Origin of the sequence: Methanocalculus natronophilus (genome assembly GCF_038751955.1) — an archaeon.
In the GTDB taxonomy this organism is placed as follows: Archaea; Halobacteriota; Methanomicrobia; order Methanomicrobiales; family Methanocorpusculaceae; genus Methanocalculus; species Methanocalculus natronophilus.
The window spans coordinates 131434-186812 of sequence record NZ_JBCEXH010000001.1 but is presented as its reverse complement, the minus strand read 5'-3'; the positions used below and the strand labels follow the sequence as shown (position 1 = coordinate 186812).

Here is a 55379-nt window from a genome sequence, read left to right as displayed (position 1 = left end):
ACTTGTTGATGATGATACCGGATACAAGTGCACGGATGTCTGGCGGAAGAAGCTCAATTGTCCCATAGAGTTGTGCGAAGACACCGCCCCGTTCGATATCAGCAACAAGGACAATTGGAATCCCAAGCCGCCTGGCAAGCCGGATATTGGCAATATCCCTCTCATAGAGATTCAGCTCTGCTGCTCCCCCGGCTCCTTCGCAGAGAACGCATCCTGTCTCCTGGAAGAGCCGCTCATAGGCTGAAACCGCCACCTCAAGGAGGTTTTCGGTCTCTTTGTAATACTCCCGGATTGGAAGGTCCCTGTATGGTTTTCCAAGTACTATCACCTGTGATACACTATCCGCTTTTGGTTTGAGGAGAATCGGGTTCATATCGGCTGTTGCCACCTGCCCTGCGGCAATTGCCTGCATCGCCTGGGCGATCCCGATCTCTAATCCATCCGCGGTGACATAGCTATTCAGGCTCATATTCTGCGCCTTGAACGGAGTAACCGCATATCCCCTGTTCAGGAGCGCACGGCATAGACCGGCGACAGTCACGCTCTTTCCGACGTGCGAAGCGGTTCCAAGCACCAGAAGCGACATGGTTCAGTACGTACTCAGCCTATTGGAATAAAAAGGGGCATCATCTGTCTGTTGCCAATTACCCGTCCCGCACCACATACAATAAATAGAGATGAACGTCCAGTACTGGTTAATGAACAGTGGCATATGCCCGAAATGTGGACTTCCCAGAGAGCTGTGTATCTGTGAGGAGGTCGCCAAGGAACAGCAGAGGATCCTGGTCAAGATTAACCGCAGGCGATATGGCAAAGAGGTGACAGTCGTCGATGGGCTTGATCCCTATGAGATCGATCTTGAAGACCTCTCGAAATTCCTGAAAGGCAAGCTTGCCTGTGGAGGAACAGTGAAAGGAAATACTATCGAGCTGCAGGGGAACCACCGTGACCGGGTCAAGGACCTGCTCTCGCAGAAGGGGTATAAGATTGACAATATAAACTGATCTTACCCTGACTTTTTTTTCAAAAAAAACTGCTGCTGTCAGATGGGACTATTCCGGAGGGTAACCGCTTTCAGATAAGAAAACGGAATACCATCCAGCCGATGAAGACCATCATGGCTGAGTATTTCAGGCCAGCAAGTGCCCTGCCCTCTCCCATCTGGCCTGCCACGAGCCCTGAGAAGAAACCCTGTAGAATGACTGCATGGGAGAAGATCCGTTTATAAAAATCGATATCGATCGTGGCCATGAATCCTGCACCAGCACCGGATCCTTCTGCAGCCTGGCCTGCTGATGCCATCGTTTCAAGGAACGTTGACGTGAGGATGCCGATGACAAACATGTAGACGAAGAAGGAGATGATGATGATGACGATGTAGATGAACATATTATTCAGCCGATCTGTCTTCAGGGTGACAAACTCATAGGAGTCAATTGCTGCTGCACGCAGTACATTGGATATGTCGCCTCCTGCACGGCTTGCCTTTGCGATTAAATCAACACTGCGTGTTGCAAGTGGTGTCCTGAGCCGTTCACCAAACCGGGTGATCGCCTCGACAAACGGTACACTCCATGACATCTCCTGGTCGAGCCTGCGGATATGCGGGGTTAGCGCCTTGTATTCAGCCTGTGCAACAAGGGCCACTGCCCCGGGGAGTGTCATCCCCGATTCGTTCATGCCCGCAAGATCGCGGAAGAAGTTTGGGAGCGCCGATTCAAGGCTCTGCTGGCGGCGGTTGTCAAAGAAGTCGAGGAGGGAGAGCGGGGTGATGATGATGAGCACGGTCACGATCAGAATGTCATCAATGATGGTTGTCCCAAGGACGCGGTCTATTCCATACTCGCTGACTGCAAGGTAGAACCAGACTGAGGCGATTCCAAGGGCAAGCGGCACGGTCAGGAAGAGGGAGTGTGCAGGGCTCTTTACAAGCGATCTGATCGGATGGCGGATGAAGCCTGAGAATCCCTGCTCTTTCTTCTCCCGTCTGATAATTCTCTCCCTGATTCTCTCATCAGGAGACTCGTCATTTTCTGGCTTTTTTGAGAGAGCGAGCCTCCGCATCCTAGGCCTCCGGTGTCATTGAGCTTATCATGACGAGAAACATCATGCTTCCAAAGGGCATTATCAGGTAGATGATCACGTAGAGAAAGAGCGGATTGGCTGACCCTGAGAGCATCGACATCACAGACTGGAGGATGACCAGGAAGAGTGTCCCTGCAACAAGCGCGGTGACATAGGATTCGGATATCAGCCCCAGTGTCTCAAGAAATGCCTTCTGCTGCTGCCGGTTCTCGAATGCATACTGGTTCGCCTTCAGCTTGAAGTATTCAGTCAGGTTGCTTCCGCTTGAGATCGCCCCCATTGCACCCTGAAGAAACTCTTTTAGTCTCTCACTCGGGGTAATTGTTGAGACAATCCTCATTGCATCAATGAGATCCCGGCCGAAGAGATCGAGTTCGCGTGCAATATACCGTGCCTCTTTTGCACTCTCCCCATACACAGGCGACTCTCCAAGCAGGCGGAAGATCTCAGCAGGCGTGATGCCTGCAGTCGACATAGCGGTGATATAATTGATCGCATGAGGCAGGGTTGCGTCTATCTTTCGTTTCCGCTCTCCCGCGACAATGGAGGGGTAGACCAGGAAGAGGATATAGGTGGCACCACCGATAACCAGAAGCGAGATGATGGTGATGGCGAGCGTGCCAGCCAGAAGCTGGTATTCAGCATACTCATACACAAACCCGGGCAGGGCGCCACGGTAGACGATCATCTCAGGTATTCTGAGAAGGTATGTGAAGATCCCAATAACAATACCGCCAATCAGCCCTGCGATCACCGATGATATGGTGGCTGTTGCAAGATATGCCTCAAACGGGGTGTGGAAGCGTGCGGAGATGAGGCTCCCATGCAATTCGCTGTAGCTCTCCCGTTTCTCCCGCATCCTCGCACCGAGAAGATTGAAACAGAATCGTTCAAACCTGTTCATACAGCTCAGCTCGTATCCGGGTGATCACATCGTCAGGATTGCGGTAATATTCCATCAGGATGGCTGAAACATCCTTGTAATGGCGGATCTTTGTCACCCTCATCCATTCAAGAACCTCCTGCCTGCGTTTCAGCTCTTCTGCAATCCGCTCATCATTCCAGCCCCGTTCTTCCATGATCTCCTCAAGGATATAGGACTTGCCAAGGTACTGTATCTCATCAGTTGAGGGCTTCCAGCGGAATACTTCATTGGTGATCAATTCGTTTGTCCGTGGATCGATATCCAGGATCTCGATGATCGCCTTGTTTCTCCGTATCCGCTGGCCGCCAACCCGTGCCTGTACCTGGACAGAGACCAGGTTGAGTGCGGAGAGCATGTTTCGTGGCACATTCATAGGCGGGTTCTCCAGGCGGTGAACCACGCTTGGAACCGAATCGGCATGGATCGTTGAGTAGGTGATATGTCCGGTGCTCATCGCCTGGAAGAGCGTCAGGGCTTCCCTGCCCCTGACCTCGCCAACCAGCAGGTACTCCGGCCGCTGCCTGAGTGCGGCTCTCAGGAGCTCATAGAGATCGATCTCGCCCCGGCCGCCGGTATCAAAGGAGTCGCGGGTGACACTTGGGATCCAGTTTGCATGCGGCAGTTTCAGTTCACGCGTATCCTCAAGCGTGATGATCTTTGCAAGCGGGGGCATAAAGAGCGAGATCGCATTCAGTGACGTGGTCTTCCCCGATGCTGTTCCCCCGGCAAAAAGGCAGGATTTTCCGCTTTCAACAGCAAGCCAGAAGAATGCAATGGAAAGCGGTGAGAAGGTCTTCCATTCGATGAGATCAGTCGGGGTGATCGGCTCCTCCCGGAACTTCCGGATCGTGAAGGTTGAACCATGTGCGGTCACTTCGGTTCCAAGTGTCATCTGGATTCGGGATCCATCCGACATTGTCGCATCCAGGATCGGCTCTGCAATCGAGATGTATTTTCCTGCTCTCTGGGCAAGTTTTGTCACAAACGAGTCGAGCTCGGCGGCATTTGTGTACGAGAGATTTGTCGCAACCGATTCATACCGTGTGTGGTAGACGAAGATCGGCGTCTTCAGGCCGTCACAGGAGATATCCTCGATAAAGGGATCATGCATAATCGGATCAATGATACCGTCTCCAAGAAACTCCCGGTCCATTCTGTAGAGGATCTTCTCTCTCTCAACAGGATCAAGACGTATCTCAAAGTCGTCAATGATCCGCTGGCTGGCCTCGCGCAGGAGATTTCGTGTCTCACCCTGGGTAAGCCCGCGTGTACTGATATCAAGTGTGTCGAAGAGCCTGTTTTTAATCTCATTGTAGAGCTCTTCCTCTCCAGGTGTCAGGAGCGGCTCGATCACCTGGTAGGCATACTCGTGGGAGATGACATCATAGAGGATCCGGATGTATGCATAGGGCGGGTGAACCGGGTAGACCTCCACCTCCTCAACACCGGGTGCAGGGGTGTATTCAAGGTCAACAAGCGGCCCGTGAGTTTCGGGATTGTATTCTTCGGTTTTCCTGCTCAGAAGCCTGAACCTGTCGAAGAAAGAACGCTTTTGTGCGGCCCTGGCCGGTAGCTCCCCACCCTCTCCTGGTGAATCCTCTCCGGCTGCATCGTCAATCCTGTCATGGTATGTACTATCGATTGCCAGGTCTTCAAGTGGGAGTGGATGGGGGCTTTGGTTGGATCCGGATGTACTGTCTGCCTGGTAGAGCGCCTCTTCCTGGAGCGTCTGGGGGCTGTCATCACTGCTGGTATACTGCACCGGAATCTCTTCCTCCCCGGTATGCCGCTCCATTTCTTCTTCTATCTGCTCCTTCTCTTCAGTATGCAGAACCTGCTCCTCTTCGGTGCCTGCCCCGGTATCCTCCTTGCGTGTGGCTGCGATGAGATCCTCAACCAGCACTTCAAGGTTGTCTTCGGAACCCGGCACCTCTTCCTCCTCCTCCGGAGGCTGCTGCTTTCTCTTCCAGAACCAGAAGCTTCGTTCCCTTCTCCCGCTGTTCATTGGGCCGCTCCATTCTCTGCTACCTGGATCTCAAGATCTCCACCCGGATACTGAAAGGTCTTTCTGGATACGATCCTGATGCCGTCACGGATACGGCATTCGTATTCTCCTTCCAGAAGACGAAAAGATGCCTTTCCGGACTGATCCGGCATGTCTGATCCGACAATAAGGCCCCTGCTCCAGATCTCTACCCGAAGGCCCGGCACGATCCATCTACCCTCACAAAGACTGATAGTAACTGTTCCGGCACCACCCTGATCTGAAGAGCGTGCCGTCTTTTCTGGTTTGATGGTTGCATGGGCATACAACCGTTTTGGATGGAATATCCGCATCCGTCTGGCACGCTCTGCTGCTTCGCCGGCTGTGGCCGGGAGAGGGGTATACATCGATCTGATGGGAAGCCTGAGTACGGCGGTATCGCCAAAGATGGAGCCTGCCTGATCAGTATATTCTGCGCCTGCAGGCTCTCCGGAGATGAAGATGACGGCAGCTCTCTCTATTGTATCATCCTGGTAGAGAATTTCGCCTGTAAAACCTGTTCTCAGGGCTTCCTGAATACACTCTCCAAGCAGACCGTGTTTCATGTCACTTCCAGTCTTTCCGTATCGGATTCATTGCTCGTTGGCTGCCCCCCGCCAAACGGAAGGGAACTCCATGCCATTGTCGTTGCACTCGATGGTTGTCTGGAATATATTACATTACAATTCCAAACCTTTTATCCTCCACCGTGTACCCCCTATCCTGAAGGCCGGTTCTCTTAATCTTTTGAATTCTCTGCCATACCATATATAATCTATCAGTCAGATACCTTCAGGTTATGATACCTCCCCTGATCATTCCGTTTCTTGCAGCTGCGGTGACGTTTCTCTATGGATCGGTTCTTGATCTCCGTGACAGGAGGGTGCCGTTTAAAACATGGTACCCGATGATTGCCGTCTCGCTTCCATTTGCTGCATGGACCTATTACCAGCTTCTTATCTCAGATATGGCACTCTTCATGCTCATCACCTCGGTAATCCTCATCTTCTGCTGTTTCATGTATGCAATTGCATACTTTGGACTCTTTGGTGGTGCAGATGCCTGGGGTCTGATCTTCATTGCGCTTCTCATACCCATCTTTCCGCTTGAGCCACTCTTTGGGTATCCTCCTCTCCCGGTCTTTGCCTTCAGCGTCCTGACAAATGCCCTGATACTGAACCTGGGGATCCCACTCTTTCTCCTGCTCTTTAATATAATTCAGGGGAATAAAGCCCCCCTTCTCTATAAATGCATAGGATTTCCGGTGAAGGCTGAGGATATCCGGTCTGTCTTTGGCTTTGTTATTGAAGATATTCAGGAGACGGCTGAGGGGATATCACGCCGGTTCATTCCATTCAGGGAGGCTGTCGGGAGGATGACACGGGACGATCGTATCTTTACCCGTGATCTCAGGGACTATCCTGAGGAGTATCATAAGGATTTGTATCTCTACTCGCGGGCAGGCTCTGTCTGGATCTCCTATGGGGTGCCGTTCTTCATCCCGATCACAGCCGGACTGATTCTCTCCTGTACTGTCGGAGATATCCTCTTCATCCTGATGAGGGCGGTTCTGGGAATGCCGGTCTGACATGATGACCGGCAGAGCCGGACATATTTTTGGGGTGGCTGAAGAGGTGTATACTAATAAGCATGAATGACACCTACATTATGGTAGATTTTTTATGAAACTGGTACCCGATACGAGCGTCGTCATCGACGGGCGCATAACATCAATGATACAGAACGGAGAATGCAAAGATGCCACAATAATCATACCCGAAGCGGTCTTTGCAGAACTTGAGGCACAGGCAAACCATGGACGGGAGATCGGCTTCTCGGGCCTGACAGAGATCCAGGAACTCTGCAGGATGCGTGATGAGGGGCTGATTGATCTGAAATTTGTCGGCGAACGGCCCCGCCTTGACCAGGTAAAACTTGCAAGCGGCGGCGAGATCGATGCGATGATACGAAATGCCGCAATCGAGTATGATGCCTCGTTTATGACTTCTGATATTGTCCAGGCTGAAGTGGCACGGGCAAAAGGTATTTCTGTTATCTTCATGAAGGCGCAGCAGGAGAACTTCACGCCTCTTGGAATCGATCACTTCTTTGATGAAAATACAGTGGCTGTCTACCTCAAGGAGCGTGTCACCCCGTATGCCAGGAAAGGCCGGCTCACCGAGATGGAGCTTGTTCCCTTACGCGATACCCCAATGACAGAATACGAGCTCCGGAGGCTTGCCCAGGAGATCCTCGAACGAGCCAAACGCGATCCCGATGGGTTCATCGAGCTTGAGCAGCGCGGTGTGACTGTTGTTCAGATCGGATCCCTCAGGATTGCCATCACCCGCAGGCCATTCTCAGATGGCATGGAGATCTCTGTTATCCGCCCGATTGCCGATGTATCTCTTGAGGATTACCGGAATGCCGATCGGATCAAAGAGTCCATTGTAACTGACGGTTGCGGTACGTTAATCGTCGGCCCGCCCGGGTCAGGTAAATCGACACTTGCCCAGAGCCTGGCGATGTATCTTGCCGAAGAGAATTTCGTTGTCAAAACAATGGAGACGCCCCGTGATCTCCAGGTGCCTGACCACATCACCCAGTACACCTCATTGAACGGGAGCATGGAGCAGACTGCAGAACTGCTCAGCCTGGTCAGGCCGGACTTTGTGATATTTGATGAGATCAGAAAACCAGAGGACTTCTCGATCTACTCGGATCTGCGGCTCTCAGGAATCGGGATGATCGGTGTTCTCCATGCGCAGAGGGTGCAGGACGCAATCCAGCGGCTTATCTCACGGATAGAGTTCACGCTCCTTCCCCAGGTGATCCCATCAATCATCTTTGTATCCAATGGCCAGATTGAACGGGTCTGTTCTGTTACCCTCTCAATTGACCGGCCAGGCGGACTCGCCGCATTTGGCATGGAGATCCAGCCAACACCCGTTGTCACGGTGAAAAACACCGATACCGGGAAGCCTGAGCTTGAAATCTTCCACTATGGCGGCGAGACTATTGTCGTTCCCTTTGCCGCTTCACAGAACATTGTTCCGGAGGAGCCTTCCGAAAATCCGGTGCAGGCGGCAGAAACTCCTGCTGCCAGCCACTGGAAGGCAATAGAAAAGGAGATCCAGAAAGAGATCGGGAGATTCACTGAAGGTGATGTTGATGTCATCATGATCTCTGATACCAAGGCGAGCGTCTATATCGAGGATCGAGATATCCCTGCGGCGATTGGAAAAGGCGGAAAGAACATCTCTTCCATTGTCAATAAAATCGGGGTCGGAATTGATATCAGGTCACGGTCGGAACTGGATGAATCTGCAGAAGAGGATGAGGAGATCAGCACTGCTGCACCCAGTAATTCGGGAGTTTTGATCCGGACCGATAAGAAATATCTGATCATCGACTGCACCGACCATGCAAAAAAGATCGTTGATGTCTTCTCCGGCAAGGAGTATCTCTTCACCGGCACCGTTGAGGAGAACGGGGAGATCCTCCTTGCAAAGAATAATTCCATTGCCCAGGAGATGCTCAGGCGCTACACCGAAGGAGAAGAGATCACGGTTCGTCCGGTTGATTAGATAAAAATTATTGTGGAGGCGGATTATTGTGAGTGACGTACAGCCGGGTGGCTCTGGTGCGGGTGAACAGGATGAATGGATGAGATCGTTTGAATCAGATCCTTCAGGAAAGGAGAAGTGCTACATCAATGTCGCCTATCCCTACCCAAGCGGGGCAATGCATGTTGGTCATGGCAGAACCTATATTGTACCTGATGTCATTGCACGGTTCTGGAGGATGAGAGGACGGCAGGTCCTCTATCCGATGGCGTTCCATGTCACGGGATCGCCTGTTATCGGGATCTCAAAGCGGATTGCCCGCGGAGATGAGCAGACCATCTCTCTCTACCGCGATGTCTATAACGTCCCCCGCGATATCCTCTCCAAATTTTCTGATCCTCTCGCAATTGTTGAGCACTTTTCAGATGAGTATGAGCGGGTGATGCGGCGGGTCGGTCTCTCCATCGACTGGCGGAGACGGTTTACCACGATCATCCCGCAGTACTCAAAATTCATCGAATGGCAGTTTCATCATCTCTATTTGCAGAACCGGGTTGTCAAGGGAGAACACCCGGTCAAGTATTGTCCCCAGTGCGAGAACCCTGTTGGGGATCATGATCTGCTTGAAGGAGATGCTGCAGAGATTGTGAAGTTCATCTTCGTTCATTTCCAGGCTGATGGTTTCCTGATACCTTGTGCGACACTCAGGCCGGAGACGATCTACGGGGTGACGAACCTCTGGATCAACCCGGGTGTCAGGTATGTCACAGCCCTGGTTGATGGAACCACCTGGCTTCTCTCACGGGAAGCAGCCGATAAACTCGCATTGCAGAAACATGATGTGGAGATCACAGGGGAGATGGCGGGATCTGATCTGGTTGATACGACTGTAACCCATCCGCTCTCCGGTGAAGTCCGGATACTGCCTGCTGATTTTGTCGATCCGGATATGGGATCCGGTATCGTCATGAGTGTGCCGGCACATGCTCCCTATGATTATATCGCGCTTGCAGATCTCCAGGCAGACGGACTCTATACCGATATCAAACCGGTTCCGCTCATCAGGGTGGACGGGTATGGTGAGATCCCGGCTATGGAGGCTGTTCTCCGTCGTGGTATCAAAAACCAGCTTGATCCGGCGATGGACGAGATCACCCAGGAAGTGTATGCTGCTGAGTTTTCACGGGGAAAACTGCTTCCACTCTGTGGTGTGCATGCCGGAAAAAGTGTCCGGTCAGCACGGGAGGATCTTGCAGAGGTGATGGAGCGGGAGTATGAATCGATCTGGTTCTATGACTTTGACCAGCAGCCGGTTGTCTGCAGGTGCGGAAGCAGGGCGTATGTCCGTATTCTGGATGATCAGTGGTTCCTCACCTACAGTGACCCTGAATGGAAAAGAGAGGTGCATGACCAGGTAGAGAAGGTTGCTTTTGTTCCGCCTGAGGTGCGTGTGGAATTTGACCGCACTGTCGACTGGCTGAAGGACTGGGCATGCACACGCCGGGTTGGCCTTGGCACAAAGGTTCCCTGGGATCCGGACTGGCTCATCGAACCCTTATCTGATTCGACCGTCTACATGGCATACTATACTATCGCACACAAAATCAGTGCGATACCTGCTGAAAAACTCACTCCCGCCGTCTTTGATTACATCTTCCTTGGTCGTGGAAATCCGGAGGGAGTTGAGCAGGCAACCCTTGATGAGCTGAGAGCCGAGTTCCTCTACTGGTATCCATATGACTACAGGTTCTCTGCAAAAGATCTCATCTCGAACCACCTGACATTCCAGCTCTTCCACCACCGGGCAATCTTCCCCGATGAACTCCAGCCAAAGGGTATGGTTGTCTTCGGCATGGGGCTGCTTGATGGGGCGAAGATGTCGTCAAGTAAAGGAAACGTCTTCCTCCTTGATGATGCGGCAGACGAGTTTGGCGCAGATACTGTCAGGATGTTTCTGGTTGGCTCAGCTGAACCATGGCAGGATTTTGACTGGAGAAATGAGCTTGTTTTGTCGACCAAAAAACAGATTGAACGGTTTGTCGGGTATGTAAATGATCACACCGCTCATGGCGATGGAGGAGATATGGATCACTGGCTTGCATCCCGTCTCCAGCAGCGCATAGCCAGAACGACAGAAGCTCTTGAACTCTTCCAGACCAGGCAGGCTCTCCAGGAGGCATATTTTGGTATTGAGTCTGATCTCAAATGGTACCGGAGACGGCTGCCTGCCAATACACCAGGAGGAGCGGTGCTCAGGGATGTTGCCAGTGCCTGGGTGAGGCTGCTTGCACCCATAATCCCCTTCACCTGCGAGGAGCTCTGGCAGGGTCTTGGAGAGAGCGGGTCTGTCTCATTTGCAGAATGGCCGGTGTCAAGGCCTGATCTGATCAGGCCTGACCTTGAGCTTGCAGAAGAGCTGACCGGCCGGACCATAGAGGATATTGAGTCGATTCAAAAGATCCTCCCGATTACACCGGAGAAGGTCACCCTCTTCCTTGCGCCTGAGTGGAAGCTGGATGTCTTCAGAAAGGTTGCTACTGCTGCTGATCCCAGAATGGTGACAAAAGAGCTGATGAAAGATGAGGCCATGCGGACACGTGGAAAAGATGCTGTGAACACGATCACGCAGGTGACAAAACTGATTCACAGCCTGCCGCCGCAGCTTGTTGCAAGCATCCAGTCACAGATGTTTGATGAGCATGCAATATTTACACAGGCTGCAGCTTTTCTTGAGGAGGAGTTCTCTGTTGCAGTGGATATACAGGCAGCAGAAGAGAGCAGCCATCCGAAGGCGAAGATGGCTCTTCCGTTCAAACCGGCAATTGTGGTTGAGTAGAAGGCTCATACTCCCCCGGGGCGTGTGATTCCTGCTGTCTGCTGGATGTGCCCTGCGGGAAAAAATTATTCTTCTTTTGGCTTTGCCCGTTTCACACGCTCTTTTGTGGAGAATCCGGTGAGGAGATCAAGGTAGAGCCTGAATTTTTTGTTGGTATCCAGGATAAGGTCGTCATCAGCGTTGATATCGGATTCTGTATCGACAAAAACAGTCTTGTTCTTCTCACCCGGCCATACTTCCAGCCTTTTGAGAGCGCCATACGCAATCCGGTAGCGTCCGTCCTGCTCCACCGGCTCGGCTCCGAATGTTTCCCGGAGTCCGCGAACCATCCTCTCGACAAGATCTTTTGTCTGTCCTCGCTTTACTGGGTATTCCTGCATAGTATAATGTATGAGGGGTGTCTATGTAATTTTAATGTCCAAAGAAACAAGTGATCTCAAGATCATCTCACGTGATCTCAGTCGGAAGGGATCTGTTGTGATGATGGGTTTTCCAGGCTCTGGCCTTGTAGGGAGTATCGCTCTGCAGTATATGGTTGAACAACTTGAGTTCGAGCATATCGGTGATATCACAAGCCGCTTCTTCCCCCCGATGTCGATGATGCAGAAGGGGGTTATCAATGCAGCTGTCCGGATCTATGAAAAAGAGCAGTATACTGCTGTTATTGCAGATATCCCGATTCATCCGACGATCTGTTACGAGGTGGCAAATGGCATCCTTGACTGGCTTGATCAGTTCGATATCAAAGAAATCGTAACGATTGCAGGCATTATCACAAACGAGTCCGAAAAGAGGGTTTTTGGGGTGGCGAGCAATGCCGAATCAGTTGAAAAAATCGAAGACCACGCCATCATCCTCCCGATGGGAAGCATCTCCGGGATAGCCGCAAGCCTCCTCACAGAGTGCAAGTTACGGAAGATTCCCTGTATCGGGCTCCTTGGAGAGACCGTGAACAATCCGGATCCACGTGCGGCGATATCTGCTGTTGAGGTACTCAATGAGCTGTATGAACTGAATGTTGATACAAACCCGCTCCTTGAACAGGCAGAGGAGATCGAGGCGACGATGCAGCAGTTTGCTGAGGAAGTGCAGTCTTCGGAAGTACCCCAGAAGAAGGAAAATCTGCCGATGTATGGGTGAGCACTATGAATGTTGCAGCATTAACAGGTATTTCTCCACAGGTTATTACCGATCTGAAACAGGGCAAACCACGTACCATTGAACTCCAGAGCGCACATAATATCGTGACACTCTCGGAGGTTAATCCGGGAGATCATCTCTTTCTGACACACGTAGCCCCAGAAGATCTCTCAACCGGAGACTCAGGCATTATCCTGGAGGTTCAGGCGGTATCAATCTCCATGAAACGGATGGTGGAGTTTTCGCATGGGTCATTTTTTGAGGAACGTGAACGAACGTCTGCACGGGTGAAGCTGCGGTACTGTGGCACCTCAATTATCAAAAGCGTCATCGAGAATAGCTATTGCAAGGCCACAACCGTGGATGTTATCAAATGCACCTGCTTCCATGCGGTATAAAAAAAATTATTATTTTTTTAGCTTTTGTACACAGAACCCGACATTCTCTCCAAATCTCCGGATAGTGTCAAGTCCTTCGGTATCTGACTGCACTTCACCGGCTTCTTTGCCAAAGGCCATGTTCCAGTAGGTTGATCCGCAGACGATCATGTCATTGATAAGATAGAACATCAGGAGTTCCTGGATCGTCGCCGTGTGCCCGCCTCTTCGTGCTACTGCAATTGGTCCGCCGACCATTCGTGAGAGGAACTGGTCATTCCCACGCGACACCATACCGATCCTCTGGATGGCAGCCATCAGATCTCCACGTGCCGTTCCAAAATAGACCGGGCTTGCAAGAACCAGGCCATCGGCCGAGCGGATCTCCTCGATCATCTCGTTCACACCATCATCAAGTGCACATTTCCCGGTCTTTTTGCAGGAGTAGCATGCAATGCAGGATGCTATCTGCTTTCCCCGGAGGCTGATAATTTTTGTTCCGACACCTTCTGCCTCGATTGCCTTTCTGCATTCTTCAAGCAGACATTCGGTATTCCCCCCTGCACGGGGGCTTGCGTTCATCAGGATTACTGTTGCCATGATATAATCGTCTTCTCGATTGGATGGTGTATGTAAAAAGGGTGATGGTTGGAGTTTGTATGTGGCCGTTTTCGGATGCTTACTCAGAGTTCAGCCAGTCATAGAGGAATACTGCAACCAGTGCACCAGCTATCGGGCCAATGACATAGATCGGGAAGAACTCCCAGAGGTTATCACCGCCGAAAAGGGTGTTTCCGACATAGGGGCCAAATGTACGGGCCGGATTGATTGCTGAACCTGAAATGTTTCCGATTGTGGTGATGATACCTGCTACCGTAAGACCGATGGTCAGCCCTGCAAAGCCCTCGGGTGCCCGTTTATCAACTGCCACCCCCATGATGACAAGCATCAGGAGGAATGTTCCAATGGCCTCAACCAGGATCGCCTGGCTATAGGTGATACCCGGGAAGGGGGCAGTTGCACCAAGTCCGCCGGTGGTGACCGATTCAGGACCTGCGCAGGCAAAGAAGAGAACACTTGCCATAGTTGCTCCGATGAGCTGGGCGATGATATAGGGTGGCACTTCTCTGGTTGGGAACCGTTTTGTTGCCCAGAGTGCAATCGTTACAGCCGGGTTGATATGGGCGCCGGATATTCTTCCGAGTGCGTAAATGGAAGCGGCTATTACAAGACCAAAGGCAAGACCGATGGCAAGCCAGTCCCCAAGTCCACCGAGATACCCAATACCGATACTAAAATCAGACATGGGTTGTTCTCCTTTTGCAAGCATCAGGGTTATTGCGGCTGCACCTGCTCCAAAGAAGACGAGCATAAATGTTCCGATAAGCTCAGCAACACATTTTTTCAGTAGAGACATCTCCGCACCTCACGATTTCATTGCATTATAGCATGGAGGGCAGAGAATGCGTGGGATGCTCAGTTTGAGCTTCTTTGCCGGGAAGGGATATCCACCCTCCCATTTCTCGATCTCTTCCCGTATTGCATGGTCCATACAGACACCCATGCCGCATACAATACAGATTGCAACAGCATCGGTGTCTTTTCCCTGTTCTGCACAGATATAGCATTTCATGGTCTTCACCACGGATCAGACTGCATCCTTGTATTCACAGTACTGGTGCCTGAAGTCAACAAGGCATGCGGCTGCACAATCCTTGCAGGCACGAACCGGGGCTGCTGCCCATTCCTTGTTGAGGGCGATGATATTGGTCATCATCGTGGCAGTTACCGGCTCACTTGTCAGCAGGCACGGGTAGTCTGAGAGCCGCATCAGGGCTGATGCCCTCACGGTGATGGCACAGGCGGGGTATGCATACCATTGCGGGTTCATCAGCACCTCGTTCTCGTGTATCGGAGAGAGATCGATCTCACAGCCAGCCACTTTCGGGACGAGCTTCTCGCCTGATCCGGCAGTTCCTCTCCGTGCCCGGTCAAGGATCTTCCATCCCCGGTAGAGCATATCCATGAAGTCGCAGTTATGCAGTTCAGCAGCAGCACCCCTGGTCGGGTTGAGCTGGACGAGGTTGTGGAAGCGCTTGGTGAGGAGATCAACGATCATCGGTGCGTTGAATCCGTCGAGTTCCAGGATATATTCTGTTGCACAGGCTGATGCACCGGTTGCAACCGAGAGGATATCGAACTCGCTCTTCATGGTATCGACACCGGCATCCAGCGTCTTCTCCATCACACCGGTGACTGCGTCAATGGTTGCCATGATCACGTCATCCTTGCACATGTTGAATGTGGACTGTGCGATATGGTGGGCAATATCTCCGACACAGTATGCGGGGATTGTGACGATATTCCCATAATGGACGCCATCATCAATTGCTGCCTTCACTGCAGGGGTGATATGCTCCCGGTACTTGTCCATGTATTTCCTGACATCAAATGAGGTGTGGCCGGCGCCATCCATCAGCTCAGCCTGGGCTTTCACTGGATTCTTATAGATCTCCTGGATCTGTTTCACCTCTTTTGCGCTTGCATCAGCAAGGGTGTCGCCTTCCTCGATCTGTGTGGCAAAGACTTCCCCGACACCATATGATGTGTTCATTCCCCAGGATTTTGCTGCCAGTATTGTTTTTTTGTGAGCTTCAGGAATATCTGTCTTTTTCAGGATCTGGTTCACAACGGCACTTGTGCTCCCCGGGATCAGCGCAAAGTCGACCACACAGGTTGGTCCGTAGAATCCTGCATAGCGGCGTGCAGATTCACGCCCGATGAGCGCCTCAGACTTGCCAATCCGGCTGACAAAGGCATCCATGCTCTTGGCAAATGATTTGTCCTCGTCAGAGAGGATCTCAAGCACAACCGGTGTCTGGTAATGCTCAACAAACGGGTCGTCTTCCGGGCGTATAGTCTTTGTAAGTCCATTTAAGGCGTTGAAATGGGATACAACCGATGTCTTGTGGAGATTAATGACTGCTTCACTCTGCCCTTCAATGGGCATCATCTTCTTCACAGCCTCCACATAGGGCTCAACATCTGACAGGGTGAACTGCGTCCCCCGCTTCTGCTTAATGGTCTCAACATCTGCCCGTTGGGCAGCCATCGCCTCAGCGATAATTTTTCGATAGAGTTTTGTCATTTGTCACACCTCTCATAATCGGATCGATCCGATTAAAGCTGGGGATAGTTCTGAATTATAATAATAGTTTCTGAAAAGAATCATGAAGGTGTATGATCCGGCAGGCGGAATGAAGAAATAATGAAGAAATCATTAAAAGGTGATCTATCGAATACTCTAATCAGAAATACAAATATTCCTGCCTGGAAGGTGATGGCTGTTAAGCAGATACTGATTGTTGAAGACGACCCCCTGATTGTACAGATGCTCACTGTCATGCTCAGAAAACTCGGGTATGGGGTGGCCGGGGTTGCGGCTTCTGCTGATGAGGCGGTCATGCAGGCGATTGAATCCAATCCTGATCTTGTACTGATGGATATCGGACTCGAGGGCAGGGCAGATGGCATCTCGGCAGCAACAGTCATTTTCCAGTTCTTCTCAATACCTATCGTATTCTGCACAGCTCATTACAGCAGTGATGTCCTGGCACGGGCAAAAGCAGCACAGCCGTTTGGGTATGTGACCAAACCATTTACCGATCGTGAACTCTTCAGTGCGATCGAGATAGCAATCAACTCCTATGAGAACTCCCAGTACCGTTCCGGAAACGATAACCGGAAATTCAAGGAACTTCTTCATCTTGACCAGGGTGTGTTGTTTCTCGACCCACGCGGCCGCGTCCTCTTCATGAACCCCTATGCCGAACATATCCTTGGACTGGCTCATAAAAAGGCGTTTTTCCACCCAATCGATAAAATCGTCAGTTTTAAGATGGCTTCACTAACGACGAAACAATATGATACCCTGTGGGAAGCCATCCGGGAGAGTGTCGTCATCGGAACAGGCCATGACATCATTATCCAGAACAGGGCAGGAAAGAGGAAGGCAGTTCATATGAAAGTCCTGCTGAGAAAGAATATCCGAAAAGATATCATCGGCTATATCCTGAAACTGGAAGAAAATATAGGCAAAACCCGGCAGATCAGAAAGTAGCCGGAAGAGGGCGGGTGAATCCGGCTGTACGATAGCATAATATAGTTGTTTCATCCTATTCTGGCATATGAGAACCAGACACTTTCTGCTGATAGCTCTCCTGCTCACTCTTGCACTTGTCGTGGCAGGATGTGCTGAAACACCGGTTGAAGAGCTGATTCCAACACCTGCTCCTGTTGAGACACCTGTTGAGCCTGATGAGGCTCCAGCGGAGTTACAACTCACTCCGGGACCGCTTGGCCAGATGCCTGCTGGAAAGGCAATCTCTGTATCAGCCGTCAAGGACCCGATAAAAAATGAGATCAGGGTTCAGTTTGATGGAGGAGAAGGGATGACCTTTGTTACCCGGATAGATGTGACGATGTATGCATCAGACGGCAGGATCGAAGAGCAGAGTATTGAACGGCCTCTTGCACGGGGGAAATCCATCACCTTTACCGGGACACGTGGGGTGGATCGGATCAAGGCAACTGCCTACTATATGACGGGCGAAGTTGTCGTCGTCTATGACAGAATCCATGTGAGAGAGCTGTAATCTGCCAGCTGTTCTCACACTTTTTTCTTCCACCTGATGAGGAGGCCATCATCCATCCGCTGGACATCATCAAGGACAAGCCCGGGGAATTGGGACTCGTCAATAAATCCTTCTCCATCTGCTAACGTCGGGGAAGTACTGCCGCCGATGATCATTGCGCCCAGGTAGACGTTAAGTTCATCAAAGAGCCCCTGGCTGATAAACGACCATATCACGCTTCCGCCACCCTCGACCATCAGTGTGTTGATCCCGCGCACCTGCAGTTCTCTGAGGAGGCAGGTGAGATCAACTGTATCATCGCCGCACGAGATGATCTCAGCGTGCCTTGAGAGCTCCCGTACTCTGTTTTGGTCTGCAGCGGATGTGACTGCAATCAGCCGCTTCCCCTCACCTTTGTTGAGAATGTCTGCAGTGGGTTGTGTCTCCCCCCGTGAATCGATGACGATCCTCACCGGGTTCTCATCTCTTCCACGCCTTCTCCGATCCTCCCTGAGGGCGGGAGATTTGACGGTTAACGACGGATCATCTGATCGCACTGTCCCGATACCGACAAGAATTGCATCCACATCCGCACGCATCCTGTCAACACGGGCAAAGTCCTCCTGTCCGGATATTCTGACCTGTCTCCGTTCCCGGGTTGATATTTTTCCATCGGCACTCATTGCGGCATTGATGATGACGTATGGTCGCATGCAAAAGTGAGGTTTGGAGTTAGGGCTCTTATAATGATACGGTTTCTCCTCCGGACTGCCAATCCCTTTTTTACTCTCTGAAGCGATTCATATAGGCATGGGAAACCTTACTGTTGCCGCACTTGCTCCACCTGATATTCTTCGTGAGATCGGAAAGAAAGGGACTGTATCAGATATTACGATATATGATCTGAAACGAAACCAGCATACCGTCACCCTGGTTGCACCATCCCGCTACCCTGAGAAGATATCTTCTCTCTTCTTCTCTGTCTCACTGGCACAGGCTGCACTTCTTGTCATCGATGAGATAACCCCCCGGCTTGGGGAGTGTATTCTGATGCTTGATGCTGCCGGGATTCAAAAGGGGATAATCGTGCTCAGGAACTATCTTGGCCGCGACCAGGTTGAACCGCTCCTTCGGGGAACGGTACTGGAAGGATACCAGTACTGTGAAGAGAACTGGATCGGAATCAAGGAACATTTTCTTGAACTGGCATCAGGAGTGCCATCTGAGAAGCCGCAGAAAGGTGAGGCTCCAAACGGCACAATGGCAATCGATCATCATTTCAATGTCAAGGGAATTGGAACGGTTGTCCTTGGACAGGTTGTCTCTGGCTGTCTCCGGAAACACGATCAGCTGACGGTTCTCCCTGATGAACTGACGGCAACACTCCGGTCCATCCAGAAACATGATGATGACTATGAGTATGCGGTTCTCCATGACCGGGTCGGCTTTGCCCTGAAGAATATAGAGGCTGATCAGCTTGACCGGGGTTTTGTCCTCTCAACTGATCCGGCTCTCTCCAGTACAACTGAGATTGACGCTGACCTTGGGCTTGTGCAGTACTGGCAGACACCAATCAGGGAAGGTATGGTTCTCTACTGCGGCCACTGGATGCAGTTTGTAAGCGGTAAGGTGACAGGGGTTATGGAAGCAGCTGATCGTGGCAGCCAGCATATTGCCCTCAGGCTGGATAAGCCACTCATCTATTATCCCGGTGATAGAGCGATCATCCATTACCTGGAAGGAGGCAGGCTCCGTGTTGTCGGAACCCTCGCCCTCTGAGTTTTGTCTGTAAAAACCAGTATGCAACAAAAAAACACTTTTAATAAGCATGAAGGGGGATATATAAGTATATGGTAGGTGACACTGCATCCCCATTTTTCGGAGGGAACTCCACGCCGTCTCTTATTTTTCGTATATGGGTTTTTTCTGCACTTACACTAACAGCATATCTTATAACCTATCATGGTATTCAGCATGGTATCACTGATGTCTACCCGTTCCTCTTCTTTATCCCCATCATTATTGCCGCATTCTTCTTCCCACGGCGTGAGACGATCATTGCTGTTGCAGTCGCCCTTGGATATTTTGGCCTCGTCTACTCGCTCGCAGGCCATGATGTCTGGATGGTCTATACTTCCACAATAAATTTCACTCTTTTTGTTTTATTTGGCCTGCTCGTATCCAGTATCTCTGAAAAGGTGCGTTCCCGTTCAAGGAGGTATTCAGGGGTTCTTGAACAGGCAAAATCCTGCAACTGGATCATTGACCGGAGATCAGGGACTATACAGGATATCAACTCGTATTGTGTTCACCTGCTTGATTACATACCCCATGATCTCCATGGCAGGCCCATGCGGAATCTCTGGCAGGAGCAGGAGAAGGCTGATACACTCCTTGAACAGATTGAGCAGTCTTTGGGTGTTGGGGATCAGGAGGCTGTTCTCGTTGGGAAAGACGGCAGAGAGCGTTTTGTCCGGGTGTCTGGATCCATCCTTGATGATGAAACAATCGGCATCTCAGCTGTGGATATAACGCCTCTGAAGATGGCTGAGCAGAAACTCTCACGTTTTGAGGCTACCTACCAGGCAACACTTAATTCAATACCTGAGCCTGTACTGGTTGTTGACAGGCACCTGTCCGTTATCCTTCATAATAGTGCTGCAGCCAGGGGGTATCAGCAGGAAGAGGGACAGCCCGGCATAATCGGGAAGAACATTGAAGATATCTATCCTTTCCTCTCGTTTCTTCGGGACCCGGAATGTGTTGAGAAGATCTTTCTGAAGAAGATCCCGGTTACTCGCGAAGTGAGGCATGAGGAAGATGGGGTACTGCACTGGTATGATACCACAATCCATCCATTGGGTGCAGATGACGGCAGGGATTGTGCAACGGTTATCATAGAGGATATCACACAGAGGAAGAATACCGAATCGCTCTGGAAGAAGACCGAGGCCGCACATCGGGCTATCTTTGAGAATGCGGGTGCGGGTATACTTATCCTTGATGAGGACGGGCAGATTCACTCCGTGAATGATGAGTTCTGCATGCTGACCGGGTACCAGAAGGAGGATATCACCGGGGAAACTATTCTCTCCCTCTTCCAGGAGCGTGATCAGCAGGTTATGCAGTCATGCCTGCTCTCCAGGCAGGATCCCGATCTGCATGAAGAATATGAAGTGCAGATCATTGCTGCAGATGGGGACGTTCTTGACTGCATGCTTCTCACCGCTCATATAGCAGACACCACCCACCGTATCGTTTCGATCATTGATATCACCGAAGAGCACCGGATGCTTGAGCTGATCCGGGATCATGAGAATAACTACGAGCAGCTTGTCAGTAACCTGCCTGTTGGCGTTTTTATTATCGTGGATGGGAGCTTTCAGTTTGTTAACCCGGCACTCTGCTCGATGACAGGCTATTCTTGGGAAGATTTCAAAAACCAGCCTATAAGCTTCCTCTTTCCGGAATCAGGCCTTCTATTCTCGGAAAAACAGCCAGGAGATAGAGGGTACGCAACAAAAGACGGGACAGGACGGATGGGCGAAGTCGTCTGCAAAAAATACCTGCATAATGGTGAAGAGGTTACCCTGGGCATCCTTCTTGATACAACACAACGGACTATCCTTGAAGATACGCTTCGACGTGAGATTGAATGGAAATCAGATTTTGTCATGATAGCCTCTCATGAGCTCAGAACCCCTCTCCAACCTGTCATGGGCTACTTAAGCCTGCTTCTGCATGATCCGGATGGCTATCAACTCTCCGGTGAAGTGGTTCAGCTGCTTTGGAGCTGCCAGAACAATCTTGAACAGGAACGCCGGATCATCGACCGGATGATCGATCTATCGATCGCTGATTCGGCATCACTCTCTCCCAATCTCAAGGAGGTCTCGATATACTCCCTTATTGAGGAACTTCTGGCGGATCATGGGTGCCGTCAACTGGCCATGGTCTCCAATGATCTGCCGGAGACGCTCACAATCAATGGTGATCCGGCTCTCCTCTACCAGGTCTTCCATAGCCTGTTATCCAATGCTGTGCGGTTTAGTGATCCCCCACGAACAATCTCGCTTGGCTATACATCTGATAGTGAAAACCATTTCATCCATGTTGCAGATAATGGATATGGCATTGATGAGATCGAAAAGTGCAAAATTTTCGCACCTTTCTATATCACAGATTCAGAACAACTCAGCCGGACGTATGATCGGCTGGGCATCGGCCTCTCTATTGCTGATAGGTATGTGCGGCTTCATGGTGGCGGGATAACGCTTGAGAGCAGGGTTGGAGATGGGAGTATTTTTACGGTAAGACTTCCCATGGTGATACAACTATGACGAAGACTGTGATGGTGGTTGATGATGACATCCCCAATCTTACCGTGATGGGTCTGCTCTTAAAGAAGATTGGCTATGAAGCAATCACGATAAACAATGGCTGGGATGCACTCTCTGCTATTCAGGAGAAGATGCCGGATCTCATCCTTCTTGACCTGATGATGACCCCGATCGACGGGTGGCAGGTTCTCGATGAATTAAAGAAAGCCGGGCTTGACGGAGTGCCTGTAATGCTTTTTACTGCCAAATATATACGGGACGAGGAGATTGCTCCATATAAGGATGATATTGTGCTCATTCTCCAGAAGCCGGTATCTTTCAAGGAACTCGAAGCAACCCTGCAGGATTACTTCTCAAAAACCAGCTGAAGCAGTCACAACTACTCAATAAAAAATATTTTTCCTGTATGAAACAATACATTTCCAATAACTTTTATTCTTCATCCATTCCTGAGAAGAAGACCATTCTTACTGGCCTTCGAAGTGTTGCCTCACACCGGGGACAGGTTGCAAACTCCGGCCCCGGACCGCATGTGGCGCATCGCACCTGCGGAATGAAGGTGTTTTCACAGTAGGGGCAGAGCCAGGTTTCGTGCATCTCACTCCTCCAACTGGTCTGTCTTTGTTTCTGCTTTCATCACCAGAAGCGTGATATCATCTGACTGGGGTGCATCGCCGACAAATGCTGCAATATCCTCCATAACAGCATCAATAATCCCTGATGCGGTTCTTCCCTGGATCTCCATCATCACCTTCTCAAGCCGCTCCTCCCCGTAGAGCTCCTGGTTTTTGTCTTCTGCCTCTGTAACGCCGTCGGTGTAGAGAATGAGGAGATCTCCTTCATGGAGCGGAATCTCGATTGTCTGAAGCTCGATCTCCTCCATGACACCAAGGGCTATTCCCTCAGCCTTCAGGAGGGTGATCGAATGATCATCGCCACGCAGGAAAATCGGGGGGTTATGACCGGCATTCACGTATGTCAGTGTTCTCTTGTGTGCATCAAGGATGGCGTAGAAGAGCGTGACAAACATGCTTGTCCGTGAATCCTCGTAGATGAGCCTGTTTGCCTGGGCTATTGCAACAGCGGGTGAAGGCTCATCTGCGGTACTTGCCCGGACAAGGGTTCTTGAGAGCGCCATGAAGAGGGCAGCAGAGACTCCTTTTCCTGAGACATCTGCGATCACAAGACCGTAGCGACCCTCATCAATTGGAATGAAGTCGTAGAAGTCTCCCCCGACAAAGAGGGCAGGGACACTTCTTGCAGCGAGATCAAAGCCCTTGATGATGGGTGCCCGGTCAGGGAGGAAACTCTCCTGGATGCTCCGGGCAATCTCAAGCTCCCGTGAGAGGCGTTCCCTCTCAGCAGTCGTTCTCTTGAGGTCCTCCATCATAGTATGCAGATCCTCTGCCATCTGGTTGAAATTTGATGCCAGGTCGGCAAACTCATCACGTGTCCCGCAATCGACCCGGTATGCCAGGTCTCCACTCCCGATAGCTTCTGCTCCTTCACTCAGCCGCTTGAGCGGCCGGGTGATCGCCTGGGAGAAGAGGGCTGAGCCGATGATGGCAGATCCGATCAGAACCACCATGGTAACGATGAAGAGATGTCGTGTTCTGGTGATCTGGCTGTCGATCTTGGAAGCCGTTTTTGCTGTCTGCTCCTCAAGCCTCTCTCCTGTCTGGAGAGCCGGTGCGATGACCGTCTCAACCGGCATCACAACAGCAATGCTCCACCCGGTGCTCCGGACAGGGGCATAGGCGATAAATACCTCATTCTGGTCAAGCGATATTCTGCTGATCCCGGATTGTCCATCCACCATCTTCAGGACAACTGCCCTGAGTTCACGGTTTGCTGACTCCAGCAGATTCTCGGTGGTGAATGACTCGTCCCAGAGCCGATCGCCTGCATCCAGACCAGGCCTGCTGATGACGTGGCCGTCTGCATCAATGAGCATCGCGTATCCGTCACCGCTGATTGTGGTTTCGATGATCATCTGGTTAATGGTCTCTATGGTGACATCAGCTCCAAGCACCCACGTATAATCGATATCCTGGATCAAATACGATCCCGTGACCGTGAGGCCTTCACCGCCCGCATCGATATAGGGGCGTGACCAGACGACCTGCTCGCTCAAACGTGCGTTCCGGTACCAATCACGGGTTCTGGGATCAAATGACTCCGGGAGATCAGCTTTTGGGAAGATCCTGACGATTCCAGTCTCTGTTCCGATATAGCACCAGGTTATGTCAGGATGGGTTGTGGCAACAGGTATCATGATCCGTTCCATCTGCATGAGCCAGAGGCGTTCTTCTGGTGTTGGGCTGCTGCCCGGTGTGATAATCTCGCCTGACTGCGTTGCAGTATGGATTGGGGGGAGATCAAAGATCCCGCTTCCATATACTGCCATTGTCATGATGGCTTTCTCAGTATCCTCAAAATACAACGAGATCTGTTCTGCCTGGTCAAGTGCTGCCCTCAGGATATAGTCTTCTGCATCTTCGATCAGAGCCGAGGTACTGTCCCCGACTGCCTGCCTGCCGAGACTTTCACTCTCCTTTATCGCTGTTGTTCCGAGTGTGGTAATCACAGAAGATGCTATTCCGGCTGCGATGAGAAGTGAAATTACTGATATTGCAAGAAATGCAAGTAATATTTTTGTTCTGACGCCCATTGGAGGGATCGGCAGCTTCATCAGTATATATTCATCCAGAATGATAATAACTCCTCTGGTATGGATGTGACCGATCCCGGTTGGGAGGGATCCTTTCTTATCTGATTGGTATCATACCACTCATCTGTCTCTATGGGAACTGATGATCAGCGTTTTCGTCTCTACCTTGGGATTCTTCTCCTGGTCTTCCTCGTCGGATCTCTTGGCCTTGCGGCACTTGAGGGTCTCTCGCTCTTTGAGGCGGTATATTTCATCATCGTGACTATCGCAACAGTCGGGTATGGCGATATTGTTCCAAAGACCGATGCCGGCCGCACCCTTGTCCTTCTGTTGATCCTTGCCGGTGTCGGCACGTTTCTTACCGTCATTGCCTATATCATAGACATGACGGTCTCACGGAGCAACCAGCAGGCCAGGAAGAAAAAAATCGGGATGCTGATCGGCGTCTTCTTCTCTGAGCTTGGTGTTCCCTGTATATACCGGCTGAAAGACGCTGTTCCGTCTGTTCTGTCAGGCAGAGATGATCTCCTCATCGGGGATGACTGGGATGCGAGACGGTTTGGAGCAGCCCGAAAGAGTCTTCTTGGGATGGAGTGCCGCTGTGAACTCGGGAAGATAGATCTGGTGGCTTTGGAACAGTTTCTCTCACGGAAGCGGGGAGTGATGATCCAGCTCCTCCAGCACCCGATGCTCTTCGAAGACGAACCGTTTGCAGAGATGATTACCGCGCTCTCCCATTTTGGAGATGAACTCTCGGCACGGCGGGATCTGAGGGATCTCTCTGAACCTGACCTTATGCATCTTTCCCGGGATTGTGAACGGGTGGTTCTTCACCTGCTTATCGGGTGGCTCGACTACATGGAGTACCTGAAAAATCACTACCCGTACCTCTTCTCGCTCTCTGTGCGGACAAATCCCTTTGATCCACACGCATCAGCTGAGATTGCTTCCTGAACTGCTAAAAGCCAGTCTTCTCTGGTGCATTCCGGAATGTATCTTCAGGAATAAAAATCTCAAAACGGGCACCTTCTCCATAGGTGCCCGTCTCCTGAATGCCCATGCCTGTGATCGAGAGGATCTCGCGAATGAGAAAGAGGCCAAGCCCCATCTTGCTTCCACGGATATGGGTGAATATCCTCTCTTTCATATTCTCAGGGATGCCGATACCGTCATCTTCGACAACCAGCACGCCGTCGTCTCCACGTTTTTCAAACCAGATGGTGATCTTTGCTGCTCCCTCTGCATGGTGGATGGTGTTCTGAAAAAGGTTTGCAAAGACCTTGAAGAAGAGGGGATCGGAATAGATCTCAAGATTACCTGTCTTCACCTCTATTGGAATGGATCCGGTATCTGTCTCCTGCATGGCACGGTGGATGACCGTCTCTGCATGCTGCCAGACCGGATCAGCCATACCGAGGTTTTCATAGTCTGCGGTGAATGAGATCTGGCGCTGTATCGTCCTGACCGCAGCATTGAGTCTGCTCATGTAGTTCTGTATCTCGGGATCATCGGGGAGTTCTTCCCGGATTAACGATCCATACCCAAGAATTGCAGTAATCTGGTTCAGGATATCGTGCCGGGTGATTGAGGAGAGGAGGTTGAGTTTTTTGTTTGCCTCCTCAAGGCTTTTCCGTGCCCGGTATACCTCTGTTATATCCCGAATAAAGATGATTACCCCGTATTCATTACCGATTTTATCCCTGAGCCGGTGGGAACGCACCTCAAATGTCCTGTTGTCGATTTTTCGGTGAACCAGCACGGATTGCTTTTTTGGGTCAGGGGATCCCCACCGGTTGAGGATGGCTGTTCCATCAGTCCCTTCCACGTCCCTGAATGTCTCGCCAACTGTCAGTGTGGCGGATTTGTTCATGTCAATGATCCGATAATCCCGATCAAGGACGATAATCCCATCTTCCATAGATTCGATGATCCTGTCGCGTGCAAGGGGGACAATAGAGAAGAGCCTGATACGGGCATGGCCGCTGACAAGAATGCCTGCTGTGAAGATAAGGGCAAACGGTGTCCAGTCCAGGCCCGGATGGGGATCGATCCGGAGGATATGGAGTATATTGATTGTGAGAGGAACGAGTATTCCAAGAAAAAGCCAGGATATCTGGCGCCGGATAAGACCACTGCTGTTTGTGTAGGTGTAGAGGAGGATACCAATTGAGGTTGCAACCAGGAAGAATGAATAGATGATGTGGATTGGGTAGAGTGGTCCATATGAGACTTCCCAGATGACAGTGCCAAACAGATACTGCCTGGTTACTCCGGAGTAAAAGAGATAATGGAGACTGTTTGTTGCAACCAGCATGATGGTTATACCTGGAATAATGAAGAGTGCAAGTTTTTTTCTCAGGGTAAAGAACGGGCCCATACCGGCGTATGCAAAGGCTATCAGAAACAATGCAACGGGAATTAAGGCAATCCCGATGAAGGATATGGTTGTTGCGGCAAGCTGGAATTCTGCGTCAGTAAATATGTAGAATACTGCGTCTCCCGCACACCAGATGGCAGCAAATACGAAGAAGAGGGTGATAGGCAGCTTCAGCTCCCTGTCCCAGGTATTGCGGAGTAGAAATCCGATGCTCACAAATAAAAGAGACAACATGAACAGGAGAGGGGTCAGGATTGAAAACTGGATTGCCATTGGATAGCTGCCTGATTACACCTCTTGTTTTATAAGCCTGTCCATCAGCAGATCCAAAAAAAAGAGGGTGGATGGGGTGCAGATACACGGCTTTCATCTCGTCTGGCTTTCTAAAGGGTTATTGTGGCTTTTTTTTCAAAAAAAGTGAAACAAATGAATCAGGATCTGCTCTGTTGCGTCCCCGTTTCCTGGGAAATCAGTTGGAGCCTGCTCATGTACATCAGGGAATTTTCTATAGGTAAAATTAAATTTATAGTTAAGTATATATTTGTCATGACACTAGTAGGGGATGGTGATAGTATGGTATGTACAGCATATGCCCACCTGGAACCAGCAGCCATCTCACGGATTGCACACCTTGAGGATGAGCTTGGTGTTGTTCTTCTGGCTCATGAGAAGCCGACCCCGGTTGCACCGCTATCTGAAGCCGATCTCATGCAGATCCAGGAGATCGAGAAGAAGATGGGTATCAGGCTCGTTGCGTACGCCTGACCTGATATCCTGCTTTTTTTTGAGGATCAGCGGGTTTTATCCGGCTGGATACACCCTTTCTGCTGTATGCCTGATGCTGCTCTTTCTCCGCTCTCAAGGCATGCTCCCCTGGTAGAACCAATGCATTCAATTGGTACGGCAGTACATCCCCTCTCTATCCGGGGTGTGCGATGCTCTGGTTTCTGTTTGCTCTTGGCGGGGCTGTATCCCAGGCAGTATACGCAGGAATGGTCAAACGCCTGCTTACAGAGGAGCGGCTGTACCCGCTTGCAGGTTTTTCGTTTCTTGCTGCATCGTTTTTTCTTGGTATTGTGATTCTGGCACTGGGGATTCCCCCGCTTGGGCCCGGCCTCTTCCCTGCCATCTCGGGCACGGTCATGATTAATATCCTTGCGACAATCCTGCTGTACCGGGCTCTCACCAGAAGCGATCTCTCACTCTGTATCCCGATGCTTGCCTTCACACCTGTTTTTCTGCTTGTGACGTCCTTTCTGATCCTGGGTGAGATCCCAACAACAGGCGGGGCTGTCGGGATGCTGCTCGTGGCGTCTGGAGCCTATATTCTCCATCTTGATCCCGGTGAAAACCGCTGTGCAACACTTGCCACGCCCTTTCAGAGGCTCAGGCATGATCGCGGTGTCCAGTCGATGCTTGCGGTTGCGTTTCTCTTCTCGATATCTGTCAACTTCGATAAACAGGTGGTGGAAAACTCTGATCCATTCTTTGGCTCAATGATAGTCTTCACCCTTCTTGCGACAGCCTTTCTGGCTCTCACTATTTTTGACAATCGGAGAAAGGGGGTGAAGGGATCTGTTTTTTGTTCTTCACCCTCTCTGCTCATGCTTGCGTATCCTCTTGTCGGCCTCATCCTGGCTCTTGAGATTGTGATGATAAACCTCGCCTATACCCATGCGATTGTTCCGTATGTGATCAGTATCAAGCGACTTGCCATCGTCTTCTCTGTCGTCTTTGGGATACTTTTCTTTGGGGAGCAATCGGGACTGGGCAGGATTACTGGCGCGATTATCATGGTTGCCGGTGCAGGTGTCATAGCGATCCTTGGATGAATCCTCTCTCAAAGCGGCTTTTTTACTGTCTCCTGATTGCCATCAGTGCAAACGCAATCCCGGCTGCTGCAGCGAAAACCCCAAAACCAGGAGTCACTGGTGGTTCAGGCTCAGGTTCAGGTGTTGGTGTCGGCTCCGGTGTCGGTTCAGGTGTCGGCTCAGGGGTGGGTGGTGGTGCCTCAAGCAGGGTGAAGGTAGTGTGTGCAGCAATATCCGGCTCGATTGCTTCAACCGTTACCATATAGTCATCCGGGATAAAGTCGGTTGTATCAACGGTAAATGACCAGGTATTCTCCTCCACTCCTTCAACGACTGTCGTTTTTCCGGCTGTCCCGGTAAAACCTGCAGGCGTCTCCTTTACTGTCGGTGCAAAAGAGAGCGATACAACTGTCACGATCAGTTCGTTTCCTGCAGCAAGATTGGTGGTTCCGGAGATCTCAAAGGTATCTCCTGTATTGTACTCATCAGCCAGTGCATCAACCTCGAGTGCTGCTCCACACGAGATCACGGCAAGGCCGATGAGTATGAGGGATAGTAGTATCCGTTTCATGGTCTCGCCTCCTGTCGCCATGCTATCTGTTGGCATGGCTGCTTTCCTATCTCGCCCCGGCATCATAAGGTTTCTGGCTCCATGAAAATGACCATGACGTATCCCAACAATCACCATCAGGGGATGCCTGCTTCCTACCGCGGTCTGGTGTTGGATTTAATCTGCTGACCGGCACATTTTCTGTGGGTTCTCAATTTTTTTTCTCGCGGGGGAAAGGAGATGGAGCGGGTCATCGAAGAGGTGAAGAGGATTGATGCCATCATCGACCAGCTTGATCAGGGATTGCTTGAATCAGAGCTGGTCAGGAAGTTTCTGAGGAAACACTATGAGAAGAATGAAGATGAATAGATCTTTATTTTGGAAAAGAGCGGCATCATGAGCGTTTTGCCTGGGCAGACATCTCATGGCTGGTGGTCTTCCCACTGCATTCAAATGAACCGGCGTCAATGAGTGCAAGCTGATGGCGGATCTGCTGGAGATGTGCAGCCCGTTTTTCATATTCCATGATCCTGGCAGTAATTGCGTCTTCAAATGGCTTGCAGAGAGGGAGGATCTCATCTGAGAAGTACTGAAGGATATGGGTTCCTCTTCCTTCTGATTCTGCATGTCTGGAGATTGCCAATACCACCCTCTCCATCTCCAGAAAGAGATCTGCTCCAAACGAATCTGCATCGAAATCGGTCATGGTGCTCGTCTCTGTGTCCCTGCCTGTCTCCCTGCCTGTGGTGGCATCCCCCGATTTCCTCTCTGATGGATGCCCCAATCCCCCATTGTCCAGGGCTGCTGAACCAAACTGGCTGTGCGTTCCTGGTGGCAGGGCAGTAACCAGTGCCTCGATCATCATCGTCAGGGTGGATACCCAGCGGACGTTCTGATATGCCTCCTCCTGCTCAGGTTCGGGTTGAAAGAACTCTTCTGCACAGGTATCAAAGAGACAGAGATATGCATGCAGGGCGGGATGGAGATCCTGGTTATGGGCGATCATGGATCGGATCGTTCTTGTCCCAACCCGGAGTTCCCCGGTCGTATCTGTATGATAGGGGTTTTTGCTCTTCCTGGCAGCTGAGAGAGCATGGCAAAAAATCTCCTGCAATCCATGCAGTGTCAGGCGGATCGGCTTTGTGGGTGCACCCTTCTCGTTCCGGATGGGATCACACCTGATCAGAAGGCCTTCATCCACCAGTTTTTTGACCATTCGGTGGACATATGCCGAATCGAGGCTCAACACCTTCGAAATATCATATACTGTTGCTTCCCTTGTGATGGCGATATACCCAAGAAGCCTGAACCTGTTATCGATTGCTGTCATACCTTCGATTCTTTAGTCTGTATATGATGCATTCTTCTGATATAGTTTCGTAATCAGGCTGGATCTCCAGTTGAAATGGCAAATGGAAATACAATAGAAATTGTGGAGACAGAGAAATGCCGGTGCCGGATCCTGACATTCCTCTTCAGAATGGTTTCATGGCGATACTTTGTGCGTCTTCCCAATTATCCGGTCTTTTCAGCAATGCCGGTTACGCGTGCTTCCCGCTTACTTTGTCATATCATAGACCTGTTCGGGAAGGAGCGCTGTCAGGGATTCGGTGCTGACGGTACCCCACTGGCTGATGTTGATGATGACATCTGCGAGTATCTCCGGGGATGGTAGTTCGATGACAGCGACGAAGTCATACCGGCCAAACGTGTAATACAGGCCATGCAGCACCCCTCCTGCCTGCTCGATCTGCTCTTTTGCCTTCTCATCCCTTGCCCTTGCTTCCTTCAACTTTGCAATAGCCTGATCGGTCAGTTTCCCAAGGACGATGAATAGTGCCATAATGCACGGAGATGGGAGTATCAGACCATAAAGGTAGTGGTGTCTCCAAATGGCGGGGGATGCAGATGGAGATATTACGGGCTAAGGAAACTGAAATTCTCCATCTTTGCCTGCCCGGCCTCTCGTATTGATGCTATGACTACAGCCTCGCAGGCATTCTTCTGAGCCGGATGCTCCTTAATGGTTTACTGCTCCGTATTAGTGCATTGATGCCCTCAGGTTTCTTTCAGGCTCTTCAGGCATAATCGTGCTACAGCATCCATAGCTCACCTGAGTTCGTCGAGCAGACGACCCCGTTTATCCCGGGCACAGGCGTGGTCTGGATCTATTGCCAGCGCCCTGTTGTAGGATGCTATTGCATCTGCAGTCTGGCCAAGCTCTGTCAGTGCATCGCCCCGGCCGACCCAGACGTCTGCATCATCAGGATCATGTCTGATATAGCTGTCATATGATGCAACGGCATCCTCGTAGCGTTCGAGGCCAAGAAGCAAGCCAGCCCGGTGTTTCCATGCATGTACATGATCCGGTTCAAGCTCGAGTGCTTTTTCATATGATGCAATGGCAGCTTCGTACCTGCCCAGTCTCTCGAGCGCAACAGCCCTGTTGGACCATATAAAGAAATAACCGGGATCTAGCTCGATCGCTCTGTCATATGATGCGATGGCAGACTCGTACCTGCCGAGTCTACTCATCATAACGCCCCTGTTGTTCCATGCCATGGGATCATTATTGTTTATCTGGAGCGGCCTGTCATATCTGGCGATGGCAGCCTTGTATTGCTGGAGGGTCAACTGCTCAGTGGCCTCATCGTACATCTCCACAACGTCAACCACTGTTCTCTCATGCGGATGTCTCACCGTAATATCCAGTGCTGCCATGTAGACCCCCATGCCTGCTGTTGCAATGAGGAGAATGATGGTTATGAAAAAAACCCCGGGTTTCTTCATCAGCCTGCCCCCCCCTTTTCAAGAATTTGCTTTCGGTTTACTCGTACATAAGCGTTACTCGCATATGATTGATACAGCATGATTGATACAGCCGGGTTTTGTCTGATGCAGGTTCAGTCTCTCCAGACAATAGTGGGATTTACCTCAGGATTGTACCTCAGGATTGTACCTGATATTCAGTTGGTTTCGTCCCCACCCCTCCGCCAGACACCACCCGGCACAGTTATCTCAAACCTCGCCCCCTCGCCATACACCCCGGTCTCGGCAATTGTGATCCCGGTAAGTGTATGGAGTGATATTATGGCAAAGAAGTCGCACAAATCATCAATTGCTTTCTTTCCAGAATGCCAATCTTTTTTTTAAACAAGGTTTGTTACGTTACCTATGGTTGCTTATTTTGTCTTAAAACCTCTCCGAAATATTCAATATGAATGAAAATAAAGCAACACATATAAAATTTATTGGGGATTTAAATGTGGAAGGAGCCTAAAACGATAAAAGGAATGGTTAGAAAAGCCTCAACAGGAGATGGGAGAAAAAAGACGGATTTTGAGAAGTTTTTTGATGGTGCTGGTTCTTCCAAGAAACGAAAAAAATAAGATACGGTTTGATTATTAATGGCTCGTAAAAAAACACCTTCTGACTCCTCAGATTTTTTTGAATCTTTGGTATGGGATAGTAAAGCTAATAAGCCTAAAAAAACTTCCAATCTAACCCAAACCAAGAGAAATAAGATAAAAAATAAAGTGATGGTTTGTGAGTTTCGAGGATGTAAAAACCCAGCCCAAGAAGTGCATCACATTGATTGGAAGCGAGATAATAACGTTTATAGCAATTTGATTGTTCTTTGTGGATTTTGCCATAATAATGCACATGGGAAAAATCCTACTGGTGAAATTCTCGATAAAACAAAATTAAAAAACACTGTTCGTAATCGTTCAAAAGATAAAGCGGATACAATCAAAGCGATATTAAAGGGCTCTTCATAATTATTGGGAAAAAGGATACATACCTATTGGAAGGCGGGATAGCGGTAATACCGCTCCTGGTCTATCCCAATCCTTGCCGATTTTTATATTGTTGCTTCTATGTATTCAATGGTTCTATCGGTTCAAAGGGGGATACTTCATGCTAGCAATTCCTACAAACCCACGCCTCAATAGCGGTGTATTCCCTCATAAACCCGCACATATCCGTGCATCTGATACACAAAGTATGGGTGAGTTATGAAAAGTGGCTTAAATCGCTTCGATGTTGATGAAAAACAGTGGTTCCAGTGGAAATATACTTTTGATCTCAATTTTCAAAGAAAAAGGCGCATTTGAAAAACTGACAGAGAATCTGCTCTGGTGGGTGAGACTGGCGGGATCATACACCTATATTCAGGTTACGATTGCATAAAAACGCATTGAACTTAAAATTGGGATGCCCCAGCCCGGATTTGAACCGGGGACAACCAGATCTTCAGTCTGGCGCTCTCCCAGTCTGAGCTACTGAGGCTTTGGGATTACAATATACGCCAGATCTCTATTTAATACATCCGCTTTTGCTCTATTGTGATAAGAAAGCAGTCAGGAATGCCCTTTTAATTCTTGTCGTCTCAATATTTACCTTGGACTTTGGATATTGCTCTCTTTTCAGAATCACAGGAGTATAAAGAAAAAAAATCAATCCCGGCACATGAGCTAAACATGAGCTAATAATCTCTATACGCGCTTTTTCCGGGTCGTATTCCAATTATAACAATCTGATAGTCCGGGCCGAGCTCAAAGATTATTCGCCAGCTTCCTACTCGAAGTCGGTATGTATTCTTTATCCCTTTTAATTTTCGAATATCCAGATCGGGAGCGAATCCTTCCTTTAATTGTTGTAGTTTATTGTTTATATGCTATTGTTTATATACTGATGATCGGGCTCATCAATTAATTCAAGTTCTCGTTTTGCCCGATTCTCTAGGAAAACCCTATATTTCATGGAGCACCAGAGTCCCTTTCTTCTTTCGCTCCTGGTACCCGGCAATCAGGCTAATCTCATCATCATCCGGCTCAATCTCTCCAATGAGCCGGGTGTCTATGATACTTTCAATCTTCTGAAGGAGAAAGAGTATATCATTAATATCATTTTTTACTTCTGCCATAACCATTCATCAGCCTCAGTAAATTTACTTCTTCCTGAGAAATCTTACAATTGCCCACATAACAATACAGCTGGTGACACCTGATCTCACCTCCCATCCCTCCCCCCTCACCGCCACCGCCCCCATTTATCACGCAATGGAACAGATACATATCCATGAGATGGCCTTTTGGCAGTGCAGGCAGAGGAGAAAAGAAGCAGGGGCCAACCCTTGAGGAGCGGGTGCGGGAACGGATGCCGGAGATCATCCACCTGACGCACAACGACCTTGACGCTGCCGGAGCAGATGCAATCCACAGGCGTGTCTATGGCCATGACGAGGTCTTTACCATCTTCTCGCCGGTCGGCAGGTTTGTCAAAAACCTCAATACGCTGGCAAACATCCCCGGCAGGGGCAATATCATCTCCATCTCGGATCTCGGGTACCAGAAAGGAGTCGACGAGGCTGCCCGCCGCGCAAAAAAAGCCGGCTGGCAGATTATCTGGCGCGACCACCATCGCTGGAAACAGAACGAGATCGACGAGATCAGAAAGTATACCGGGGAACTCACCATCGACACCTCCACCTGCGGTTGCGGGCTTGTCGCCCGGGCAATTGCAGCCGACGATCCGGTATCTGTTGAGATTGCGAAGGTCGTCTGCGACTATGATCTCTGGAACCATACCGATCCGAGATCCGCAGTCCTTGGCCAGATCGGATCCATCAACAAAAACCTCCGGCCGCTCCGGGACCGCCTGGAAGCAGGCATCTTTTCAGACGACTGGATCAGGACAACGTACCACGCCATTGAAACAGAACGAAACCTGGCTGTCGCAAAGAGCATCAGGAAGACAAAAGTCAGGGAAGGGCGGTTTCGAATCGCCTTTGCACCTCTCTACAACTATCCAAGCGAAACAGCAGCTGCCATCCGGGATTCATTTAATACCGATATTGAGGTTATCGTCTCTGACAACGGCCGTTTCTCTCTCAGGTCAGTTCCGCCGGTCTCCCATCTCATCGCCGCCGAGTTTGGCGGCGGAGGCCACCCAAACGCTTCCGGCGGGACATTTCCCTTCACATTCAGGGACAAAATATCCTTCTCCCTCCTTGGGAGGACAGCCCACTTCGATCAGTTCGTGAATGTGGCCGAAACCCTCAGTCTCAAGGATGAAAGCCGGTGACGTGACTTTCTGATCCCTCTTTTGCCCTGGATCCCCACGTGCTCTGGCTCCCCACTGGCCCTGGATTCTCACGTGCCTCGGATTCCCACTTACCTTGGGATGTACGACCCGGCAACCAGAGCACTCCAGTACCGGGTGCGGTTCTCTGCCGGTGCAAACCCTCCGGTCATGATATTATCTGCATCCACAAGCTCCAGAGCCTGCCTGAGATCGGCTTCGCCCGCATCCACCACGATCACCTTCCGGACCGAATAGGATCCCATCAGCTCCTGCAGGAGCGGGAGCCGTGAAGGCGGCACTGCAATATCCCTCTGAACCTCAAGCACTTTTTCCAGGCCCTGCTCAGTTGGTACAGGCAGGTACCAGAATGCACGCCTGCCATTGATCAGTTCAAGCTCAAGAGAGGTCGGCACCTGGGCAGAGAGAATGACATGGCCATAGACTCCTGCATCCCGCATCATCCTGAGAACCTGCCGGTATGCCATCACCTGGTCTTCATCCGGATCATCACAGAGTGCGGCAGCTGACGGCAGGGACCACCAGCAGTCCCTCTTCATCGACAAAACAGTCCGGATATCCTCTAGTATATCATCTGCCGGCGCATCAGGGAGACAGGCTGCAGCAGCACGCTCATGGTAAAACCACCCTCCCGCTGCAGGCAGATCGATCTCTTTCTGTGGCCTGAGTGTCTCTGTCAGGTAGTAGGTGACCAGGTCACCGCCAATCCCTGCGCGTTCACCAGCCCATGCTGCAAGAGCGGAGACGGACGGTGGAGAAACCGCGGATCCGAGTCCGCGTACAGGGATCATCATTCGCTTCGCCATAACTCACACTGTATTTATACGATCCGGGTGCAAAAAGCATAACGATGAGTGGCAAACCGAAACTGGTCACCTGTGGTCTTCCGTATACCAATGGATTATGCCACATCGGGCACCTGAGGACGTATGTGCCCGCAGACTGCTATGTCCGGTATCTCCGGCGGGCCGGTGAAGATGTCCTCTTTATCTGCGGTTCAGACAACCATGGGACACCGATCGTCGTCTCTGCAGAAGAAGCCGGCACAACCCCCCGTGAACTATCCGAGCGTTACCATACCCATTTTAAGGAAACCTTCGAACGGATGGGTGTCATCTTCGATCACTTCGGGATGACGGACAACGAAACCAACCACGCACGGACACAATCGATCATCAACAGGCTGACCGATGCCGGCTATGTCTACTCGGAGATCGTCAGCCAGAGCTACTGCACCTCCTGTGAACGATTCCTCCCCGATCGGTATGTCGAAGGAGACTGCCCCCACTGCGGCAAACACGCCCGCGGGGATGAATGCGACCAGGGATGCGGCCGACACCTTGAACCAGGCGAGATCGAAAACCCCACCTGCACCACCTGCCATACCAGGGCAGAGATGCGGCAACAGGAGCATTATTTCTTCAGGCTGAGCAGATTCCAGGATTATCTCCTGGATTATCTCCCCAATTTGAAAGGAACGATCAATGCCCGGAACTATGCCATCGGCTGGATCGAGAACGAGCTTCGCGACTGGTGCATCACACGCACCCTGGAGTGGGGTGTCCGCTTCCCTGGAAACGAGGATCTCGTCGTCTATGTCTGGGTTGATGCGCCAATCGGCTACATCTCGTTTACCGAAGAGTGGGCAGAGAGCCACAATGCCGACTGGACGCAGTACTGGTGCGGCGATGGGGACGTGACGCACTTCATCGGATCAGATATCATCTACCACCACTGTATCTTCTGGCCAGCCCTCCTCCATGCGGCAGGGTATGGGACCCCCGATGCCGTCGTCGCATCAGGCATGCTGAAAGTTGAGGACCAGAAATTCTCAAAATCACGCGGCTATGTCGTCTGGGCAAACGAGGATTACCTTGATGTCGGCCTCCCCTCAGACTATCTCCGGTACTATCTCCTCAGCTATACAAGCCACACAAAAGAGCTGAACTTCTCCTGGAAGGCATTCCAGGAACGGGTGAACAACGAACTCGTCAATACCCTTGGAAACTTCATCTACCGGTCACTGTACTTTGCCGAGGCAAAACTTGGCGGTATCCCGGCAACTCCGCCTGCAGCAGAGATTCTTGACGAGATCGGGAAGAGCAGGGAAACAATTGATGAAGCCTTCCGTGCATTTGAGTTCAAATCCGGAGTTGACGGCATCATGGCGCTGGCGACCTTTGGCAACAACCATATCCAGAAGAACGCTCCCTGGAAGCTGATAAAGGACAATAGGGAAGCTGCGGAAGCTGTGATTGCCGACTGCCTGCAGATCGTCAAGGCACTCTGTCTCCTGATCGAACCGGTGATGCCCGACTGCGCCCGGCGGGCCTGGGAGATGCTTGGCTATACAACACCGCTTACTGATCATACCCTTGATGAGTGTACTACTCAACTCTCAGGCGTCACCCTTCAGAAAGCGCAACCGCTCTTTGCACGGATTGAGAATGACCAGTACGAATCTCTTGAATCAACGTTTGCTGCACGGGTAGAGGCGGCAAAGAAGCGGGAACAGCCGGAGAAAGAAGAGATTCCGACAGTGCCAGTCGATCTGTTTGCACAGCTCGATCTCCGGGTGGGCAGAATCCTGGCAGCCGATCCCATCAAAGGCTCAAAAAAGCTGTTGAAGATGAGGGTTGATATCGGCACCGAAGAGCGGCAGGTTGTGGCAGGGATCGCCCAGTTCCACGACCCAGCGCAACTCAATGGATCCCTTGTCGTCGTCGTCACCAACCTCGAGCCGGCAACAATCTTTGGTGTCGAGAGCAGGGGCATGATCCTTGCGGCAGGCGATGAAGCAGCGCTCCTCATCCCGAACCGGGACGTTCCTCCCGGCACAGGGGTCAGGTGATCACCTCAGGGCATATCCGGCACCAGCAAGCATTGATCGTATCCTCTGCTGATGATCTGCCCCGCGGGTCTCGATCTCGATCTCCACCCGGATCTCGGTCGGGTGGAGCCCCTTCTCATCCCTTTTATGGATGAGATCCATAATATTTCCACCTGTATCTGCTATTATTCCAAGCATACGTGCAAGGGAACCGGGAGAATCGCTGATGACAACCGAGATCCACATCGCCCGATCCCGCCTGAGCTGGGCCTGGTGCATCACCCGGGAGAGGAGCCCGAGATCGATGTTGCCTCCCGAGAGCACCAGCACAATCCTGCTTGCCGGGGGAAAAACTGCTTTTCCTGAGAGGAGAAATGCAAGTGCCGCCGAGCCCGCCCCTTCCACGACCAGGTGCTTCCGTTCAAGAAGAAGGAGTATCGCCTGTATCATCTCCTCTTCGGTGACGGTATACATCCAGTCAACATATTTCTTCATCAGGGTGAACGATTCCCTGCCCGGCACCGGAACTGCAATCCCATCTGCAATTGTCCTGCCGGGGCTGACCGCCTCCCTGCTGCCAAAGGTAAATGCCTGGTATGCAGCGTCGCTTGCATCTGACTGGACACCGATGATCCGGGTCTTCTCCTGAACTCCTTTGATGGCGGTAGCAATACCAGCAATCAGGCCTCCGCCGCCAACCGGAACAATCACATAATCAACACCCGGCAGATCGGAAAGGATCTCACACCCGATTGTCCCTGCTCCGGCTATTACATTTGGATCATCATAGGGATGAATAAAAAAGAGGCCTCGTTTTTCAAGTTCACCCGCATACCTGATAGATTCTTCCAGGTTTCGCCCTGCAAGGACGATCTCAGCACCGTAGCCCCGTGTCGCCTCTTGCTTGGCAACAGATGATCCAGCAGGCATCACAATGGTTGCCCTGGTACCGGCACTCCCAGCAGCAATTGCCACTCCCTGTGCATGATTGCCTGCGGATGCAGCAACCACGCCGCCTTTACTGATGGCTTCCCTGTTCTGCAGAATCGAATGGACAGCACCCCTCACCTTGAACGAACCAGCTTTCTGGAGGGTCTCAAGCTTGAGGTACACCTCGCACCCGGTCATCGTGGAAAATGTCGGCGAATAGACAAGCGGTGTCCTGTGAATATAGGGTTCTATCCTTTTCCGTGCAGCAGCGATATCCTCAGGCGTGAGCATACGTCTGGATATACCTTGAAGCAGAAAAGGCATTCGTTTCTTCAGGAAAGGCCTGGATCCGGATCCATTAAGAAAGCGCCACTCAATTGACAATTCTGCCATAGGGCTGGCAGACTGCCAGTAGCAAGTTCGGGCGAGTGCCGTTCCTAAGTATCGTTGTCAGCCTCCATCTCATAACGGATGAAGTGGTCAAAAGGTCTCTTATCAGCTTCAGGAGATTCACCCGCTTCTCTTCAACCGGCATGTGGTGGAAGGCAGGCGAGCTTGTCGCAAGAACAAAATGGCGGGTGAGCCTGTTGCGAGCGGCAATGATCTCCTGAAGGTGCTATCGTCACCTGGATATGTGATTCTACGCGATCAGGTTCAGCCATCTTTACTTTCGCCCTCCGCTCAAGAACATTATAACGCGATCTGACAGAATACTTCATAATCAGTGCTTTGCATTCCATTCCTGCATCATGGAATGAGAATAATCCTTTCGCTACTGATGCAATGGTTCAGCAGGAGTCATTTGGAGTGTGAACAACATCTCAGATTCAGATCACCCGTATAAACGCCTCTTCAGCCACAAAGAGATGATGGCAGATTTTATTACCGGCTTTCTTCATCCCGACTTTGCCTCAGCCTGCGACTTTCAGACACTGAAGCGGTGCAATGGCAGTTATGTGACCGACGATCTCAGGGAGCGTGAAGATGACCTCATCTGGAGTGTCAGGTATGGTGACCGGACTCTGGTTATCTACCTGTTAATAGAATTTCAGTCAGCACCTGATCCGACAATGCCGGTTCGGATCATGTCATATATGGCACTCCTCTGGCAGGATCTGATCAGAACCGGCCAGATTTCATCCAGGGGATCACTGCCGGGGATCATTCCGGTTGTGCTCTACAATGGTGAGATACCATGGACAGTTCCTGATGATATCGGGGCGAGCATCCTGATGCCGGATCCGGTGCTCAGGTTCAAGCCGTCGGTGCCATACCTGGTGGTTGACGAACTCCGGCTATCGGTCCATCATCTTGTTGAGGTACGAAACCTTGCAGCCAGCCTCTTTGGCCTTGAGCAGTCATCTGGAAGTGAGGATCTCTTCCGGCTTGGGAGACGGCTGAATATTTGGATGAGGAAGAACCCGGATCTCGATCCATTGCGCCGGGATTTCTCATTATTCTTTGAGAATACCTTAAAGACAGATGAAGATAAACCACTACCAAATCCGTTTTGTGGGGATATCATGTTACAAGAAAAGGTCAAAAGATGGACAGCAGAGCTGAAGGAAGAAGGAATAGCCGAAGGGGTTGTTAAGGAGCGCCGTACACTCCTCCGCAGGATGAAGGCATTTGGGATGTCCATCAGTGAGATCTCAGAGGTCACCGGATTGCCGGAAGAGGAGATTCGCCACCTGATCTGAAACGGTTTTGATTCGGGTCTGATCCAGGTCTGAGCCACTTTATTCTCCACAAACGATCCTGCTTCTACTCCCTGTCGGTGGCAGAAGCCTGATATGGATCTCCTCTCCCCCTGATGACCTCACTTTTTGAGCGAGGTGCCATATCCTTCCCCACCCATTTTGTATTCCTACACTCCCTCTTTTCTTTCCATATCATTTTGTCTAACAATAATGAATTCTGTCTGGAATCTTAAAAGAAGACAGTACCTGCTCTGCATCAGTCTTGCAGCCAGGGCGGATAATTGGCTCAGAATTGGCATGTCTCTCCGTCTTCATGGGGATATGAAGAATACTGGTCACCCTCTGGTTGGCAGCTATACCAACGCAGAGACTAAATCCGTATACACCTTCTCCAATCAAAATGAAAAGAAGCGGGCCTGGGGGGATTCGAACCCCCGACATTCGGGTTAGAAGCCCGACGCTCTATCCTGGCTAAGCCACAAGCCCGGAAGGGTTATATTAGTATGTTCTCTATGGTTTTATTCTTTATTGTCTCTCTGATGCCTGCCCAGGCAGGATCCGAATCCTGATCCGGATCCGGGCTTTCTGCGGTCTTCCCGGAAAAACCTGTTATTCCGTATCATGGTCAGAAGAGAAGAGAGCATATCACCTGACCCCCGGCTGCCACCGGCTCTGCCTGTCACCATTTCTGCCTGTCACCTGATCCATTCAATTTCAGCTATCGAAACCCTTAACAATACAAAAATTACATCCTCTCCTGTTGCCGCAGTGCGGCAGATGAACATGAGGTGAATAGCATGATAGGAAATAAGATGGAAGACCTAATCAACAACCAGATCAATGCGGAACTGTACTCATCGTACCTGTACCTCTCCATGTCTGCATGGTGCACCAAAGAGACATGGAATGGATTTGCCCACTGGCTTCGCCTTCAGGCACAGGAGGAACTTGAGCATGCAATGAAGTTCTATGATTATCTCAACGAGCGTGGAGGAACAGTTAAACTTGCTGCAATAGATGCTCCAAAAGCAGAATGGAAAGATCCGCTTACCCTTTTCAGGGAGGTATATGCCCATGAGCAGAAGGTCACGCAGATGATCAACACGATGATGGCAGAAGCAATCAAACAGAAAGACTATGCCTCGGAGATCATGCTCCAGTGGTTTGTCTCCGAACAGGTTGAGGAAGAGGCAAACGCCTCAGAAATCGTCGCAAAACTTGAGAAGATCGGGGACTCAACCGGCGGGCTCTTCCAACTCGATCACCACCTTGGAAAACGTTGAATGGCCCATAACGTATCATAATACTCCCCATCTCCTTTTTAAGTTTTCAGAACTACCTATCACCGGGAGATATGTATGGATGGACAAAACGCCATTACCGCTGATCTCGGAATCAGCGGGATGCACTGTGCAACATGTGCAGGAACAATTGAGAAAGCCGTTGGTGTGCTTGATGGCGTCTCTCATGCGTCAGTGAATCCTGCCTCTGAAAAGCTCAGGATCACATTTGATCCCAATCAGGTTACTATACAGTCGATAGAGGATGCAATTAAAAAAGCAGGCTTTGATCCCGTCCCTGAAAAACTCACACTCCGTATCAGCGGCATGACCTGTGCAATGTGTGTACAGGCAATCGAAAAGACCCTGAAATCCCTTCCCGGGGTTTCCGCGGCATCAGTCAATCTCGGGACCGGGCAGGCGCACCTGGCGTTCTATCCAGACATCCAAACAGTTGATTCCATCAGACAAGCAGTTCGTGATGCAGGCTATCAGGCAACCGGCCTTGAAGGGGATGATGCATCCGGGCTTTATGAGGAGGAGGCTGCCCGCGATCTCCGTAATAAACTTCATAGATCCATCATCGGGTTTGCAGTTTCGGCTCTTCTCATGCTCCTGATGCACCTTCAGCCTCCACTTCCCCTTCCCATGCCGGTTCTCCTGTTTCTCATCACAACCCCCTTCTTCCTCTACCTGGCATACCCGATCGTTTTTGCCGCAGTCCGCTCCCTCAGGCATGGTATCCTGGATATGGATGTCATGTACTCCCTTGGTATCGGAACAGCGTATGTAGCCAGTGTCTTTGGCACATTTGGCATCTTTCTCTCAGCAGACTTCATCTTCTTTGAGACAGCAGTCATGCTCACAGCCTTCCTCACCCTTGGCAGGTATCTTGAGGCACGGGCAAAAGGAAAGGCTGGCGAAGCCATCAGGGCGTTAATCAGCCTTCAGCCAAAGAAGGCGATCGTCATCAGGGAGAAGACAGAGATCGAGGTGCCACTGGAGGAGATTGTCCCCTATGATCTCGTCGTTGTCAGGCCGGGAGAGGCGGTACCAGTTGATGGTGTGGTCATGGACGGTGAGAGCCATGTTGATGAATCCATGGTGACTGGAGAGCCCATCCCGGTCTTTAAAAGCAGGGATGCAACCGTTATAGGCGGAACCATCTCGACAACCGGGGTACTGACTGTCTGTGCAACCCGTGTCGGCAGTGATACGGTCCTTGCACGGATTATCAGGATGGTCGGGGAGGCACAGGCAAGCAGGCCAAAAGTCCAGCGTATTGCAGACCGGGTCGTCTCCTACTTCATACCGGTCGTTCTCAGCATTGCAGTTTTTGCCTTTCTCTTCTGGTATTTCATCGCTGGATCGCCTCTCCTCTTTGCCGTGACCGCACTCATTGCTGTGCTGGTTGTTGCCTGCCCCTGTGCTCTTGGTCTTGCCACTCCCACCGCCATCACCGTCGGGGTCGGCCGTGGCGCAGAACTTGGTATCCTGATACGAAATGGCGAGGTACTGGAACGATCAGGGACAATAACAACAGTGGCGATTGATAAAACCGGCACCCTGACCGCAGGCAGGCCGGTGGTGACCGATACCATACCATACTCCTGCACTGAGGAAGAACTCCTCTCATCTGCAGCCTCGGTTGAGAAGCAGTCTCTTCACCCCCTTGGCATGGCAATCATGCACGAAGCAGAACGAAGAGGGGCACCCATCCAGGAGGCCACAGGCTTTGAGACCTTCGGAGGCCTTGGCATCAGCGGCTCTGTCAATGGCGTACCTGTTCTCATCGGCAACAGGGCCCTCTTTGACAGCCGATCCATCCAGATCCCAAAAAGTGCGCTTGGTGCGATTGTCAGGTCCGAAACTGACGGGAAGACTGTTGTACTGGTTGCCATGAATCGCGGGTATGCCGGCTGTATTGCGATCACCGATCCCCTCAAACCGACATCAGCTGCTGCGGTTTCAGTCTTCCAGGATATGGGCCTCCAGGTTGTCATGATCACCGGGGATAACCAGCACACCGCCCAGGTCATCGGGGAGAGGGCAGGTATCAGGCGGATACTTGCAGGTGTGCTTCCGGGAGAGAAGGCTGGCGAGGTATCCAGGCTCCAGGAGCAGGGTGAGGTGGTTGCATTTATCGGGGATGGGATCAATGATGCCCCGGCTCTTGCACAGGCCGATGTCGGGATTGCAATCTCCGGAGGAACAGATGTTGCAGTCGAGAGCGGGGGCGTTGTCCTTATCCATGACGATCTGATCGATGCGGCTGCAGCCATCCAGCTTGCGCGTAAAGTGATGGGACGGATACGGGGCAACCTCTTCTGGGCCTTCTTCTATAACATTCTCCTCATTCCTATCGCAGCAGGTCTCCTCACCCCGTTCTTCGGGGTCACGTTCCGGCCCGAATATGCAGGACTTGCAATGGCTCTCTCCTCTGTCACAATCGTCTCGCTCTCACTCCTCCTGCGAGGGTATAATCCCCCTGCTCTCCAGGCGAGGGAGATACCTGACCAATAAACTTTTTCCTGCCTTTTTTCATGGCTTTCTCGCCTCCCCGCATGGTATGACTCGTACCTTTATCTTGTTTCAAAACAGAGATGTAACATAATCTGGGATCCCCCTCCTGCATGAGGGGGCGTGTGGAACCGGACGATACCGGCCGAGATGAGCCTGCAGAAAAGAAGTTGTCGAGTCCGGAGAATACACAATGGGATATCGTACACATGCACGCCACACCACATGCCCCGGGTGTCGTGAAGAAATCTATATGGAAGAGCTGGTTGGAGGGAACTGTCCACTCTGCGGCTCCCCGGTTGAAGAGCTTGAGGCTCAGGAAGAGCCGCTTGAGTATGATGATCTATTTGATCGATCTGAACTGTCATGGCTCGTTCTCCAGTACTTCCTCTTTAAGAAGTTCGAGGATGCCGGAGCAAACCCGCTCCAGGTCTTCCGCCTGCTCTCATCAGTTGAGGAAGATGGGGAGATAGTCCCGGCACTCAGGGAGAAGGAACAGCTCACCTATGAACTGGACGCTGAACTGTCCCGTATCGAGCGGTTATTCCCGAAGCGGTGCAGCTCATGCCGGAAGCTCTTTGTCAGGAATGCAGCAAAGAAGATCTCGGGCGATCTCCTCAAAGGCGGGATGGCTGTAGCTTACCTTTGCCGGAGATGCCAGGGATAGAAGGGAGCATACGCTTCCCTTCGCCAATCATCAGGAAGATACTACATATCATTTCGTGTCTGCAAACAGCGCACCACGGAACCCCCCATCACCTGCTCATGTGAGTATGGCGATGAAGTCCGCCACAATCGCCCGTTCAGCTGGCTAATGACTTCTACTTTCTCTAGAGGGTAGATGAAGCCGATGATCGACACGATAGAACAAAATGCCAAAACAACCCGCTATATTCTGAATAGGCGGTGCAGAGATGGCGGTTACTGCTTTTATAGGCTGAATGAGCCGAATGTAGCTGATACATTCTATGCTCTCGCCTCGCTTCAGATGCTGGATGCACTTCCGGAAGACGATAACGCGACAATCTCGTTTCTTCACTCATTTCAGAAAGAGGATGGGAGTTTCTCAAATGTGTTTGTCGGGTGCCGGGCAATTGCTGGTCTGATCATCCTTGGGGATCAGCCACAGAGAGATCCAACAGACTGGATCATCTCTTCGCTTGGGCCACCACAAGATGGTATCCGGCCAATCGAATCGTCTTCACGTTACTGTCAGATGTACCTTCTCACAGATTTATGCCGATCTCTTGCTATCAGGGCAACCGGACCGGTTCGTGAAACCATTATCAACACGATCCTTTGGAATGTACATCTGGAGGGGGAGGCCGGGTTCCAATCTGCAACACTGACAGACACCTCCTATGCCCTCTCAATACTTGTGAATCTTGGGTATCCTCTTTCGTCAATTCGCTCCAGTTCCTGTATCAGATGCTTCGAAGACCCGGAATTTGGGTTTCTTGTGGTGCCTGGTATATATCCGCCGTACTTAGAGGATATTCATGCCGGGGTTCTTGTATCCTTCCTGCTTGGATACCACCCGGCATTTCTCAGGAGTTGTGAAGCGTTCATCATGAGGTGTGTTCATCAGAGTGGTGGCTATGTCAGATCCATCTTTGGCGGTTCGGCAACTCTTGAGCATACCTATCTTGCGCTGGATGCGATGAGGATGATTGGGGGGATTCGAAAGAACAATATTGGTTGTACCTCCTATCCGGGAACTGCATGAAGAGGTTGTATGAATATGGGCATGATAGTACTCTCCCCCCATTCTGTCGGGGCAGAAGGGCCTGCTGATCAGCATACCTTTTTGGATCCTGGAAAAAGCCTTAATCTCTGGAACCGGACCAATTTCAAACCCCATTGTTTCCATTGCCTGAATCAGGGAATCGCAACAGAAGAAACGATTACTATGCACCTTTCTGGTATTTCCAGGTATGAACCTGCTCTGCATGCTTCTGAAAAGCCCATCAGTACTGAGTCGGCTGTGTATCTTCTGCGGGAGATCGCATGCACCCTCCCACTGGTCTCAACTGATGAAAGCCGCCGTTTCCTAAAGAGGCGTACCCGCCATCTGTCTGTTTGGTTGCAGAACGCACGTGAGGCTCTCTCTGATAACGATATGGAGACATTTATTCCATGAAATCCCCGGTCAAAGCTCCCCTGATGCGTATTCTGCTCGATGGCAACTCACATCGTGAGATCGACCTTGCTACCGGTGTTGGTTTTACGAAGGTGGCAACTATTCGAAAGTGGCTTGATTCGTTTGAACGTGCCGGTTTCATCACAAGAGAGAAGAACGAGGGTGCGTCTGGGTATTCCTGTCGGCTGAATTGCAATCGTGAGACAATAATGAAGATATATAATTATCTGGAATTTCAGCATCTCCGACCCGATATCCGGAATAAACCGTGGTTCTGTCCGCTCTTCACCCGTCAATTTGAAGCCCTGCATGGGGAACTGCCGGATCTGATCGATGCGATGGTCCGGGCATCACACACGTTCTTTGAAACAATCTGCCACCTGGAATCCCCGGCAGAAATTGAAAAGATATACAGGCAGACACTTCTTGTGAATCAGCTTGCCGGCTTTTCCAGCCCTGAGTTTGATGAGATCTGCATATATTATCAGATCTTTCTGCATAGTGTCATCCGGGATATCAGGTACGGAGGCCTTGGGGAAGGGTTTGCAGATGTCCTTGGTATGGTGCAGCATGCACTATCCAGGAGCGCAGCTGAATTTGAAAAGCAATACACAAACGATCCAAAGAAACCGTCTGGAAATAAAAAATAGTGGATGAACACTCGTACCTCTTCATATGCAAGTATTGCAGCTGGCGGCTTCATCGGGGCATTCAGCAGTCAGACCCTTCTCTTCGTTGGAGTTTGAATTATTGGAGCATCTACCACTTTCTCTATGTTTGGAATTATGGTGCCAGACAGATCAGATCATTGATACAGGCTATGCAGATCTCGTCTATTACCGTACCAGGGAATTGAATCATTCCCTGAAAGCCTGACTGCTTTCGTCTTCAAGGTGTTTTTTAAGGGACCTGGATGGTACCTGAAGATCACCTGCGATCTGCTCAAGGCGGGGTTCATGGCTCGCCAGGACTGTGCCGTACCCCCGCATGTACTGTGGCCTGAGCTCTTCAGCCATGCAGTCGATTACACTGAGTCTGCTCAGAACTGCCTTTTTCATGGATAATCCCAAAGGCTCACAGGAGATCCCCTCCTCATCAGCTATGGTGACGAGCCGGGAGCGAAGATCGGTGCAGTATTCCATGATCACCTCTTTCTGCAGAGGTGACAGATCCATACAATACCTGGAATATGAACTGGCTGATCCCGTTCCATTCAGGATCTCTTCAATCTCGCACAGCTTCCCGAAGATGTGCTGACAGGTAATACGAAAGTGGCGTGCCTGGTTCTCATTCATTGTACAATGTCTGCTGTTGTCTGCCAATGGAATCACCTGATAATTACCGGATTGCCGCGCGAGCCGGGGATCTCCTGCACCCAAATCGCCACTGGCTGATCAGAGATGCTGGCGTGCCTGGACAAAAAAGTTTTCTTTTGCTTGCAATTGCCCGATAAACAAAGAATTAACTATCTTCCAAACTAACTATAGTCTTTACCAGGTGATGGAGTTCACCGCTAACTGCCTTTTGTGCTGATAACTCCTGTTCATCCGAATACCAATTACTCCAACTGAAGATGCAATTTTGACATTCGCATGAAAACCGGAGGAGATACAGTAATGGATAGTACATATATATCGGTTCCAGAGAATCTGGAAGAGATACTAACCGACCAGCAACGCCGCCTGGAGGCAATGGGGCACTGCTGGCTGCCCTATGCAGAGCGGCTGCGTGAACTCGATACGCGCCTTGTAGAAGGCAGATTTCACCTTGCAGTTCTTGGCCAGGTCAAGCGAGGCAAGAGTACGCTTTTAAATGCGCTGATCGGAGATGATGTTTTGCCAAGCTCTGTTATCCCACTCACTGCTCTTCCTACGTTTATCCGGTATGGCGATCAGCAGAAGCTGCGTGTTCGGTTTCTCGATGACAAGCCTGAAATTGAACTGAAGGGTGCGTCAGCCCGGTGGCTGAACGATCAGCTGATGCAGTATGTCAGCGAGGATGAAAATCCAAAGAATTCGAAAGGCATACGCGAGGTTGAGATCGATCATCCAGGAGAGCTGCTCCGTGATGTGGTCCTCATTGATACCCCGGGCATCGGCTCGATTTACAGGCACAATACAGAAGCGACGATGAATTTCCTGCCGCAATGTGATGCATCACTCTTTGTTATCTCTGCTGATCCTCCCATCACCGAAGTTGAGGTTGAATTCCTCAGGGAGGTGAAAAACCGTGTTGGTTACCTCTTCTTTGTTCTCAACAAGGTGGATTATCTCAATGAGACCGACCGGGTGAAGGCTCTTGACTTTTTCCGCACAATACTGGTTCAGGATGCCGGAATTGATCCTGATACGCCGATCTTTGCCATATCCGCACGGAAAGGACTTGAGGCAACGCTCTCCGGGGATTCTGCCCTCTGGGAGACGAGCGGGCTCAAGGCGATTTACACTCATATCGCCAGCTTTCTGGCTCATGATAAAAATCGTGTCCTGAGAGAGGCAATCGGTACAAAAGCATATGATATCTTCCGGGAGATCCACCTCCAGCTAAGCCTTGAGAGAAAGGCACTTGAACTGCCGCTTGCCCGGCTTGAAGAGAGGCTTGCACTATTTGACCAGAAAATCAACGAAATTCAGGTCAGGAAGATACAGGCCATGGATATTCTTGCTGGCGATCACAAGCGTGTGCGTGAACTGCTTGAGACGCATGTCAGAGACCTCTCCTGTCCACTGCGTGCAAAGCTCACCTCGGTTGCGGAGAATGCCATTGTACACTCAACAGACGATCCTGACAATGCAGCAGAAGAAGCTCTTGCTGCTATCATCCCCGGATGGTTTGAGCACGAACTCGGTGAATTAACCGGGATCATGGACAGGGAGATCAAAACGCGCCTGAAAGAGCATCAGGTACAGGCAGATTCCCTGGTCGAATCCATCAGGAAAGCAGCAGCAGATCTCTTTGATATTCCATACCATGCCCCTGATGGCGAACGGGTATACACACCTGTAAGACGGCCGTACTGGGTGAGTCGTACATGGGATCGGACCTTCTCCCCGGTTCCTCCCGGCGTATTCGGGAGACTGTTACCAAAGGCAGTTTTGGAGAAACGTGCCCGGGATCGTGCAAAGAGGCATATTGAATCGCTGCTGGTGCAGAATCTTGAGAACCTCAGATGGGAGACGATACAGAATGTTGATTCAGCATTCAGAAAATTCAGCACCGACTTTGAGACGCATCTCTTTCAGACAATCGAGGCGACTCATGGTGCTATCTCGGCAGCATATGCGGAAAGAGAGAAGCATGCAGATACTGTTGGCCTCAGGCTGGATGAACTGGATCGTGCTATAGAGGAGATCCAGGAGACGATCCGCACCTTCGATATCGCCAGACCAGAAACCGGCTCATGGCAATAGGTTAAAAAAGCGATTCTGGAGTCCGGCCTGGCCAGAATCCAGCAGGTGCAGTCAGTATGACCGCCCGATCAGGGCGGCTGTACCCTCTTTTCCACAGATCAGGCAGCCGGATCCATCAATACCCTCTGTGTGAGGTCCCCTGAGCTCTGATCCCAGAAGGGCTGCATCAGTCTCTGCCTCGATTGTGTCTGCACAGGCCCGTTCCCCGCACCATGATGCAACAGCAACACCAATCCGGACGGCTTCCTTCACCTCACCGGACGTCTGGCAGATGGTTATCCGTCCTGCATTTGCTTCAGCTGCACGCTCTGCAATTGTTCTCCCAAACTCCTCAAGGAGAGGTGCAACTTCAGCAGCGGATCGGATCTGCTTCTTCTGCTTGAAACGGTCGACTGCCATGATTGTCCCAGCGTCAATATCCCGGGGTCCGATCTCAAGCCTGAGGGGAACGCCATGCAGCTCCCAGTGGTAATATTTTGCACCCGGTCGCATATCGCGGGTATCCAGCTCCGCCCGGATGCCGAGTGCCTTCAGCTCGCTACGGAGCGCCTCTGCAGCACCCATCACCTCATCGCCCCGCTTCCCGATGATTATTGGAATAATAACCACCTGCACCGGTGCGACAAGAGGCGGCAGCACAAGGCCTGTATCATCGCCATGGACCGAGATGACAGCAGCGATACAACGCTCAGAAATGCCGTAGCAGGTCTGGTAGGCGAGCTGCTGCTCTCCGTGCCGATCCTCATACCGGATATCAAAAGTCCTTGAGAAGTGGGTGCCGAGATGGTGCGCAGTACCTATCTGGAGTGTCCTGCCGTCAGGCATTATTGTATCGACTGCAATTGTATAGTCTGCGCCCGGGAATTTGTCCCAGTCCGGCCGTTTTGAGATGAGAACCGGAACGCCCAGGTCGGTATAGAACTGTGTGTAGAGCCGGATCGCCTCCTCAACCTGCTCTGCAGCCTCTTCCCAGGTACAGTGGACGGTATGGGCCTCCTTAAATGATGTGATCTCCCGGAGCCGGATCAGCGGCCGTGTATGCTTTGTCTCATACCGGAAGGTATTGACCACCTGGTAGAGCTTCAGGGGGAGATCAGCATGGGATCGAATCCAGAGAGCATACATCGGGTAGATGCTGGTTTCACTTGTTGGCCGGAGTGCAAGCCGGACATCAAGTTCTGAGAGCCCTCCGTGCGTTACCCAGTAGACCTCCTCTTCAAACCCCTTGATATGTTCAGCCTCTTTATTGAACTCATGATCGGGGATCAGTAGCGGAAACATCGTCTCCTGGTGATCTTCATCCAGGATTGCCCTGAGCCTGTTGTAGGTATTTTTCCGGATAGCAAACCCGTGGGGATACCAGACATACAGTCCCTTGACAGGATAGCGGACATCCATGATCCCGGCGCGCCTCAGGATCTCATTGTACCATGCGCTAAAATCAGCAATTGGCGGGAGTGCATCCGTCTTTTCTTCCATAATATGCCACCTAAACGACCAGTACTATGACAGCCGGTGTTATAAATGCCTCCATGAAGGCTGCAATGACAAGGAGCGGTATGACGGTTTTACAGAAGATCAGCGAATACCGAGCAGCTTCAGCCGCAGCATCACCGCCCTCATACAGCTCCCGCTGGACTGCGCCTGCAAGAAGAAACCCAAGCCCTCCTGCTATGAAGAGTGCCGGGAGCTCAAAGATACCATGGGGGGCAAGAGCGGCAAGTATATAGAGCCCTCCAAGCTCTCCACCGGCAATCTTTGAAACAGCACCAACAACGAGTCCATTTGTTGCCAGCACAAAGACTGTCACGATCCCAAACGTCACTCCTCCGAGGAATATGATTGCGGATGCCTGCAGGTTATTGATAAAGAGCAGCAGTGCAATCATTCCCGGGCCTTCCTTCATCATCTCCTCAATGTCGAGCGACTCATGGAGAATACTCATGAAGGTTTCACCGCTTGCCGGGTCATAGGCAACAATACCTGCACCGACAGCAGCAGATGCAATAAAGATGAGTATTGCAAAGAGAATGGATTTTCCAAGCTGCTCTGGATAACCCGGTGTTTCAGACATGGATCACCATCCTCATCATGCCACGTATGCCAGGCGCCATCCCGACAACGATCATCGCAAGCAGCAGCAGATACCAGAGCCCGGAATCGCCATTCTCCCTCCTGTACATCTCAAGAATATAAATTCCAGGGATGAGGACGGCAAGTTTGAGCGGGAACATCGAAAAAGCCGTTCCGCTCCAGTCGATGAGTGCAGCGCCGACGACATGCTGTTCAATATACCGTATCGGGTGGAAATCAATCCCGTAACTTGTTGCGCTTGCATCAAGGAGATGGCCAAAGATCAAAATGCCATAGAGCGGATTGCTGACATACTCCCACCTGAGGAGATACCGGATGGCTGCAATCGTTGCCAGGGTCGTCATGGCTGCCATGACGAGGATGATCACCATGACAGGGATGTCAACGACTGTCTGCGTGACCCCCCACCAGAGGAGAAGGCAGAATGCAACCAGTGAGTAGAGCGATCCGAGAAGGGCATATGGGGTGAGATAGCTCTTCGTAAAGCCGGCTTTTTCGAGCTGGCCCGAGAGGAGCAGCGAGATGACTGTTATAAAGAAGATTGTGAAGAATATAAGGGGTGTAATCAGCAGGAACCGGTAATCGGATTGAATCATCCCGGTATCCTCGATGACACGGATCAGTCCGCCAAGTACAACGTAGGGGATTGTTGCCTTTACAAAATCCGCATTGATCACAATCCCTCTTTTGGTTAGCCACATGGAAACGAGGAAGACCGATATAATCAGAATTAGGGCATATGTCAGGGTGTCAACCAGGGTATATGCCTCCCCATACCGGATAGGATCAATGTAATATTTGTATATGAAGTCACTAATCATGATTTGATCTCAAATGGCCCCTGATAACTTCAAGATACTCAAGAATAAAGTTTTTGATAAGTCGAAATGGATGCAGCTGCCCCGGGATGTCGTCATCGGCCATGATGCCCTTGACCAGGTGCCGCGGGTGCTTGACGATCTGGCGCTTGGGAGTTCCATCCTCCTCCTCTCCGGCCCGATAACCAGTGCCACCGCCGGAAAACGCGTGGCTTCTCTCCTTGAAGGCCGTTTTGACATTACACCCTTTATCACAGACCGGATCGATCCCGCAACAATCAGGTCGGTTGAGGAGGCTGGTGGTGGTGCTGATATCATTGTCGCAGTCGGAGGCGGCCGTGTTATTGACTCCGCCAAGATTGCATCGTTTAACCTGGACTGCCAGTTTGTCAGCATCCCGACTGCCGCCTCTCATGACGGGATCGCCTCTTCACGGGCATCGGTTCCGACAGAAGAAGGGAGTTCCTCGCTCGATGCCCATCCCCCGGTTGCCGTCATCGCTGATACCGGCATCATCGCAGAAGCCCCTCACCGGCTCCTTGCCTCAGGATGCGCAGATATCATATCAAACTATACAGCAATCCTCGACTGGGAGCTGAGCAGCCGTCTTCGTGGTGAGCGTGTATCAGAATATGCAGTCGCCCTTTCAAGGATGACTGCTGAGATCCTGGTAAATGATGCCCACCTGATCAGGCCCAACACCGAGGAGAGTGCATGGATTGTCACAAAAGCGCTGGTATCGTCTGGAGTTGCGATGAGTATCGCGGGATCATCCCGTCCCGCAAGCGGTGGGGAGCACAAGTTTGGCCACGCATTGCAGGGGCTTGCACAAGGAAAGATACTCCATGGAGAAGCATGCGGGATCGGGACAATCATCTCCATGTACCTTCATGGAGGGGACTGGCGGGGAATCCGCGACTCGCTGAGAAAGATTGGGGCTCCCACCACACCTGCTGACGTGGGTATTCCTGATACTGTGGTTGCAGAAGCTCTGGTGAGGGCAAAAGAGATACGTCCTGAGCGCTTTACGATCTTTGACATGGGCATCACAGCTGAATCTGCTGCGTCGCTTGTCCGGATGCTCTATATGGAGTGATTGGTATGGCTGAGTCAAAAAACCGGGTTACACTCATTGGATCAAAACTCGCAAAACCAGGCATGGAGTTTGTCTATGTCGGGGCTGTTGAAGACTGCACGGTCTGCAAAGTCAAAAAAGCATGCCATACGCTTGTTGAAGGGAGAAAATACCGGGTCACCAGTGTCAGGCCGACAACCCATACCTGCACAGTCTTTGCAGACAATGTCAGGGTGGTCGATGTTGAGGATGCCCCGGTTGTGGTGCTCATCGCAGGTGAGATGGCAATCCCAAACTCCCGCTTTGTCTATGAATATATCTGCAATCGTGAAGACTGCCGGAGCTATGATCTCTGCCACCCGGACGGGGTAAATGAAGGGGAGAAATACACCATCACGCAGGTGCTTGGGAATGCACCTGATGAATGCCTGCGGGGAAGGCGCAATCTCAAGCTGGTGGAGATCCGCCCCCTCTAGCCACTTTATTCACAATACCCAGGACCGCCTCCTCCCGTTCCCGTCTCCGAATTCATTTTTTTTGGGCAGATCCAAAACCCTCGCAACAGACCAGACTGGTACATTACTGCCTACTTCTGCCCGGCATTCCAGACCTTCTCTTCAAGCAGGAGGAGTTCCTCTGCACCCTCGAGATCTGCGATCCAGACTCCAGGTATCCCGGCAAGGCCAAAGGTTGCCCCCCCGAGCGCGCCGCAGATCGCAGCAACAGTGTCGGTGTCTCCGCCAAGTGCTATTGCCCTCTGTATCATCTTTGGATATGTCGGCTCTTCCATCCAGCAGGTGACAGCGGCATGGGTTGTGTCAAGTGCATCCAGTGAGGGAACAAGCGGGGTGCTGGAGAGGCGGGCCAGCCTCCTCCTCACCTCAGGGCTTGTACATGATTCAAGTGCATGAAAGAACGCCTCCTCCCGTGTACCGCCGCGGCAGAGGATCGAGATCATATGGTTCACCGTTGTGGAACAGGCGATTGCAACCGGGTGTGTATGGGTGACTGCAGCTGCAATGGAGCTCATAAGCACCACATCAGGCGGACGGTAAAAGATCCCAAGCGGCGCTCCCCGCATCACCGCCCCGTTTGATCTGCTCTCTTTTGGCACGCTCTCTCTTGCTTTTGCCGGATCAACA

At 51.1% G+C, this 55379-nt stretch carries 57 protein-coding genes, 2 tRNA genes and 2 riboswitches (2 of these 61 only partly in view); of the genes, 30 read left to right on the top strand and 29 right to left on the bottom strand.

Annotated elements, in window-relative coordinates; all coding sequences use genetic code 11:
* A protein-coding gene (locus ABCO64_RS00935; protein ID WP_253457487.1) for a cobyric acid synthase crosses the window boundary here: on the bottom strand, positions 1-586 show its 5' portion. It extends 869 nt beyond the left edge of the window; 586 of the gene's 1455 nt are visible here — the first part of the coding sequence; its start codon is at positions 584-586; the stop codon falls past the left edge of the window.
* A gap of 112 nt (positions 587-698) precedes the next feature.
* Between ABCO64_RS00935 and yciH the strand changes: the two genes are divergently transcribed.
* A complete protein-coding gene (yciH, locus tag ABCO64_RS00930; protein ID WP_253457484.1) occupies positions 699-1004 on the top strand; it encodes a stress response translation initiation inhibitor YciH in 306 nt (101 codons plus the stop codon).
* A 70-nt stretch (positions 1005-1074) separates the two neighbouring features.
* Here the strand turns inward: yciH and ABCO64_RS00925 are convergent, their stop codons facing one another.
* The 4 genes from ABCO64_RS00925 to ABCO64_RS00910 are packed head-to-tail and all read right to left on the bottom strand — an operon-like array spanning position 1075 to position 5599.
* Entirely contained in the window at positions 1075-2064 is a 990-nt protein-coding gene (locus ABCO64_RS00925) for a type II secretion system F family protein (RefSeq protein ID WP_253457482.1), read from the bottom strand.
* Between the two features lies 1 nt (position 2065).
* Positions 2066-2989 carry a type II secretion system F family protein gene (locus ABCO64_RS00920; protein WP_253457479.1) on the bottom strand — a complete coding sequence of 308 codons (924 nt, stop codon included), beginning with the start codon at positions 2987-2989 and terminating at the stop codon, positions 2066-2068.
* A complete protein-coding gene (locus tag ABCO64_RS00915; RefSeq protein ID WP_253457476.1) occupies positions 2976-5015 on the bottom strand; it encodes a type II/IV secretion system ATPase subunit in 2040 nt (679 codons plus the stop codon). The genes ABCO64_RS00920 and ABCO64_RS00915 overlap by 14 nt, the downstream gene beginning before the upstream one ends.
* Positions 5012-5599: a hypothetical protein gene (locus ABCO64_RS00910; protein ID WP_253457473.1), complete on the bottom strand. Its 588-nt coding sequence runs from the start codon at positions 5597-5599 to the stop codon at positions 5012-5014. Before ABCO64_RS00910 ends, ABCO64_RS00915 begins: the two co-directional genes overlap by 4 nt.
* A 233-nt stretch (positions 5600-5832) precedes the next feature.
* Between ABCO64_RS00910 and ABCO64_RS00905 the strand changes: the two genes are divergently transcribed.
* The 3 genes from ABCO64_RS00905 to leuS all read left to right on the top strand — a co-directional run bounded on the left by ABCO64_RS00905 (position 5833) and on the right by leuS (position 11435).
* Positions 5833-6621, top strand: a complete 789-nt coding sequence (locus ABCO64_RS00905; protein ID WP_253457470.1) for an A24 family peptidase C-terminal domain-containing protein — start codon at positions 5833-5835, stop codon at positions 6619-6621.
* 94 nt (positions 6622-6715) lie between these two features.
* A complete protein-coding gene (locus ABCO64_RS00900; RefSeq protein WP_253457467.1) occupies positions 6716-8620 on the top strand; it encodes a PINc/VapC family ATPase in 1905 nt (634 codons plus the stop codon).
* A gap of 79 nt (positions 8621-8699) precedes the next feature.
* On the top strand, positions 8700-11435 hold the full coding sequence (leuS, locus tag ABCO64_RS00895) for a leucine--tRNA ligase (protein ID WP_253458148.1): 2736 nt from the start codon (positions 8700-8702) through the stop codon (positions 11433-11435).
* A gap of 65 nt (positions 11436-11500) precedes the next feature.
* Here the strand turns inward: leuS and ABCO64_RS00890 are convergent, their stop codons facing one another.
* A complete protein-coding gene (locus ABCO64_RS00890; RefSeq protein WP_253457464.1) occupies positions 11501-11815 on the bottom strand; it encodes a DUF5611 family protein in 315 nt (104 codons plus the stop codon).
* Between the two features lie 34 nt (positions 11816-11849).
* On the opposite strand from ABCO64_RS00890, the gene ABCO64_RS00885 reads away from it, so the two are divergent.
* Both ABCO64_RS00885 and ABCO64_RS00880 read left to right on the top strand, forming a co-directional pair.
* Positions 11850-12575 (top strand): proteasome assembly chaperone family protein, encoded by a 726-nt coding sequence (locus tag ABCO64_RS00885; RefSeq protein WP_253457461.1) that lies wholly within the window; start codon positions 11850-11852, stop codon positions 12573-12575.
* A 5-nt stretch (positions 12576-12580) separates the two neighbouring features.
* The gene (locus tag ABCO64_RS00880; RefSeq protein ID WP_253457458.1) at positions 12581-12973 is read left to right on the top strand and encodes a DUF473 domain-containing protein; all 393 of its coding nucleotides are present in this window, start codon (positions 12581-12583) and stop codon (positions 12971-12973) included.
* A 9-nt stretch (positions 12974-12982) separates the two neighbouring features.
* Here ABCO64_RS00880 and ABCO64_RS00875 read toward each other — a convergent pair whose 3' ends face one another.
* The 4 genes from ABCO64_RS00875 to ABCO64_RS00860 form a co-directional block, all read right to left on the bottom strand.
* A complete protein-coding gene (locus tag ABCO64_RS00875) occupies positions 12983-13552 on the bottom strand; it encodes a flavodoxin family protein (RefSeq protein ID WP_253457455.1) in 570 nt (189 codons plus the stop codon).
* Between the two features lie 79 nt (positions 13553-13631).
* On the bottom strand, positions 13632-14369 hold the full coding sequence (locus ABCO64_RS00870) for an MIP/aquaporin family protein (RefSeq protein ID WP_253457451.1): 738 nt from the start codon (positions 14367-14369) through the stop codon (positions 13632-13634).
* Between the two features lie 9 nt (positions 14370-14378).
* Entirely contained in the window at positions 14379-14585 is a 207-nt protein-coding gene (locus ABCO64_RS00865) for a DUF2180 family protein (RefSeq protein ID WP_253458145.1), read from the bottom strand.
* 15 nt (positions 14586-14600) lie between these two features.
* Complete coding sequence (locus tag ABCO64_RS00860) at positions 14601-16100, bottom strand: DUF2193 domain-containing protein (protein WP_253457448.1); 1500 nt, start codon at positions 16098-16100, stop codon at positions 14601-14603.
* A gap of 192 nt (positions 16101-16292) precedes the next feature.
* On the opposite strand from ABCO64_RS00860, the gene ABCO64_RS00855 reads away from it, so the two are divergent.
* Positions 16293-17072 carry an ATP-binding response regulator gene (locus ABCO64_RS00855; protein WP_253457445.1) on the top strand — a complete coding sequence of 260 codons (780 nt, stop codon included), beginning with the start codon at positions 16293-16295 and terminating at the stop codon, positions 17070-17072.
* A 67-nt stretch (positions 17073-17139) separates the two neighbouring features.
* Positions 17140-17607, top strand: coding sequence for a hypothetical protein (locus ABCO64_RS00850; protein ID WP_253457442.1), 468 nt, complete (start codon positions 17140-17142; stop codon positions 17605-17607).
* A 14-nt stretch (positions 17608-17621) separates the two neighbouring features.
* Here the strand turns inward: ABCO64_RS00850 and ABCO64_RS00845 are convergent, their stop codons facing one another.
* Positions 17622-18299 carry a 2,5-diamino-6-(ribosylamino)-4(3H)-pyrimidinone 5'-phosphate reductase gene (locus ABCO64_RS00845; protein WP_253457439.1) on the bottom strand — a complete coding sequence of 226 codons (678 nt, stop codon included), beginning with the start codon at positions 18297-18299 and terminating at the stop codon, positions 17622-17624.
* A 97-nt stretch (positions 18300-18396) separates the two neighbouring features.
* On the opposite strand from ABCO64_RS00845, the gene ABCO64_RS00840 reads away from it, so the two are divergent.
* From ABCO64_RS00840 to ABCO64_RS00830, 3 genes are all read left to right on the top strand, one after another.
* Positions 18397-19365: an EF-Tu/IF-2/RF-3 family GTPase gene (locus tag ABCO64_RS00840; protein ID WP_253457436.1), complete on the top strand. Its 969-nt coding sequence runs from the start codon at positions 18397-18399 to the stop codon at positions 19363-19365.
* Positions 19366-19436: 71 nt separating this feature from the next.
* The gene (locus ABCO64_RS00835; RefSeq protein ID WP_253457433.1) at positions 19437-21926 is read left to right on the top strand and encodes a PAS domain-containing sensor histidine kinase; all 2490 of its coding nucleotides are present in this window, start codon (positions 19437-19439) and stop codon (positions 21924-21926) included.
* Positions 21923-22294, top strand: a complete 372-nt coding sequence (locus tag ABCO64_RS00830; protein WP_253457429.1) for a response regulator — start codon at positions 21923-21925, stop codon at positions 22292-22294. The genes ABCO64_RS00835 and ABCO64_RS00830 overlap by 4 nt, the downstream gene beginning before the upstream one ends.
* Before the next feature lie 64 nt (positions 22295-22358).
* Here the strand turns inward: ABCO64_RS00830 and ABCO64_RS00825 are convergent, their stop codons facing one another.
* Positions 22359-22523, bottom strand: coding sequence for a hypothetical protein (locus tag ABCO64_RS00825; RefSeq protein ID WP_253457427.1), 165 nt, complete (start codon positions 22521-22523; stop codon positions 22359-22361).
* Position 22524: 1 nt separating this feature from the next.
* Complete coding sequence (locus tag ABCO64_RS00820; protein WP_253457424.1) at positions 22525-24618, bottom strand: SpoIIE family protein phosphatase; 2094 nt, start codon at positions 24616-24618, stop codon at positions 22525-22527.
* Between the two features lie 111 nt (positions 24619-24729).
* On the opposite strand from ABCO64_RS00820, the gene ABCO64_RS00815 reads away from it, so the two are divergent.
* The gene (locus tag ABCO64_RS00815; protein WP_253457421.1) at positions 24730-25551 is read left to right on the top strand and encodes a potassium channel family protein; all 822 of its coding nucleotides are present in this window, start codon (positions 24730-24732) and stop codon (positions 25549-25551) included.
* Between the two features lie 4 nt (positions 25552-25555).
* On the opposite strand, the gene ABCO64_RS00810 is transcribed toward ABCO64_RS00815, so the two are convergent.
* Positions 25556-27208, bottom strand: coding sequence for a histidine kinase N-terminal 7TM domain-containing protein (locus ABCO64_RS00810; RefSeq protein WP_253457418.1), 1653 nt, complete (start codon positions 27206-27208; stop codon positions 25556-25558).
* Between the two features lie 339 nt (positions 27209-27547).
* On the opposite strand from ABCO64_RS00810, the gene ABCO64_RS00805 reads away from it, so the two are divergent.
* Both ABCO64_RS00805 and ABCO64_RS00800 read left to right on the top strand, forming a co-directional pair.
* Complete coding sequence (locus ABCO64_RS00805; protein WP_253457415.1) at positions 27548-27739, top strand: hypothetical protein; 192 nt, start codon at positions 27548-27550, stop codon at positions 27737-27739.
* Positions 27740-27909: 170 nt separating this feature from the next.
* Complete coding sequence (locus ABCO64_RS00800; protein ID WP_253457412.1) at positions 27910-28806, top strand: EamA family transporter; 897 nt, start codon at positions 27910-27912, stop codon at positions 28804-28806.
* Positions 28807-28828: 22 nt separating this feature from the next.
* Here the strand turns inward: ABCO64_RS00800 and ABCO64_RS00795 are convergent, their stop codons facing one another.
* Positions 28829-29392, bottom strand: coding sequence for a hypothetical protein (locus ABCO64_RS00795; protein WP_253457409.1), 564 nt, complete (start codon positions 29390-29392; stop codon positions 28829-28831).
* Between the two features lie 183 nt (positions 29393-29575).
* Here ABCO64_RS00795 and ABCO64_RS00790 point away from each other — a divergent pair, with 183 nt between their 5' ends.
* Positions 29576-29704, top strand: coding sequence for a hypothetical protein (locus tag ABCO64_RS00790; RefSeq protein ID WP_256472478.1), 129 nt, complete (start codon positions 29576-29578; stop codon positions 29702-29704).
* 25 nt (positions 29705-29729) lie between these two features.
* On the opposite strand, the gene ABCO64_RS00785 is transcribed toward ABCO64_RS00790, so the two are convergent.
* The 3 genes from ABCO64_RS00785 to ABCO64_RS00775 form a co-directional block, all read right to left on the bottom strand.
* Positions 29730-30665 carry a MarR family transcriptional regulator gene (locus tag ABCO64_RS00785; RefSeq protein WP_253457407.1) on the bottom strand — a complete coding sequence of 312 codons (936 nt, stop codon included), beginning with the start codon at positions 30663-30665 and terminating at the stop codon, positions 29730-29732.
* A 228-nt stretch (positions 30666-30893) separates the two neighbouring features.
* Positions 30894-31178 (bottom strand): GYD domain-containing protein, encoded by a 285-nt coding sequence (locus ABCO64_RS00780; RefSeq protein WP_253457403.1) that lies wholly within the window; start codon positions 31176-31178, stop codon positions 30894-30896.
* A 266-nt stretch (positions 31179-31444) separates the two neighbouring features.
* On the bottom strand, positions 31445-32125 hold the full coding sequence (locus ABCO64_RS00775) for a tetratricopeptide repeat protein (RefSeq protein ID WP_253457400.1): 681 nt from the start codon (positions 32123-32125) through the stop codon (positions 31445-31447).
* A 473-nt stretch (positions 32126-32598) separates the two neighbouring features.
* Between ABCO64_RS00775 and ABCO64_RS00770 the strand changes: the two genes are divergently transcribed.
* Both ABCO64_RS00770 and ABCO64_RS00765 read left to right on the top strand, forming a co-directional pair.
* Positions 32599-32724: a hypothetical protein gene (locus ABCO64_RS00770; RefSeq protein WP_256472477.1), complete on the top strand. Its 126-nt coding sequence runs from the start codon at positions 32599-32601 to the stop codon at positions 32722-32724.
* Positions 32725-32742: 18 nt separating this feature from the next.
* Positions 32743-33114 carry an HNH endonuclease signature motif containing protein gene (locus ABCO64_RS00765; RefSeq protein WP_343089166.1) on the top strand — a complete coding sequence of 124 codons (372 nt, stop codon included), beginning with the start codon at positions 32743-32745 and terminating at the stop codon, positions 33112-33114.
* Positions 33115-33551: 437 nt separating this feature from the next.
* On the opposite strand, the gene ABCO64_RS00760 is transcribed toward ABCO64_RS00765, so the two are convergent.
* Together ABCO64_RS00760 and ABCO64_RS00755 are read right to left on the bottom strand one after the other, a co-directional pair.
* A tRNA-Phe gene (locus ABCO64_RS00760) sits at positions 33552-33625 on the bottom strand.
* Between the two features lie 463 nt (positions 33626-34088).
* Complete coding sequence (locus tag ABCO64_RS00755; protein WP_253458586.1) at positions 34089-34262, bottom strand: hypothetical protein; 174 nt, start codon at positions 34260-34262, stop codon at positions 34089-34091.
* 155 nt (positions 34263-34417) lie between these two features.
* Here ABCO64_RS00755 and ABCO64_RS00750 point away from each other — a divergent pair, with 155 nt between their 5' ends.
* Positions 34418-35422, top strand: coding sequence for a DHH family phosphoesterase (locus ABCO64_RS00750; RefSeq protein ID WP_253458584.1), 1005 nt, complete (start codon positions 34418-34420; stop codon positions 35420-35422).
* A gap of 89 nt (positions 35423-35511) precedes the next feature.
* Here the strand turns inward: ABCO64_RS00750 and ABCO64_RS00745 are convergent, their stop codons facing one another.
* On the bottom strand, positions 35512-36234 hold the full coding sequence (locus ABCO64_RS00745; RefSeq protein WP_253458582.1) for a type III secretion system chaperone family protein: 723 nt from the start codon (positions 36232-36234) through the stop codon (positions 35512-35514).
* 56 nt (positions 36235-36290) lie between these two features.
* Here ABCO64_RS00745 and metG point away from each other — a divergent pair, with 56 nt between their 5' ends.
* Positions 36291-38291, top strand: a complete 2001-nt coding sequence (gene metG / locus ABCO64_RS00740; protein ID WP_253458579.1) for a methionine--tRNA ligase — start codon at positions 36291-36293, stop codon at positions 38289-38291.
* On the opposite strand, the gene ilvA is transcribed toward metG, so the two are convergent.
* Positions 38292-39491, bottom strand: coding sequence for a threonine ammonia-lyase (gene ilvA, locus ABCO64_RS00735; protein WP_253458576.1), 1200 nt, complete (start codon positions 39489-39491; stop codon positions 38292-38294).
* A 137-nt stretch (positions 39492-39628) separates the two neighbouring features.
* On the opposite strand from ilvA, the gene ABCO64_RS00730 reads away from it, so the two are divergent.
* Positions 39629-39811, top strand: a complete 183-nt coding sequence (locus tag ABCO64_RS00730; RefSeq protein ID WP_253458573.1) for a hypothetical protein — start codon at positions 39629-39631, stop codon at positions 39809-39811.
* Between the two features lie 198 nt (positions 39812-40009).
* Positions 40010-40900, top strand: a complete 891-nt coding sequence (locus tag ABCO64_RS00725) for an Rpn family recombination-promoting nuclease/putative transposase (protein ID WP_253458570.1) — start codon at positions 40010-40012, stop codon at positions 40898-40900.
* Between the two features lie 411 nt (positions 40901-41311).
* Here ABCO64_RS00725 and ABCO64_RS00720 read toward each other — a convergent pair.
* Positions 41312-41386, bottom strand: a tRNA-Arg gene (locus ABCO64_RS00720).
* A gap of 32 nt (positions 41387-41418) precedes the next feature.
* Entirely contained in the window at positions 41419-41586 is a 168-nt protein-coding gene (locus ABCO64_RS00715) for a hypothetical protein (protein WP_343089165.1), read from the bottom strand.
* 111 nt (positions 41587-41697) lie between these two features.
* On the opposite strand from ABCO64_RS00715, the gene ABCO64_RS00710 reads away from it, so the two are divergent.
* From ABCO64_RS00710 to ABCO64_RS00685, 6 genes are all read left to right on the top strand, one after another.
* Positions 41698-42183 carry a ferritin gene (locus ABCO64_RS00710; RefSeq protein ID WP_253458564.1) on the top strand — a complete coding sequence of 162 codons (486 nt, stop codon included), beginning with the start codon at positions 41698-41700 and terminating at the stop codon, positions 42181-42183.
* Positions 42184-42258: 75 nt separating this feature from the next.
* Positions 42259-44703: a heavy metal translocating P-type ATPase gene (locus ABCO64_RS00705; protein ID WP_253458561.1), complete on the top strand. Its 2445-nt coding sequence runs from the start codon at positions 42259-42261 to the stop codon at positions 44701-44703.
* Positions 44704-44893: 190 nt separating this feature from the next.
* Positions 44894-45367, top strand: coding sequence for a hypothetical protein (locus ABCO64_RS00700; RefSeq protein ID WP_253458558.1), 474 nt, complete (start codon positions 44894-44896; stop codon positions 45365-45367).
* A 99-nt stretch (positions 45368-45466) separates the two neighbouring features.
* Positions 45467-45531: riboswitch (Fluoride riboswitch) on the top strand.
* A 10-nt stretch (positions 45532-45541) separates the two neighbouring features.
* Positions 45542-46426 (top strand): prenyltransferase/squalene oxidase repeat-containing protein, encoded by an 885-nt coding sequence (locus tag ABCO64_RS00695; RefSeq protein ID WP_253458554.1) that lies wholly within the window; start codon positions 45542-45544, stop codon positions 46424-46426.
* Between the two features lie 9 nt (positions 46427-46435).
* Positions 46436-46840, top strand: coding sequence for a hypothetical protein (locus ABCO64_RS00690; RefSeq protein WP_253458551.1), 405 nt, complete (start codon positions 46436-46438; stop codon positions 46838-46840).
* Positions 46837-47490, top strand: coding sequence for a helix-turn-helix domain-containing protein (locus tag ABCO64_RS00685; protein ID WP_253458549.1), 654 nt, complete (start codon positions 46837-46839; stop codon positions 47488-47490). Before ABCO64_RS00690 ends, ABCO64_RS00685 begins: the two co-directional genes overlap by 4 nt.
* A gap of 207 nt (positions 47491-47697) precedes the next feature.
* Here ABCO64_RS00685 and ABCO64_RS00680 read toward each other — a convergent pair whose 3' ends face one another.
* Positions 47698-48135 (bottom strand): hypothetical protein, encoded by a 438-nt coding sequence (locus ABCO64_RS00680; protein ID WP_253458547.1) that lies wholly within the window; start codon positions 48133-48135, stop codon positions 47698-47700.
* 192 nt (positions 48136-48327) lie between these two features.
* A riboswitch (Fluoride riboswitch) is annotated at positions 48328-48389 on the top strand.
* Between the two features lie 67 nt (positions 48390-48456).
* Here ABCO64_RS00680 and ABCO64_RS00675 point away from each other — a divergent pair.
* A complete protein-coding gene (locus tag ABCO64_RS00675; protein ID WP_253458545.1) occupies positions 48457-50250 on the top strand; it encodes a dynamin family protein in 1794 nt (597 codons plus the stop codon).
* A gap of 51 nt (positions 50251-50301) precedes the next feature.
* Here the strand turns inward: ABCO64_RS00675 and proS are convergent, their stop codons facing one another.
* From proS to ABCO64_RS00660, 3 genes are read right to left on the bottom strand one after another with little or no spacing between them, the layout of a single operon-like run.
* Entirely contained in the window at positions 50302-51729 is a 1428-nt protein-coding gene (gene proS, locus ABCO64_RS00670; protein ID WP_253458543.1) for a proline--tRNA ligase, read from the bottom strand.
* A gap of 10 nt (positions 51730-51739) precedes the next feature.
* Positions 51740-52324 carry a stage II sporulation protein M gene (locus ABCO64_RS00665; RefSeq protein ID WP_253458541.1) on the bottom strand — a complete coding sequence of 195 codons (585 nt, stop codon included), beginning with the start codon at positions 52322-52324 and terminating at the stop codon, positions 51740-51742.
* The gene (locus ABCO64_RS00660; protein ID WP_253458539.1) at positions 52317-53165 is read right to left on the bottom strand and encodes a DUF63 family protein; all 849 of its coding nucleotides are present in this window, start codon (positions 53163-53165) and stop codon (positions 52317-52319) included. Before ABCO64_RS00660 ends, ABCO64_RS00665 begins: the two co-directional genes overlap by 8 nt.
* A 13-nt stretch (positions 53166-53178) precedes the next feature.
* Between ABCO64_RS00660 and ABCO64_RS00655 the strand changes: the two genes are divergently transcribed.
* Both ABCO64_RS00655 and ABCO64_RS00650 read left to right on the top strand, forming a co-directional pair.
* Positions 53179-54258: an NAD(P)-dependent glycerol-1-phosphate dehydrogenase gene (locus ABCO64_RS00655; RefSeq protein ID WP_253458537.1), complete on the top strand. Its 1080-nt coding sequence runs from the start codon at positions 53179-53181 to the stop codon at positions 54256-54258.
* 5 nt (positions 54259-54263) lie between these two features.
* Positions 54264-54713: a UPF0179 family protein gene (locus ABCO64_RS00650; RefSeq protein WP_253458534.1), complete on the top strand. Its 450-nt coding sequence runs from the start codon at positions 54264-54266 to the stop codon at positions 54711-54713.
* Positions 54714-54823: 110 nt separating this feature from the next.
* Here ABCO64_RS00650 and ABCO64_RS00645 read toward each other — a convergent pair whose 3' ends face one another.
* Positions 54824-55379, bottom strand: partial view of an ADP-ribosylglycohydrolase family protein gene (locus ABCO64_RS00645; RefSeq protein WP_343089164.1) — the 3' portion only. The gene runs 323 nt beyond the window's last position; the window shows 556 of its 879 coding nt (coding positions 324-879); the start codon falls outside the window, past its right edge — the gene reads right to left on this strand; it ends in the stop codon at positions 54824-54826.

Bases quoted from the DNA above. Each gene is read 5' to 3' on its own strand.
- yciH (WP_253457484.1), top strand. From the start codon at position 699: ATGAACAGTGGCATATGCCCGAAATGTGGACTTCCCAGAGAGCTGTGT.
- ABCO64_RS00925 (WP_253457482.1), bottom strand. From the start codon at position 2,064: ATGCGGAGGCTCGCTCTCTCAAAAAAGCCAGAAAATGACGAGTCTCCT.
- ABCO64_RS00920 (WP_253457479.1), bottom strand. From the start codon at position 2,989: ATGAACAGGTTTGAACGATTCTGTTTCAATCTTCTCGGTGCGAGGATG.
- ABCO64_RS00915 (WP_253457476.1), bottom strand. From the start codon at position 5,015: ATGAACAGCGGGAGAAGGGAACGAAGCTTCTGGTTCTGGAAGAGAAAG.
- ABCO64_RS00910 (WP_253457473.1), bottom strand. From the start codon at position 5,599: ATGAAACACGGTCTGCTTGGAGAGTGTATTCAGGAAGCCCTGAGAACA.
- ABCO64_RS00905 (WP_253457470.1), top strand. From the start codon at position 5,833: ATGATACCTCCCCTGATCATTCCGTTTCTTGCAGCTGCGGTGACGTTT.
- ABCO64_RS00900 (WP_253457467.1), top strand. From the start codon at position 6,716: ATGAAACTGGTACCCGATACGAGCGTCGTCATCGACGGGCGCATAACA.
- leuS (WP_253458148.1), top strand. From the start codon at position 8,700: ATGAGATCGTTTGAATCAGATCCTTCAGGAAAGGAGAAGTGCTACATC.
- ABCO64_RS00890 (WP_253457464.1), bottom strand. From the start codon at position 11,815: ATGCAGGAATACCCAGTAAAGCGAGGACAGACAAAAGATCTTGTCGAG.
- ABCO64_RS00885 (WP_253457461.1), top strand. From the start codon at position 11,850: ATGTCCAAAGAAACAAGTGATCTCAAGATCATCTCACGTGATCTCAGT.
- ABCO64_RS00880 (WP_253457458.1), top strand. From the start codon at position 12,581: ATGAATGTTGCAGCATTAACAGGTATTTCTCCACAGGTTATTACCGAT.
- ABCO64_RS00875 (WP_253457455.1), bottom strand. From the start codon at position 13,552: ATGGCAACAGTAATCCTGATGAACGCAAGCCCCCGTGCAGGGGGGAAT.
- ABCO64_RS00870 (WP_253457451.1), bottom strand. From the start codon at position 14,369: ATGTCTCTACTGAAAAAATGTGTTGCTGAGCTTATCGGAACATTTATG.
- ABCO64_RS00865 (WP_253458145.1), bottom strand. From the start codon at position 14,585: ATGAAATGCTATATCTGTGCAGAACAGGGAAAAGACACCGATGCTGTT.
- ABCO64_RS00860 (WP_253457448.1), bottom strand. From the start codon at position 16,100: ATGACAAAACTCTATCGAAAAATTATCGCTGAGGCGATGGCTGCCCAA.
- ABCO64_RS00855 (WP_253457445.1), top strand. From the start codon at position 16,293: ATGGCTGTTAAGCAGATACTGATTGTTGAAGACGACCCCCTGATTGTA.
- ABCO64_RS00850 (WP_253457442.1), top strand. From the start codon at position 17,140: ATGAGAACCAGACACTTTCTGCTGATAGCTCTCCTGCTCACTCTTGCA.
- ABCO64_RS00845 (WP_253457439.1), bottom strand. From the start codon at position 18,299: ATGCGACCATACGTCATCATCAATGCCGCAATGAGTGCCGATGGAAAA.
- ABCO64_RS00840 (WP_253457436.1), top strand. From the start codon at position 18,397: ATGGGAAACCTTACTGTTGCCGCACTTGCTCCACCTGATATTCTTCGT.
- ABCO64_RS00835 (WP_253457433.1), top strand. From the start codon at position 19,437: ATGGTAGGTGACACTGCATCCCCATTTTTCGGAGGGAACTCCACGCCG.
- ABCO64_RS00830 (WP_253457429.1), top strand. From the start codon at position 21,923: ATGACGAAGACTGTGATGGTGGTTGATGATGACATCCCCAATCTTACC.
- ABCO64_RS00825 (WP_253457427.1), bottom strand. From the start codon at position 22,523: ATGCACGAAACCTGGCTCTGCCCCTACTGTGAAAACACCTTCATTCCG.
- ABCO64_RS00820 (WP_253457424.1), bottom strand. From the start codon at position 24,618: ATGAAGCTGCCGATCCCTCCAATGGGCGTCAGAACAAAAATATTACTT.
- ABCO64_RS00815 (WP_253457421.1), top strand. From the start codon at position 24,730: ATGGGAACTGATGATCAGCGTTTTCGTCTCTACCTTGGGATTCTTCTC.
- ABCO64_RS00810 (WP_253457418.1), bottom strand. From the start codon at position 27,208: ATGTTGTCTCTTTTATTTGTGAGCATCGGATTTCTACTCCGCAATACC.
- ABCO64_RS00805 (WP_253457415.1), top strand. From the start codon at position 27,548: ATGGTATGTACAGCATATGCCCACCTGGAACCAGCAGCCATCTCACGG.
- ABCO64_RS00800 (WP_253457412.1), top strand. From the start codon at position 27,910: ATGCTCTGGTTTCTGTTTGCTCTTGGCGGGGCTGTATCCCAGGCAGTA.
- ABCO64_RS00795 (WP_253457409.1), bottom strand. From the start codon at position 29,392: ATGCCAACAGATAGCATGGCGACAGGAGGCGAGACCATGAAACGGATA.
- ABCO64_RS00790 (WP_256472478.1), top strand. From the start codon at position 29,576: ATGGAGCGGGTCATCGAAGAGGTGAAGAGGATTGATGCCATCATCGAC.
- ABCO64_RS00785 (WP_253457407.1), bottom strand. From the start codon at position 30,665: ATGACAGCAATCGATAACAGGTTCAGGCTTCTTGGGTATATCGCCATC.
- ABCO64_RS00780 (WP_253457403.1), bottom strand. From the start codon at position 31,178: ATGGCACTATTCATCGTCCTTGGGAAACTGACCGATCAGGCTATTGCA.
- ABCO64_RS00775 (WP_253457400.1), bottom strand. From the start codon at position 32,125: ATGAAGAAACCCGGGGTTTTTTTCATAACCATCATTCTCCTCATTGCA.
- ABCO64_RS00770 (WP_256472477.1), top strand. From the start codon at position 32,599: ATGTGGAAGGAGCCTAAAACGATAAAAGGAATGGTTAGAAAAGCCTCA.
- ABCO64_RS00765 (WP_343089166.1), top strand. From the start codon at position 32,743: ATGGCTCGTAAAAAAACACCTTCTGACTCCTCAGATTTTTTTGAATCT.
- ABCO64_RS00755 (WP_253458586.1), bottom strand. From the start codon at position 34,262: ATGGCAGAAGTAAAAAATGATATTAATGATATACTCTTTCTCCTTCAG.
- ABCO64_RS00750 (WP_253458584.1), top strand. From the start codon at position 34,418: ATGAGATGGCCTTTTGGCAGTGCAGGCAGAGGAGAAAAGAAGCAGGGG.
- ABCO64_RS00745 (WP_253458582.1), bottom strand. From the start codon at position 36,234: ATGATGATCCCTGTACGCGGACTCGGATCCGCGGTTTCTCCACCGTCC.
- metG (WP_253458579.1), top strand. From the start codon at position 36,291: ATGAGTGGCAAACCGAAACTGGTCACCTGTGGTCTTCCGTATACCAAT.
- ilvA (WP_253458576.1), bottom strand. From the start codon at position 39,491: ATGCTCACGCCTGAGGATATCGCTGCTGCACGGAAAAGGATAGAACCC.
- ABCO64_RS00715 (WP_343089165.1), bottom strand. From the start codon at position 41,586: ATGGTGACAGGCAGAGCCGGTGGCAGCCGGGGGTCAGGTGATATGCTC.
- ABCO64_RS00710 (WP_253458564.1), top strand. From the start codon at position 41,698: ATGATAGGAAATAAGATGGAAGACCTAATCAACAACCAGATCAATGCG.
- ABCO64_RS00705 (WP_253458561.1), top strand. From the start codon at position 42,259: ATGGATGGACAAAACGCCATTACCGCTGATCTCGGAATCAGCGGGATG.
- ABCO64_RS00700 (WP_253458558.1), top strand. From the start codon at position 44,894: ATGGGATATCGTACACATGCACGCCACACCACATGCCCCGGGTGTCGT.
- ABCO64_RS00695 (WP_253458554.1), top strand. From the start codon at position 45,542: ATGAAGCCGATGATCGACACGATAGAACAAAATGCCAAAACAACCCGC.
- ABCO64_RS00690 (WP_253458551.1), top strand. From the start codon at position 46,436: ATGAATATGGGCATGATAGTACTCTCCCCCCATTCTGTCGGGGCAGAA.
- ABCO64_RS00685 (WP_253458549.1), top strand. From the start codon at position 46,837: ATGAAATCCCCGGTCAAAGCTCCCCTGATGCGTATTCTGCTCGATGGC.
- ABCO64_RS00680 (WP_253458547.1), bottom strand. From the start codon at position 48,135: ATGAATGAGAACCAGGCACGCCACTTTCGTATTACCTGTCAGCACATC.
- ABCO64_RS00675 (WP_253458545.1), top strand. From the start codon at position 48,457: ATGGATAGTACATATATATCGGTTCCAGAGAATCTGGAAGAGATACTA.
- proS (WP_253458543.1), bottom strand. From the start codon at position 51,729: ATGGAAGAAAAGACGGATGCACTCCCGCCAATTGCTGATTTTAGCGCA.
- ABCO64_RS00665 (WP_253458541.1), bottom strand. From the start codon at position 52,324: ATGTCTGAAACACCGGGTTATCCAGAGCAGCTTGGAAAATCCATTCTC.
- ABCO64_RS00660 (WP_253458539.1), bottom strand. From the start codon at position 53,165: ATGATTAGTGACTTCATATACAAATATTACATTGATCCTATCCGGTAT.
- ABCO64_RS00655 (WP_253458537.1), top strand. From the start codon at position 53,179: ATGGCCCCTGATAACTTCAAGATACTCAAGAATAAAGTTTTTGATAAG.
- ABCO64_RS00650 (WP_253458534.1), top strand. From the start codon at position 54,264: ATGGCTGAGTCAAAAAACCGGGTTACACTCATTGGATCAAAACTCGCA.